Raw genomic sequence first — 42,969 nt, 5'->3', positions numbered from 1 at the left:
CCGGCACCCCCCCCCCCCCCCGGTTAAGCCCCACAGCTCCACCCTCACCATAAACACCGTCCCCAACAAAAACAACCCCCCCCCCCCCCCCCGGGGGGGGGGCCCCCCCCACCGGGGGGGGGCCCCACCACCGGGGATTGGCTTGCCCACCGATGAGCACCGTCAGTGTCGTGATCCCGTGCTACAAGTACGGCCATTTCCTCGCCGACTGCGTCAGCAGCGTCCTGGACGAGCAGGACGGCGTCGACGTCCGGGTGCTCATCATCGACGACGCCTCGCCCGACGACTCCGCGGAGGCCGCGCTCAAACTCGCCGCCTCCGACCCCCGCATCGAGGTCCTCGTCCACGAGACCAACAAGGGCCACATCGCCACCTACAACGAGGGCCTGCTGGAATGGGCCGACGGTGACTACGTCGCCCTGCTGTCGGCCGACGACCGGCTGGTCCCGGGCTCACTGGTCCGGGCCGCAGCCCTCCTGGACGCCCACCCCGAGGCGGGGTTCGCCTACGGACGGCCGCTGCGCTTCCAGCACGGCGGCCCCCTGCCGCGGGCCCGCACCCGCTCCACCGGCTCGGTCGTCTACCCCGGGCAGTGGTGGCTGGAGCGCCGGTTCCGCGAGGGCACCGGCTGCATCACCTCGCCCGAGGTCGTGGTCCGCACCAGCCTGCAGCGCACGGTCGGCGGCTACGACCCGGCCCTGCCCCACGCCGGCGACATCGAGATGTGGATGCGGCTCGCCGCCCACGCCGACGTCGGCTACGTACGCGGCGCCGACCAGGCGTTCTACCGCGTCCACGGCAAGAACATGTCCACCACCGACTTCGGCGGCCAGCTCGACGACCTGCGTCAGCGCCTGGTGGCCTTCGACTCGGTGCTCGCCAAGTGCGGCGACCGGCTGCCCCACGCCGACCGGCTGGCCGACCAGGTCCACACCCGGCTCGCCCGGTTCGCCCTTCGCCGCGCCTACCGGGCCTACGACCGGGGGCGTACCGAGGTCGTCCCGGTCGACGACTGCGTGGCGTTCGCCGCGGAGTGCCTGCCGGGCTACGCGGCGCTGCCGGAGCACCGGGCGCTGCGGCTCCGCCGGCGGATCGGCCCGAAGGCGATGCCCTACCTGCAGCCGCTGGTGTGGTCGGCCGTCGCCGAGCGCGGCCGGGAGGCGCTGTGGTGGGAGTCGTGGAAGCGCCGCGGCATCTGATGGAGCACCGGCACCACTCAGTCGGCCACCGCCACCGCACCGGCGTGGCGGCCGGGGGACACCGTCCGGCGGCCCAGCAGGTACCGGTCGAGCCACAACGCGCCGAGGACACCGGCCGCCGCGCCCAGCAGGGCAGTGCCCGCCAGACCCCGGCCCCGGTCACCCTGTACCTCGGCGGCGCTCGGCGCGACCAGCACGGCGGCGGTGATCCGCGCTCCGGCGGAGACGCCCTGCGCGGTCTGCAACCGCTCGACGTGCTCGGTGTAGACGTCGATGATCCGGCGGACCGCCGTCACGGCGGCGTCCGAGCCGGACGCCTGCGACTGCACCTGCAGGGAGGGGATCAGATAGCGGGGCGTCGCGCTGGTGCCGCTGTTGCGGGGGACGAGGTGGTAGGTCCCCCGCACGCCCGCCGCCCGCAACTCCCGTGCCCCCGCGGGGGACTGCAACTGCTCGACGATCCCGTACGAGACCAGGGCCAGCGGCGGCTGCAGATTGGTGAGCTGGTTGGGCTGGTTCCGGGTCACCGGCGGCTTGAGGACGACCACCGCCGAGCCGGTGAACTGCGGGGCGGGGCGCACCACCCGGTACGCGCCGGCCGCCGTCAGCAACAGCGCGAGCACCACGACGTACCAGCGGCGCAGCAGCGCGTCGGCGACGTTCCCGGGCGACATAGGAGATCCTTCCGTCACCCCCGATACTGGCAGGACACACGGCTGGATGCCACCGAACGGGGGGATGGTTCGTGAGCCTTGGTGAGATATGGGCCATTCTGCGCAGACGTTGGTACTTCATGGTGCCCTTCACGCTGCTCAGTCTGCTCGGCGGCGGCTATCTGTACGTCACCGTGCCCGTCTCCTACCAGTCGCAGAGCTCCGTCGCCCTGCTGGACTCCTCGGCCGTCGCACGGCTGGCCCCCACCTTCGGCAACCCCATCTCGAACGCGGGCGGTTCGCTCATCGTCACGGCCGACGTGCTGATCCGCACCCTCGAATCGAGCGACGCCGCCAAGGAGTTGCGCGGCCGGGGCGTGACCGATCCGTACACGGCCGGTTTCGCCCCGGCCAGCGACAGCCCGCTGCTCGTGCTCAGCGTCACCGGCACCGACCGCGAGAAGGTGCTCGAGGAGACCAACACCCTGACCGCCTTCGCCGGTGAGCAGCTGAAGGCCCTGCAGTCCGCCGACAAGGTCCCGAGCCCCTACCGTGTGCAGACGACGCCCGTCGTGCTGCCGCAGACCCCGGTGGCGAAGTCGAAGAGCCGCTACCAGGACATCGCCGCCGTCGTCATCCTGGGCGTGGTCAGCGCGTTCCTGCTGTCGATCCTGATGGAGGGCGTCTCGGTCGTGCGCCGCCGGCGGCGCGCCGCCCCGAGCGCCGCCGCGCCGAAGAAGGAGACCCGCGCTCCCAAGCGGCTGCGCACGGGCGCGCCGAGCCGGCGCGTCGACGCCACCGCGATCCTCACCGTCTATCTGGTGCTGGCCTTCTTCGTCCCGTCGAACCTGGCCCTGCCCGCGCTCGGCGGCGTCGGCACCCCGGCCAACGTGTTCGCCCTGCTCGGACTGCTGTGGTACCTCGCGACCTGGCTCGGCGGCCGCATCCTCCCGGCGCCGGGGACCCGGCTCCCCCGGATCGCCATGTGCGTGCTGGGCACGGCCGTCCTCATGGCGTACATCGCCGACTCGATGCGCGAGAGCTCGCACCAGGAGGTCCTCGGGGCCGACCGCGGACTCATCGGATTTTTGGTGTGGGTGTCACTGGTCGTCCTCACCTCGGCCGGGGTGCAGGAGCGCGGCCGGCTCGACGTCCTGATGCGCCGCCTGGTGGTGATGGGGACCGTCGTCGCCGCGATCGGCTACTACGACTTCTTCTCGGCCACCAACATCGCCGACTCGATCCACATCCCCGGACTGCAGACCAGCGTCGCCCAGGTCACCGCCATGGACCGCGGCTCCTTCACCCGCCCCCGGTCCACCACGGCCCAGCCGCTGGAGTTCGGCGGCATGCTCGCGATCCTGGTGCCGTTCGCCGTCCAGCAGGCGTTCGACCCGGTACGCCGCCACCTCCACGTCCTGCGCCGCTGGGGGCCGGTCGTCCTCATGGCCGGCGCGCTGCCGCTGACCGTGTCCAGGACCTCGATCATCGGCATGCTGCTGATCGCCCTGGTGATGGTGCCCCGCTGGAAGCCCCAGCGGCGCTGGGCCGCGATCGGCCTGATGACGGCGTCGGTGGCCGGCTTCAAGGTGCTCATCCCCGGACTGATCGGCACCATCACCGAACTGTTCGCGTCGTTCCTGTCCAACTCCGACAGCAGCACCCAGGCCCGCACCGTCAAGTACAGCGCGATCGTGCCCTACCTCGAGGAACACCCCCTGTTCGGGCGGGGCTTCGGCACCTTCACACCGGACCTGTACTTCTTCACGGACAACCAGTACATGCTGACCCTCGCCGAGATGGGAGTGCTCGGGGCGATCGCCCTGCTCGTGCTGTTCATCACCGGCATCCACCAGGGCGGCTCCATCCGCCGCCTGGCCCGCACCGACTCCGACCGCGAACTGGGCCAGGCGTTCTTCGCCTCGTCCCTGGTCGCCCTCGTCATCAGCGCCACCTTCGACTCGCTCAGCTTCCCCATGTTCGCCGGCATGTTCTTCCTGGTCCTGGGGGCGGGGGGCAGCTATCTGAGCTTCGTCCGGCGCGAGGCGGCCGCCGCTGCCCCCGCCCCGGTGCCCGGCAAGACCCCCGACGTCCCGTCGCCCCGACTCGTGGAGATCCGATGAGCCCCGTCGCAGTCGTCGTCGTCACCTGGAACAGCGCCGCGGTGCTCCCCGGGTTCCTCGCCGCCCTCCCGGACGGCATGGCCGGCCTGGACTGGCGGCTCGTCGTCGCCGACAACGACTCGGCCGACGACACCGTGGAGGTGCTGCGCACCCTCGCGCCCGACACCACGATCGTCCAGACCGGCCGCAACGCCGGATACGCGGCGGGCATCAACGCCGCACTCGACGCCGCCGGTGAAGGGGACGGCGGCTACGGAACCGTGCTGGTCTGCAACCCCGACATCCGGATGCGGCAGGGCTGCGCCAAGCGGCTCGTCGACCGGCTCGACGCGGAGGTGGGGATCGCCGTACCCCTCCTGTACGAGGAGGGCCGCGAGGCGCCGCTGTACTCGCTGCGCCGTGAGTCCACGGTGGCCCGGGCGCTCGGCGAGGCGGTCATCGGCAACCGGCGGGCCGGACGGTTCCCGTGGCTGAGCGAACTGGTCACCGACCCCGCCGCCTACGCCCGCCCGACCCGCCCGGACTGGGCGACCGGCGCGCTCATGGCCCTCTCGGCGGACTGCCTGGCCGCGTGCGGTCCCTGGGACGAGTCCTTCTTCCTGTACTCCGAGGAGACCGAGTACTGCCTCCGCGCCCGCGACCTGGGCTACCGCACACAGCTGGAGCCGACCGCTCAGGCCGTGCACCTGGGCGGCGAATCCCGGGTGTCGCCCCGGCTGTGGACCCTGCTCACGCTCAACCGCGTGCGTCTGTACGGGCGTCGGCACGGCGCCCTCGCGACCGGATGCTTCCGGGCGGCCGTCTTCCTGCGCGAGGCGTCGCGTGCCGTTCTCGGCAGGGAGGCCAGCCGTGCGGCGGCGGCCGCCCTGCTCCGGCCGGGCGCGCTGCGGGCGCCCGCGGGACCGTGAGGCCCGGCCGGGCTCCGCTCAGCCGGACCAGGTCGTGTAGAAGCTCTCGGGGTTGACCAGGTAGCGCACGGTGGCGTGCGGTACGTGGCGCACGCGGTGGCCGCGGCTGTACCGGAAGACGAGCTCCCAGTCCTCGCGCGGCAGCACCTCCGGCGTCCGCCGCAGCCGGCTGAACCGCAGCCCCGGGGTGCGGCGCGCGACGAACGCGTTGGTGTCGAGGAAGGACTCCCGGGCGGCCCGGCGGCGGTCGAACGGCACGGACAGCACGTCCCGTTCGGTCCCGTCCGGCAGGACGCGGCGCAGCGCCGTGTAGACACCGTCCGGGCCGTCGGGGGCCTCCAGCGCCGCCAGCGCCCGCTCCAGGTGATCGGGCTCCCACAGGTTGTCGTCGTCCAGGAAGGCCACGTAGCGCGAGCGGGTGAGGCGGATGCCCACATTGCGCACGACACCGGCCACACCGGTGTTCCGCGCCAGCGACACGGCGAACAGCCGTGGATCGTCGGGGAGTTCGGTCAGACCGGCCCCGTCGTCCACGACCACGACGACCTGGTCGCGCACCGTCTGGGCGAGTGCCGAGCGGACGGCGGCCCGCAGCTGGTCGGGGCGGCGGTGGGTGGCGATGACGGTGGCGACGAGGGCGGCCGGCGCCTCGGCGGCGCAGGCCGAGAGCCGGCGGGTCTCGGCGGTCTCCAGCCGGCGCAGCCGCAGCGCGGTAGGGGCGAGGAGGACCTTGTTGCGGAGCTCGAAGAGGACGAGCCAGCCGAAGGCGCGCTTCAGCAGTTCCCAGGGGGCACGGACGATCCGTCGCATGTTCCTCTTCCTCAGCCGGCCGGCGCTGGGGTGACCGGAGTGCCGTCGGTGAACCGGTTGCCGCGCCAGACGTTGCCGGAGCCGTCGGCGTTCCAGGCCGTGACGGCTCCGTAGCCGCCGCCGTTGCGGTGGTACCGGGTGGAGAAGACGTTGTTCGTGACCGTGATCCCGGTCGCGCCCTTGCCGCCCCCGTAGAGGGTGTACGCGCCCCCGGCCAGCAGGTTGCCGTCGACGACGGTGTTGGACACGGGGCCGGTGTCGGAGAACAGCCCGATGCTCGCCGAGGCCCCTTGGCCTACGGCGACGGGATTGAGCAGGGTGTTGTGCCGGATGATCAGCTTGCCCTTGTTGCTGCCGCCGCTGATCACCGCGTCCGTGTGCTGCCACTCGCCGCCCGCGTTGCGGAACGGCACGAGGTCGTGCACGTAGTTGTCGTGGATGTGGCCCTGGCCCATGGACAGGGCGTTGCCGAACACGGAGATGTCGCACCAGCCGACCTCGACGGAGCTGGCGCTCATGTTGGAGACGGCGTAGTCCACCCCGCCGTTGTCGGGGCCCTTGCCGGGTACGGCGGTGATGGTGGTGTGGAGGACCTTCAGCCCCTGGTGGCCGGGGCGCAGGTTGATCCCCCACCAGTTGGCGGAGGTGATCCTGGTGTCGACGATCGTCACGTCGTTCGCGTAGATGTCGAGCGAGCCGGTGATGTCCCAGCCCTTGATGACGGTGCCGTCGGTCCTGATGGTCATGTCGCCCGTGTCGTGCGGTGTCAAGGGAACACGGGGACCGGTGGTGTTGGCGTCGGGAAAGCCCGCTTCCCGTCCCGTGCCGCTCGGCGGGTGCGCCGTCCCGGCCTTGCCGGGGCCGGTGGTGGCTCCCTTGCCGTCCTCGGCGGAGCCGCCGCCACCGGAGCAGGCGGCGCACAGCGCGAGCAGCAGGACGGTGAGCAGGCGGCGGAGCCCCCTCATACGGACTCCACCGCCCGGGAACCCAGCAGGAACCGGCGGCTGGGCAGGACGCACACCACGTAGCAGGCCAGGGCGGCCGTGCCGACCAGGACCAGGGCCGGGGCGCTGTCGCCGAGGAACCGCCGCGCGGCGAGCAGCACCAGAGCCATCACGGCTCCCCCGAGCAGCGGCCAGGCGCAGGCCCTGGCGATGTGGCCGAGCCCGATCCCGGCCCGGCGGAGAGCGTAGAGAAACGCGGGTACGACGAGTCCGGCGGCGACCAGCACATGGCCCTGGGAGACGCCGACCATGCCGTTGAGGTGTGCGCCGACGACCAGTACGGGGACGAGGGCGACGAGCCAGAGCGCCTGGACCAGGATGAGGGAGCGGCGCTGTCCGGCGGCGACGAGACAGTCGTAGGCCAGTTCACAGCCGATGCGGACCAGGCCCAGGGCCATCAGCCAGGGCAGCGCCGCCGCGGCGGGCACCCAGGTACGGCCGTAGACGAGCTGGACGACCGGTGCGGCGAGGCCGCCGAGCAGCACGCACAGCGGCACGGTGCCCGTGACCAGGACGCCCAGGGCGCGGCCGAAGCCCTCGGCGAGGGCCCCCGGGGAGCCGGCCAGGCGGGAGAAACCGGCGAAGGAGACACGGCGTGCGGCCTCGCTGATGATGCGCACGGGCCAGCCGGACATGTTGAACGCCAGGACGTAGAAACCGAGGGACACCTGGCCGAGGGACGAGCCGACGATCATGGTGTCCACGTTGACGACGGCGAGGGCGAGAAGGCTCGCGCCGGCCAGCGGAAGTCCGAACCCCAGCAGCGCGCGGGCCTGTTGGGGTTCCCAGCCGAACCGCAGGGTACCGGGGGCGGCCAGGGCGCAGCCGATGAGAGCGGCGACGTTGCCCGCCACCGCTCCGCACGCGAAGCTCATCGCGCCCCAGCCGGCGAAGGCCAGCACCAGGGTCACTGCGGTGCTGAGGACGAAGTTGAGCGCGTCGATGACCATCCGCTTGCCCTGGGCGAACTCCCTGGTGAGGAAGTTGGCCGGGACCTGGGCCACGCCGTCGATCACCAGGCACAGACACATCACCCGCAACACGCCCGAGGCCTCGGGGGAGTCGAGGAGGCCGGCGACGGTCGGTGCCGAGACGAAGATGGCCGCGTACAGCAGGGCGCTGGAGGCGGCTCCCAGGGTGAGCACGGTCGGCGCGAAGCGGCGGGGGTCGCCGTCCCAGCGGACGATGGCCAGCCCGACGCCCAGCTCGTTGGCGGACAGCAGGACCAGGAGGACGGTCTGGGCGATGCCGTAGACGCCCCACTCCGCCGGTCCGAGGGCGAACCGTGCCAGCAGGATGCCGGTGGCGAAGTTGCCCAGGCGCATGACCACGGTGTTGATCAGGCTCCAGCGGGCCGCGGAACGGACCTTTCTGCCGAGGGACGGGGAAGGAGACGGTGGCGGTGGTTCGGGCGGCGCGGGGGCGCCGCTCTTCTCAGAGGGGTCGCTGTCCGGTGTGCGAACGCTGTCCATGCGACGACTCCTCGTCCAGCGGCTCGGCGGCGGGCGCCGCGGCCATGACGGGCCGCCCGGCCCTGGGCTCGGCGGCGGGCCTGTTCTCGGCGGAACGCGCCCAACTGGGCTGTGTCCGCAGGGCGATGGTCTGTTCGGCGACCGGTTCCCCGGCCGCCGGGTCGGGGGCGGCGACCGGCCCGGCGGTCTCGTCCCCGTCCGGGCCGGCGGCCGCGTCCGGCTGTGCCGCGGCCGCGCGCGACCGCCGGCGTGCCTCGACGTAGAACGTGGCGACCAGGCTCAGGACCAGACCCAGGCCCCCGGCCATGATCAGGTACTCGAGCCGGGTCTTGGTCTGCGCCACGGGGTTCTGCGGGGGCACGATGGTCGTCATGCGGATCATGGCCTTCGGGGCCACCGACTGCTGCTTCTGGAACTGGTCCAGCCGTTCCTTGGCATAGGCGGTCAGAAGGCGGTCCGAGGTCAGGACGGCGCTCCTGTCCGTGCCGGTGACGGTGAGCCACATGAGCGGCCCCTGCGCGTTGTCGGCGAGCTTGGCCTCGAACGTGCCCTTCGCCCCACGGGACTTGAGCTCCCGCAGGGAGATGTCGGAGTTGAGGTTGCGGGCCAGGCTGTCGGCCATGCCGGTGAGCGAGGTCTGGGTGCTGAGGAAGGGGTTGCCGTCGTAGGCCACGGTGGCCTTCTGCGAGTTCAGCAGCACGACCGTGCTCTGCGACTGGTAGGTGACGGGGACCACCAGGGCCACGGCCACGGCCAGGCACGCGGTCAGCAGCAGTCCGGGCAGCAGTACGTACCAGCGCCTGCGCATGACACGGAAGATCTCAGCGAGATCCATGGCGGTCCCCCCTAGCGACCCGACGTCCAACGAGCATAGGTTGCAAGCGGATCATATGGGGAACGTTCGATCGGTGGGCCTCGGCCGGGTGCCCGCCGTCCCTCCCTCCAGCAGCACGTCGGCGATGCGGTCGCTCGCGCGGCCGTCCCACAGCTCGGGCCGGCGCGGAGCGGGTGGATCGTCCAGCACCCGGTTCACAGTGGCCACGATGCGCGCCGGGTCCCGGCCGGCCAGCACATTGGTGCCCTCCTCGACGGTGATGGGCCGCTCGGTGTTGTCCCGCAGGGTCACGCACGGCACCCCCAGCGCCGTGGTCTCCTCCTGCACGCCGCCCGAGTCGGTCAGCACGAGGCGGGCGGAGTCCTGCAGGGCGATGAAGTCGAGGTATCCGGCGGGCGGTACGAGCCTGACGCCCCCGGGCACGCCGATCTCGGCCAGCCGTTCGGCCGCGCGCGGGTGCACGGGCAGCACGAGCGGGCAGCGGCCGGCGATCTCGCCGAGGGCCTTCAGCAGTCCGGCGAGGACCTCGGGGTCGTCCACGTTGGCCGGGCGGTGCAGGGTCACCAGGCCGTACTCGCCCCTGGCCAGGGCGTACCGGCCGAGCACGTCGGACGCCCGGGCCCGGTCGAGGTTGGCCAGCAGGGTGTCGATCATGACGTTGCCGACCAGGTGGATCTGGTCCTCCCGGTACCCCTCGGCGCGCAGGTTCTCGGTGGCGTCGGGGGAGGGTGCCAGCAGGTAGTCGCTGACCCGGTCGGTGGCGACGCGGTTGACCTCCTCGGGCATGCTCCAGTCGCGGCTGCGCAGGCCCGCCTCGACGTGCGCCAGCAGCGGTCCGGCCTTGGCCGTGACCAGAGCGCAGGCCAGCGTGGAGTTGATGTCGCCGACCACCACGACGATGTCCGGGGACACCTCGCCGAGCAGCGGCTCGAACGCGGTCATCACGCGTCCGGTCTGCTCGGCGTGGGTACCGGAGCCGACCCCGAGGAAGCGGTCGGGCGGACGGATGCCGAGGTCGGCGAAGAACACGTCGTTCATCGCCGGGTCGTAGTGCTGGCCGGTGTGGACGAGGACCACCTCGGCGCCCCGGTTCTCCAGGGCGTCCATCACCGGTTTGATCTTCATGTAGTTGGGGCGCGCCCCGGCGACGCAGACGACACGCGGCATGGCTCAGAGCACCTCGATCGTGGGTCCGGGCGACAGCCGCCTGCGGCAGTCGAGGACGAAGGGGGCGTGCTCGGCGATGACGCCGTAGTCGAAGCTGTCGTGGTCGGTGAGCAGGACCACCACGTCGGCGGCCGCCAGCTCCTCGGCGGTCGGCTCGACCCGCACCAGACGGGTGTCCACCGGCAGGCTCTCGACGACATGCGGGTCCGCCGCCTTGACCTGCGCCCCCATGTCGAGCAGCAGCTGGGAGATGCGCAGGGCGGGCGACTCCCGGGCGTCACCGGTGTTCTTCTTGTACGCCAGGCCCAGCAGCAGGATGTTCGAGCCGTTCACGGAGCGGCGTCTTTCGTTGAACAACTCGCCGATGCGCCGGGCCACGTACTCCGGCATGTGGTTGTTGATGTCGTTGGCCAGCTCCACGAAGCGGAAGCTCTGGCCGAGTTCGCGCTGCACCCGCCAGGACAGGTACGACGGGTCGATGGGCAGGCAGTGGCCGCCGACACCCGGCCCGGGCGTGAACTTCATGAAGCCGAAGGGCTTGGTGGAGGCGGCGTCGATGGCCTGCCAGACGTCGATGTCCAGATGGTGGGCGAACATCGCGATCTCGTTGACCAGCGCGATGTTCACATGCCGGAAGGTGTTCTCCAGCAGCTTCGCGAGCTCGGCCTCCTTGGGCGAGCCCACGGGCACGGTGGTGTCGACGAGTTGCGCGTAGAAGCCCTGAACCGCCTTCAGCGACCGCTCGTTGACCCCCGAGACGACCTTCGGCGTCTCCTGGAATCCCCAGACGGCGTTGCCGGGGTCGATCCGCTCCGGGCTGTATCCGAGATGGAAGTCGGTGCCCGCCGTGAGCCCCGAGCCGTCCTCCAGGATGGGGGCGAACAGCTCCTGCGTGGTACCGGGGTAGGTGGTCGACTCCAGGACCACGGTGGCCCCGGGGCGCAGGTAGCGGGCGAGGGTGGCCCCCGACTCCTTGATGTAGCGCAGGTCGGGCGTGCCCTCGTGCAGCGGTGTCGGCACGGTCACGACGGCCACGTCGAAACCGGCGCAGTCGCGGGCCGAGTCGCTCGCGCGGTAGACACCGGCGTCCAGTGCCGCGCGGATCCGCTCGGAGGAGACGTCCTCCACGAAGGACTCACCGGCGGCGAGGCTCTTGACCCGGCGGGAGTCGACGTCGTAGCCGACCACCTCGTGTCCGACCTCGGCTGCGCGGATCGCCAGCGGCAGGCCTACGTAACCCTGTCCAACCACGACTACGCGCATCAGCGACTCCTGTTCGCGGGAGCGGGCGACGGGGCGGGCCGGAAGTACTCGCGCGCCGTCATGAGAAGGAAGGCAGCATTGGTGGTGACGTAACGCCGGCCCAGGCGGCGCGGCTCCTGGAGCGCGCGGTAGAGCCACTCCATGCCCCACCGCTGCCAGACCTCGGGGGCCCGCTTGGTGACCCCGGCGAGGATGTCGAAGGAGCCGCCCACGCCGTGCACGACGCGGGCGCCGGTGCGCTCCCCGTGGGCCGCGGTGAAGATCTCCTTCTTCGGCGAGGTCATGCCGAGGAACAGCATCCGGGCGCCGCTGCGGGCGATGCCGTCCGCGATCGCCTCCTGCTCGGAGTCGTCGAAGTAGCCGTTCCGGCTGCCGGCCACCTTCAGGCCGGGGAAGCGGTCGGCCACCCGAAGCAGCATCCGCTCCAGCACGTCCTGCTTGGCGCCGAGGAAGTACACGGACATGCCCGCGGACTCCGCCTCGCCCAGCAGCCGCAGGAACAGGTCGATCCCGGCGACCCGCTCCGGCAGCGGGGCGCGCAGCACCCGGCCGGCCCAGACGACGGCCTGTCCGTCGGCGAGGACGAGATCGCAGCCCGCCACGGCCCGGGCGAGCCGCTGGTCCCGCCGCATGTTCACCAGCTTCGCGGCGTTGACCACGCCTATCTCGAGCTTCTTGCCGTCGCGTACGGCCTCGAGACACCGCTCCACGGTCTCGTCCATGGTCAGCGGGTCGAGTTCGACCCCGAACAGGGACTGACGGTCACTCATATCCGGCCCCCCTGCCAGGCGTGGAGCATCCAGCCGAACTCGTAAGGCCGGCACTCGCGGTCCACGGAGACGGGGCGGTACACCCGGTCCAGGGTCTTCAGCCGCAGGCCCGGCGCGACCCGGGTGCCGAGGCCCCGGGCGGCGCGTACGGCCTTCTTCGGATCGCCCCGGTAGACCTTGCGCCAGGTGACGCCGAGCTCGTCGAGGATCAACGGCTCGGGGCGTTCGGCCAGCTCGGGCACCTCGGTCATCCAGCGCAGGCCCTTGCGGACCGCCGCGCCGAAGTCGCTGCCGCCGGCGTCGGTGAGATCGAACAGCGCGGTGGGCGACATCGCGTGCTGGTGGACGCTGTAGACCGGGTAGCCCTCCACGACACCGCCGGTGCGCGCGTCGTAGTGCCACCACCACTGGCCGCCGTCGCCCTGCAGTGCGCAGATGCGCGCGGCGCACGCCTCGGACGCGGCCAGTGCCTCCGGGTCGCCGCCGTCGCCGCTCGCGTGCAGGCGGGCCAGCGCCTGCAACGGGTACGTCTGGTCGGCGAAGCAGCTCACGTGCGCCCGGTACCAGGGCACCAGGCCGGGGCCGGTGGCGTGCGGGAAGAGCGGGCCGTTGCCGATCCGGGCGCGCAGCAGCCGGTCGCGGGCCGCGGTGAGCCGGTCCTCCACGTCGGCCGCTTCCCGGGCCGCCGCGAGGGCGGACAGCACCCAGGCCGCCTCGACGGTGTACTGCGGCCGGCCCGCCTCGTCCAGGGCGTCCACCCGGGCGAGGGCGTCGGACAGTTTGGGGTGCGCGGTGTCGGCGGCGGCCCAGGCGATGAGCGCCGCGTCACCGAGGTTGGTCACCGTGGGCAGCGACTCGACCAGCAGGCCCGCGAACTCCTGGGCGGTACGCCCGCCGAGCACCGTGCGCTGACGGTTCTCGGGCAGGAACCGGGCACCCAGCACGGTGATGGCCGCGTACCGGATGCTCGTTCCGCGCCGCTCCAGGGTCCAGGTGCTGTCGGGCGCCTCCCGTCCGGCCATGGTGAAGGCGAAGGCCTCGCCGCCGGGGAGCAGCATCGACGGCAGTCCCGACTCGGCGAGTGTGAGCAGTCGTCGGGTGAGCGAGAGCAGTGGCGGATCCTCGCTGCCGAGCGCCGCCAGACGTGTGTTGGTCATCGTTCGGACACACCAACCCCCCTGTGGGTCCTGTGCTTGCACAGACTCATGAGCGCCGCGGCGCGAAGGCCGAGCGGCGAAAAGAAGAAAGACGTCAGGCGACGGAGCGGTGCCCGCTCCTCGCTTCAGGCACAGGTGTCCTCACCCGGTAACCCCCCCTGGGCACCACCGACTTGTGGCCTCACTGTGCCCGGTCTGCACAGTTCGAACACATGTTATGCCTGCCGATGTTCGAGGATCGGCGTTTTGGGCAAATCGGCGTCAGGCGCGCTCGACGAGCTCGCCGCCCTTCTCCTCGTACAGCGCTCCCGTCTCCGGGCACTCCCACCCGCCGGGCACGTCCTCCCGCTCGACCAGGCGCACCCCGGCCCGGCCCACCCAGCCGATACGGCGGGCCGGGACACCCGCCACGAGCGCGAAGTCCGGCACGTCCCGGGTGACCACGGCACCCGCCGCGACCAGCGCCCAGCGGCCGACGCGCACCGGTGCCACACACACCGAACGGGCGCCCAGCGACGCCCCCTCGCCGACCACGACCGCCACGGCCTCCCAGTCGTCCCCACGCTTCAGCCGGCCCTGCGGGTCCACCGACCGCGGGAAGCAGTCGTTGGTGAGGACCGCCGCGGGCCCGACGAACGCCCCGTCACCGAGCACCGCCGGCTCGTAGACCAGCGCGTAGTTCTGGAGCTTCACGTTGTCGCCGATCCGCACCCCCGGGCCGACGTACGCTCCCCGGCCCACGATGCACCCGGTGCCCAGCCGGGCGTCCTCGCGTATCTGGGCCAGATCCCAGACCGTCGTCCCGTCACCGACCGTGGCCCTCTCGTCGACCTGGGCGGTCGGCTGGATTTGGTTGCTCACCTGGCTGAACCTCTCTTCTTCTCGAGCAGAGCGGGAAAGGCCGCCGCCAGCGCCTCCTGCCAGGGGCGGATCGGTTCCACACCGGCACGGCGCCAGCGGTCGTGCCCCAGGACGCTGTACGCGGGGCGGGGCGCGGGCCGGGCGAAGGCGGCGCTGGTGGTCGGCCGGACGCGTCCGGGATCGCTGCCGAGCAGCCGGTAGATCTCCCGGGTCAGCCCGAACCAGGTCGTCTCCCCGCCGCTGGTGCCGTGGTACACACCGGCGGGTGCGGTGCCGGCCAGTGCGGCCCGGCCGAACCGCACCAGCCGGTCGGCGAGGTCCACCGTCCACGTGGGCTGTCCTCGCTGGTCGTCGACCACGTCGACGGTGTCCCGGGCCGCCTCGAGCCCGATCATCGTGTCGACGAAGTTCCCGCCCCCCGCGCCGTACAGCCAGGCCGTGCGCACGACGTACCCGGTCTCCGGGAGCGCCGCCAGCACGGCCCGTTCCCCGGCCAGCTTGGTACGTCCGTAGGCGCTGCGCGGTGCCGTCGGCGCGTCCTCGGGGTACGGGCTGGTGCCGTCGCCCGCGAACACGTAGTCCGTCGACACCTGGATCAGTCCGGCGCCCGCCTTCTCGCAGGCCTCGGCGAGGTTGCGGGGCCCGTCACCGTTGACCCGCAGGGCGTCCGCCTCGTGCACCTCGGCGTCGTCCACGGCCGTCCACGCGGCGCAGTTGACCACGATCCGGGGCCGGTGCGCGGCGACCGCGTCGTGCACGGCGTCGGGGTCGGTGATGTCGAGACCGCCGCGGCCCAGGCCGACGGCCTCCTCGCCGTCCCGGCCGAGCCGCGCCAGAACGTCCTGCCCGAGCATCCCCGTCGCGCCGGTGATCAGCCAAGTGGTGGTCATGGTTCCCTGTTCGTCGTCGGAAGGGGACCGGGGGCGGCGACGGCCACCGCCCCCGGCCATGGCACTAGAGCGCGGCGCGCTCCTTCAGCGGCTCCCACCAGGCGCGGTTCTCGCGGTACCAGGTGACGGTCTCCGCGAGGCCGGTGGCGAAGTCCTTGCGGGGCTCGTAGCCCAGCTCCGTCCGCAGCTTGCCGCAGTCCACCGAGTAGCGGCGGTCGTGGCCCTTGCGGTCGGTGACGTACTCGACGCTGCCCCAGTCCGCGCCGCAGGCCTCCAGCAGGAGGGCGGTCAGCTCCTTGTTGGACAGCTCGGTGCCGCCGCCGACGTTGTAGACCTCGCCGGCGCGCCCCCTGGTACGCACCAGTTCGACGGCCTGTACGTGGTCGTCGATGTGGAGCCAGTCGCGGACGTTGCCGCCGTCGCCGTACAGCGGGACCTTCCCGCCGTCCAGCAGGTTGGTGATGAACAGCGGGATGACCTTCTCCGGGAAGTGGTGGTGCCCGTAGTTGTTGGAGCAGCGGGTCACCCGCACGTCGAGGCCGTGGGTGCGCTGGTAGGACAGGGCCAGCAGATCGCTGGACGCCTTGGAGGCGGAGTAGGGGGAGTTGGGGCTCAGCGGGTCCGTCTCCGGCCAGGAACCGGACTCGATGGAGCCGTACACCTCGTCGGTGGAGATGTGCACGAAGGTCCGCGGCGCGTGGCGCAGCGCCGCGTCCAGCAGGGTCTGGGTGCCGAGCACGTTGGTCCGGACGAACTCGGCGGCCCCCAGGATCGAACGGTCCACGTGCGACTCGGCGGCGAAGTGCACCACCTGGTCGTGCGTGGCGAGGAGCCCGTCGACCAGTTCCGCGTCGCAGATGTCGCCCTTGACGAAGGCGAATCCCGGGTGGTCGCGCACCTCGTCGAGGTTGGCCGGATTTCCCGCGTACGTGAGCTTGTCCAGCACCGTGACCGTCACGTCACCGGGGCCGGCGGGGCCGAGGAGCGTACGGACGTAGTGCGAGCCGATGAAGCCGGCACCACCGGTCACCAGGATGTTCGTCGTCATGAGGAGATCTGCACCTTGCTGTGGTCGCCGAGGACGAGACGGTGGGCGGCCGGCTTGCGGGGCGCCGGGGTGACCTCGACGTTGCGGCCGATGAGGGAGGCCTCCACGCGGCGTACGCCGCTCACGGAGGAGTCGCGCAGCACGATCGAGTACTCGATCTCGCTGTCCTCGATCCGGCAGTCCGCGGAGATCGAGGTGAAGGGGCCGACGTAGGAGTCGACGATGACGGTGTTCGCGCCGATGGCCACCGGACCCACGATCCGGCTGCCGGTCACCTTCGCGCCGCGCTCGACGACCACCCGGCCGATGATCTCGCTGTCGTCGTCGATCGTGCCGTCGATCCGGCGCTCGACGGTCTCCAGCACCGAGCGGTTGACCTCGAGCATGTCGGTGACGTTCCCGGTGTCCTTCCAGTACCCGGTGATCGTCGTGGAGCGCACGTCACGGCCGGTGTCGATCAGCCACTGGATGGCGTGCGTGATCTCCAACTCGCCGCGCCAGGACGGCTCGATCACGCGCACGGCCTCGTGGACGGCCGGCGTGAACAGGTAGACGCCGACCAGCGCCAGCTCGCTCTTGGGATGCCGGGGCTTCTCCTCCAGACCGACGACCCGGCCGGCCGCGTTCAGCTCGGCCACCCCGAACGCGGTCGGGTTGGGCACCTTCGTCAGCAGGATCTGCGCTTCCGGCCGCTCGGCGCGGAAGGCGGTCACCAGATCGGTGATGCCGCCGACGACGAAGTTGTCGCCGAGGTACATCACGAAGTCGTCGTCACCCAGGAACTCACGGGCGATCAGCACCGCGTGGGCCAGCCCGAGCGGGGCCTCCTGCGGGATGTAGGTGACGTCGAGGCCGAACGCCCCGCCGTCGCCGACCGCCTCCCGGATCTCCTCGGCCGTGTCGCCGACGATGATCCCGACCTCGGTGATGCCGGCCTCGGCGATCGCCTCCAGGCCGTAGAACAGCACCGGCTTGTTCGCGACCGGCACGAGTTGTTTCGCCGATGTATGGGTTATAGGGCGCAAACGGGTACCAGAGCCACCAGACAACAAAAGTGCCTTCATGGGCAGCACCCTACTTTCGCGGGACATGCCGACGGGAGGATTCCGCACACCGTCGGCATGCCCGCCGCCCGTTCAGCCGTCGTCGCGTACGGCGGCCAGGCCGTTGAAGACGCCGACGTAGGCGGTGCCGTCCGGGCCGAGCGTGATCGGTGCCCAGTTGTTGTCGTAGCCGGCGCCCGTGCCGACGAGCTGCTTCCACCGGGTGCGTCCCGTGCGGAAGTCGACGGCGGTCAGATACCAGGCGTCGATGCCGAGGGGGTCGGGATCCTTGGTGTAGAGGTAGAGGAGTCCGTTGCCGGTGGACAGCTTCGGCACGACGGACGGCGACCGCTCGGCGCTCTCCCAGACCGTGTCGCAGCCGCTGCCGTCGGGACGGACGTCGATCCGGGTGACCCCGCCGACGACGCTCCGCCCGAAGGTGAGCGAGGTGACGTTCCCGTAGCCGTAGTTGTTCTCGACCACCAGGCTGTCGCCCCAGCTGATCAGGGAGTTGTCCGTGGTGGACGCGCCGGAGCGGAACACGGGGATCTCGCACACCGGCCGTCGCCCGGCGGGGACGCCGGCACCGCGCCGGTAGACGAGGACGTGCATGCGGTCGTCGGCGTTGTCGGTGATCGCGACGTACCGGCCGCCCTCGCCGAAGATGTCCGGCGTCGTGCCCGAGCCCTGGTTCACCGAGCCGGGCTTGGTGCCGGTGCCCCGGTCGTAGGTCTGCCGCCACACCACCGCGGGAGTTCCGTCCGCCGTGGCGGTGAACTCGTACAGCGCGTGGTCGGAGACGATCGAGACCCCGTCGGCGGCGACGGAGAAGGAGTTCTGGATCTCCTCCCCGTCCAGGCGGATCGAGCGGACGGCCCCGCTGCCCGGATCGACCGTGCCGACGCGACCCTGCCGGGTGACCCACCAGATCCGGCCCTGCCAGTCCGGCATGACGGAGGTGACCGGGTCACACGTCCCGGTGGGGTACAGGTTCGTCCAGGTCACACAGTCGTGGGGCACCCGTGCGGTGAGGTCCCAGTCGTCGGTGACGGTGAACTCCCAGCCGCCGTCCGGTCTCTGCCGGTGGGCGAGGCGGACGATGTGCTGCCGGGAGTCGGCGAGCACCAGCCGGTCCTGGTCGTCCAGGTACGAGTAGGCACCGCCGGAGGTGTCCTTGAAGATCCGGGAGAAGTCCAGCCGGGTGATCGCCTCCACCGTGGAGGGACGCTGCGGCAGCTTGTACTCGGCCAGCGTCGCGAGGGTCCGCGGGTCGAGCAGTTTCACCAGGAACCCGGTGAACGTCCCGCAGACGGTGACGATCCGGCCGGCCCGGTCGAAGGTCACGTTGGCGCACTCGCCGCCGAGCAGTGCCATCCGCTCGCTGTCGGCCCGCGGGTGCTCGCCGAGCGGGCCGGACCAGGGGTAGGTGGCGCTGCCCCAGCCGTCCGCGTGCATCCCGGACCGGCCGTTCGGCGCGAGGTACGGGTGCTGCGGGGGCCGGGTGCCGGGCAGCGGCCGGGCGGCGGCCGGGGCGCCGGTGTAGGCGTCGACGAGGCGGTGGCCGGGTGCCTGGGGTATCGGGTCGGCCTGCGCGGGCAGGGGCCCGGCCACGGCCGTACCCGCGACCAGGGCCAGGGCGAGGCCCAGGGCGCGGTGGAGTGTCCTGCGGGACATGGGGCTCCTCGGGATGCGGACGACGGGTGGTCGCGCCGCGGCGACCTTAGAAGAGCCCTGCCGAGGAGTCCACAGAAACGTGAGGATTGTTCATGATCCCGCAACGACCGGGTGCGCTCTAGCCGAGTTCGCGCTCCAGGACGCGGCGGGCCGCCTCGGCCTCCGCCGCCGGCGGGGAGAGTTCGTCCAGGGTGTCGAGCTCGTCGTCGGCCTCCAGCTCGCGTTCCCAGGCCGCCGCCAGCCGCTCCTGTTCCTCGCGCGGCTCGGCGGCGATCGCCTCCCGGTGGTCCGGGTCGAGTGCCGTCAGAAACCGTCCGACCGTGTCCGTCGGCATACCGTGCTCCTTGTCGCCTGGTGTCTGCCACTACCTGGCCCAGCATGACCACGTGGCCCCGCGCCCGCCTCCCGACGCCGCCCGGAGGCACCCTGACGGCCCGGGCGGAGGGCCGGACACCGCCCGCATCAGCCCGCCCGGACGGGGTAGTCCGAGTATGAACCGTTTGGTGGGAAAAGGAGATGGATGGCCGTGATGGTGTCCCATGCGCTCGATCAAGGCGTACTCGTCGTCACGGTGCACGACGATCCCGGCAGCGACGGCCGTGCGGTCCTGCTCGCCCGGATCGGCGATCTCGTCAAGGGCCACGCACCGACCTCCCTCGTCCTCGTGCTCGACGGGCCCGCGGCGGCGGACTCGGCCGTCGGCGTGGTGCTGCGCGTGCACCGGCTGTGCAACCGCCTCGGCCTGGTGATGTCCGTGGCCACCCACAGCGCTCCGGTGCGGCGCCTGCTGGAGGCCGACGCCGACATCGGGGGGACCCGCCTGGTCGTCCTCGCCCGCGCCGACACGGCGCTACAGCTGACGGCGGCCGCGCTCACCGCGGCCGCATGACGGGCAAGGGCCTCAGCGCACGTCGTAGAACAGATGCGTCGCCGTGGACGTCACGGTCGCACCGCGCTGCACCGGCGTGCGTCGCGTACGGCCGGTGAACAGCGGCGTCCCGGCACCGAGGACGACGGGCGCGAGGTGCAGTGACAGCGCGTCGACCAGGCCGGCGTCGAACGCGGAGCCGATCGTGGCGCCGCCGCCCATGAGGACGACGTCGAGGTCGTCGCCGGACGCCGAGGAGGCCGCCTCCGCGCGCTCGCGCGCCCCGGCGACGGCGTCGGGCAGGCCGGTGGTGACGAACGTCCGGTCGAGGTCGGTGAGCCGCAGCGACGCGGGCGGCGCGCTCGTCACGACGACGAACGCCGGCCTGCCGACCTCCCCGGCGCCGTAGCCGGTGGTGTCGTCCCAGCCCTCCGGGCCGTCGACCAGGTCGAAGAGCCGGCGGCCGAGGACGACGGCCCCCGAGCGGGCGGTCCCCTCGCGCAGCACCCTGCGGTCGTCGGGGTCGTCGGAGAACGCCCAGGTGTGCAGGGCCTCGCCGCCCGACCCGAGCCCGTTGCGCGGGCCAGGGGCGGGGCCGGTGACGAAGCCGTCCAGGGAGACCGAGATGTCGGCGAGGACGCGTGTCATACCGGGGTGGACCCGGGGCGCCGTCCGAACTCGTCGCTCACCGCCGGGCACGCGCGCCGGACCGCCGGCCGCCCGGGTCAGGCGAGCGTCACCTCCACGGGCAGCTTCTTGATGCCGTTGACGAAGTTGGAGCGGACGCGGGGCACGTCGCCGGCCAGGCGGATGTCCGCCACGCGCGGGATCAGCTCCTCGAACATGATGCGGATCTCGGTGCGGGCCAGCAGGTTGCCCAGGCACAGGTGCGGGCTGCCCTTGCCGAAGGTGATGTGGTCGTTGTCCGGCCGGGCCACGTCGAAGTCGTAGGGGCTGCCGAAGACGTCCTCGTCGCGGTTGCCGGAGGCGAACCACATGACGACCTTGTCGCCCTCCTTGACCTGCTTGCCGCCGAGCTCCACGTCGCGGGTGGCCGTGCGGCGGAAGTGGTAGACGGGGGAGGCCCAGCGCAGGAACTCCTCCACCGCCGTCGGGATCAGGGAGGGGTCCTCCTGGAGGCGGGCCAGCTGCTCGGGGTGCTGGAGGAGCGCCAGCATGGAGTGGGTGATGGTGTGGCGGGTCGTCTCGTTGCCGGCGACCACCAGCAGCAGGAAGTAGTTGTCGAAGTCCTGCGCCGACAGCGGGACGCCGTCGCGCGGGGTCTCGTTGACCAGCCGGGAGATCAGGTCGGTGCCGGTGCCGCCCTTGCGCTGCCGGGCCAGTTCGCGGCCGTAGGCGAAGACCTCCAGCGAGGCGGGGGAGCGGAACGGCAGGTCGCGGTACTTCTCGCTCTCCTCGCTGTGCAGGAGGACGTCCGCGTAGTCGGGGTCGGTGTTCCCGATGATGCGGTTGCCCCAGTCGATGAGCCGCTGGTTGTCCTCCGGCGGCACGTCCAGGAGGCGGGCCAGCACGTTGATGGGGAAGTCGGCGGACACCTCCTGCACGAAGTCGAAGGTGCCCTTGGCCAGGGCGTTGTCCAGGGTGGTGGCGGTCAGCCCGCGCAGGAAGTCGGCGTAGCTGTTGATGACGCTCGCGCCGAACTGCCGCTGGAGGAGGCTGCGCATGGCGCGGTGGCGGACGCCGTCCAGCTCCAGGATGGAGGCGCGCTTCTTGATCTGGTCGTCGTCGACCTCTTCGAGGTTGACGAACCTCGTCGAGGTGAAGGTGTCGGCGTCGCGGTCGACGCGGGCGATGTCGGCGTGCCGGGTGACGGCCCAGAAGCCGGAGTTGGGTGCCTCCTCGGGCTGCCAGTGGACGGGGTCCTCGTGGCGCAGGGTGTGGAACATCCGCCAGGGGGTGACGCCGTCGGTGAAGTGGTCGAGGTTCGCGAGGTCGACGTCGGCCAGCGGCAGGGGCTCGCGCACGGCGTCGGTCAGGGAGTGGGCGGTGGTGGTCATGGGGTGTGGGCTCCTCGGCGTCACAGGTGGTAGGCGTACTCGGTGAACTCCCAGTCGGTGACGTGCCGTTGGAAGCGCGCGACCTCGTCGCGCCGGTACGTGAGGTAGGAGGTGGTGAAGTCCTTGCCGAGCACCTCGGTCAGCGCCGTGTCCGCCTCCAGCGCGTCGAGGGCGGCCGGCAGGCTCATGGGCAGCACGGCGGACCGGGCGGTGTCGTAGCCGTAGCCCTCCAGCGGTGCGGAGGGGTCCTCACCGGCGAGCACGCCGAGCAGGGCGGCGGCGAGGGTGCCCGCGATCAGCAGGTAGGGGTTGGCGCTCGCGTCGCCGAGGCGCAGTTCCAGCCGGGAGCCCGCGCCGCGCTCGGGCGGGACGCGGACCATGGCGCTGCGGTTGTCGAGGCCCCAGTCGATCAGCCAGGGCGCGAGGGTGTCGGGGCCGAAGCGCTTGTACGAGTTGATCGTCGGGTTGGCCAGGGCGGCCAGCGCGGGGGCGTGGGCGAGGATGCCGGCCACGGCGTGCCGGGCGGTGACGGAGAGGCCGTGGGGGCCGGCCGGATCGTCGAAGACGTTGTCGCCCGCGTCGTCCACGCAGGACAGGTGGAGGTGGAAGCCGGACCCTCCGACGCCGTTGAAGGGCTTGGCCATGAAGGTGGCGAGCCGGCCCTCCCGGCGGGCGAGTTCCTTGATCGCCGCCTTGAAGCGGAAGGCCCGGTCGGCGGCGGTCATCGCGTCGGAGTGGGTCAGGTTGATCTCGAACTGCGAGCCGTCGAACTCGTGGTTGCCGCTGGTCACGCCGAGGTCCAGGGCCCGCAGCAGGCGCAGGGTGCGCAGCAGGTGGTTGTCGGCGTCGGCGCGCAGCCCCGCGGTGTAGACGACGCCCTCGGCCTCGCTGTAGCGGCGCCAGCCCCGGGCGGTCCCGGGGGCCGCGTCGCAGAGGAAGTACTCCAGCTCCGGTCCCACCACCGGGCGCAGGCCGTGCTCGTGACAGCGCTCGACGACGGCGCGCAGCAGGTCGCGGGGGGATTCCGGGACGGGCAGGCCGGTGGCGGGGTCGGTGACCTCACCGAGGCAGGTGGCGACTCCGGGCTCCCACGGCAGGGCGGTCAGGGTGTCGAGGTCGGGGCGCACGCAGATGTCGGGCAGGCCCGCGTCGAGTCCGCCGGACACCGGGACCACGTCGCCCTGGGGGCTGGTGTGGTAGACGGCCCGGCAGAAGGCCAGTCCGTGGTCGCAGGCGGACGGCAGGTGGTCCAGCAGGACGTCCCTGGCCCGTTCGGTGCCGATGAGGTCGGGATAGGTCACCCGGACCACGTCGATGCCCTCGGCGGCCAGCCGCTCCAGGCGGCGGTGGACGGGTGGGGTGTCGGATGCGCTCACCGGTGTCTCCTCTAGGGGAAGGGGGCGCCTCCCAGGGCTCGCGGCGCTGGGGGAGGGGGAGAGGGCGGCCTCGGACTGCCGGAAGGGTCGGCGGGCCGGTCACTCGTTTGGTGTCAAACGGTAGGGACGCCCGTCACCTTCCCGCAAGGGTTCCGTCCCAGAAATTTATCCACGTGGATAGCTCTTGACCAGAGGTCTGGCCGTTCCTATGTTGTTTGAAGCCAAACGAGTTGGGGGTGCGGTTGATCCGCACCCCTTTGGCAGGGGCCCGGACCCCGTGTCCGGGCCCCGTTCCCCGCTCTCCGACGCCCCCCTCAGCACCAGGAGGACCGGCCATGAAGGTCGTCGTCGACATGAACAAGTGCCAGGACCACGGCCAGTGCGTCTTCGCCGCCCCCGACGTCTTCCGCTTCGACGACGCCGGGCGCCTGGCCTACGTCCCCGAGCCCGGCGAAGCGCTGCGCGAAGAGGTCGAGGAGGCCGCCGACGTGTGCCCCCTCCAGGCCATCCGGATCGAGGACTGAGCCATGAGCGCGAGCGTCGTCGTCGCCGGTGCCTCCATGGCCGGCCTGCGCACGGCCGAGCAGCTGCGCGCCGCCGGCTGGGACGGTCCGATCACCCTGGTCGGGGACGAGCCCCACATGCCCTACAACCGGCCGCCCCTGTCCAAGGAGGTCCTGGCCGGCAAGGCGCCCTTCGAGTCGCTGGCCTTCCGGCCCCGTGCCGCCGTCGCCGACGTGCGGTGGCGGCTTCGCACCCGGGTGACGGCCGCCGACCTCGACCGGCGTGTCGTCGAGCTCGACGACGGCGAGGCCCTGCCGTACGCCGGACTGGTCGTCGCCACCGGCATGCGCCCCCGGCGGCTGCGCTGCCCCGGCCCCCTCGCCGGGCGGCACACCGTCCGCACCCTGGCCGACGCCCAGGGCCTGCGGGCGGAGCTGACCCGGCCGGGCCGGCGCGTGGTCGTGGTCGGCGCCGGTTTCATCGGCTGCGAGGTCGCCGCCACCGCCGTGGCCCTCGGCGCCGCCGAGGTCACCGTCGTCGATCCGCTGCCGCTGCCGATGGTCGGGCCGCTGGGCGACCTCCTCGCCGAGGCCCTGCTGAGGCGGCACGAACAGCGCGGCGTCCGGTTCGCCCTCGGCACCGGTGTGACCGGCTTCGCGGGGGACGACCGGGTCACCGGGGTGGTCCTGACCGACGGCACGGTTCTCGCCGCGGACGTCGTCGTGGAGTCCGTCGGCTCCGTCGCCAACACCGAGTGGCTCGACGGCAACGGCCTCGACCTCACCGACGGCGTCCTCACCGACGAGCACCTGCGGGTCGGCGGGCGGCCGGACGTGGTCGCCGTCGGTGACGTCGCCCGCTTCCCCAACGCCCGCTACGACGGCGTACCCCGCCGCGTCGAGCACTGGTCGATCCCGGCGGACACCGCCAAGCACGCCGCCCGCTCCCTCGCCGCCCACCTCGGTGGCACCGACGCCGGGCTCGCCCCCTTCGCGCCGCTGCCGACGTTCTGGAGCGACCAGCACGACTTCCGGCTCCAGTCCTTCGGCGCCCCCGCCCTCGGCAGGGACGACGTACGCGTCCTGGACGGCGATCCGGACGGCGACGTCCTGGCCGGCTACCACGTCGAGGGCCGCCTGGTCGGCGTCGTCGCCCTCGGCGGCCGGGCCGCCGCCGCGGCCGCCGTCCGCCACCGCGCCGAACTGCTGAAGCAGCCCGACCTCACCGCCTAAGGAACCCCAGTGACCAGTGTCCGTGGATACTTCCACCCCCAGACGGCGACGGGTGCCTCCTCGCTGATCCCCTCGCCGCCCTGGCGCTACTCCGGCGATCTGCTCACCGTCGAGTACCGGACCGACCCGGCCCGCGTGCGCGAACTGCTCCCCGAACCGCTGGAGCTCGCCGACGAGGATCCCGGCGCGGTCGCGCTGATCTGGGCCGACTGGCAGTCGTGCGCCGCCTCCGGCGACGAACTGCTGGACCCCGTGCGCGCCCAGTACAAGGAGGCCTTCGCCGTCGTCCGCTGCACGTACCGGGGACAGACCTACACGCGCTGCGTGTACATCTGGGTGGACAAGGACTTCGCCATCGCCCGCGGACTGCACCAGGGCTACCCGAAGAAGCTCGGCTCCATCCACCAGACCCGCCCCCACCCCTACGGTCCCGCCCCGCGCATCGAGGCCGGCGCCCGCTTCGGCGCCACCCTCGCCGCCGCCGACCGGCGTCTCGCCCAGGCCGTCGTCACCCTGCGCGAGCCGTCCGGGACCAACGGCTTCGTCAACGGCCACCCGATGGCCCACCACCGCCGGCTGCCCTCGATCGAGAAGGGCAAGGGTCTCGCCCTCGACGAGCTGATCGAGTCGAACGCCGCCTCCTTCGAGGGCGGGCAGTCCTGGGTCGGCGACGCCGAACTGGAGCTGTTCGAGGCGCCCACGGAGGAGCTGGCCCGGCTGGAGATCCGCGAGCCGATCGCCGCGTACTACCGGCAGGTCGGCGTGGTCTGGGACGGCGGCCGGCTGCTGGAGTCCAGCACCTCCGGCGCCGAGTGACCCCCTCACCCACCACAGGACTTGGAGTCCGGACATGACCGAACACACCCTCACGGTGGCCGGGGTCGCCGTCGACACCCGGCACTGGATCGGCGGCGAACGCGTCGCCTCCGCCCAGACGTTCACCGACGTGTCACCGATCGACGGAAGCGTCCTCGGTGAGATCTCCCGGGGCACCGCGGCGGAGGCCGATGCCGCCGTGGCCGCCGCGAAGGCCGCCTTCCCCGCCTGGGCCGCCACCGCCCGCGCCGAACGCGCCCGCATCCTGCACGCCGTCGCCGACGGTGTGGAGAAGCGGATCGAGGACCTGGCGATCGTCGAGACCACCGACAACGGCGCCCTCCTGCGCTCCCACCGCCGCGGCGTCATGCCCCGCGTCGCCCACAACTTCCGCTTCTTCGCCGACTGGCTCCTGAAGCTGGACCACGAGGACTTCGAGACCCGCGGCCACACCAATCACGTCAGCTGGGACCCGGCCGGCCCGTCCGTGCTGATCACCCCCTGGAACGCCCCGCTGATGCTGTCGACCTGGAAGGTCGCCCCGGCACTCGCGGCGGGCAACACGGTCGTCCTCAAGCCCGCCGAGTGGTCCCCGCTGACCGCCTCGCTGCTCGCCGACATCGCCGCCGAGGCCGGTCTCCCGGCCGGGGTCCTCAACGTCGTCCAGGGGTACGGCTCCGAGATCGGCGACACCCTCACCTCGCACCCGGACGTGCGCCGGATCAGCTTCACCGGTTCCGTGCCGACCGCGCGGCGCATCTCCGCCTCGGCCGCCGCGAACCTCACCCCCCTCAGCCTCGAACTCGGGGGCAAGTCCCCGCTGCTGGTGTTCGCCGACGCCGACCTGGACCTCGCCGTCGACCTCGCGGTGGAGCAGTACGACAACGCCGGCCAGGTCTGCCTGGCCGCCACCCGCCTCCTGGTCGAGGAGTCGATCGCCGAGGAGTTCACCCGGCGCTTCACCGAGAAGGCGGCCGGCATCGTGCAGGGCGACCCCCGCGACGAGATCACCGACATCGGCCCCACCATCCACCCCCGCCAGCTGGACAAGATCGACGGCTTCGTGCGGCGGGCCCTCGCCGCCGGTGCCCGCGCGGTCGTCGGCGGGCACCGCGAGGACGGCCGGTACTACGCGCCGACCCTGCTCACCGACGTCGCCCAGGACTCCGAGATCGTCCAGGAGGAGGTCTTCGGCCCCGTCCTCACCCTCCAGACCTTCACCACCGAGGACGAGGCCGTACACCTCGCCAACGACACCCGCTTCGGCCTGGCCGCCACCGTCGCCACCGGCGACCCCGGGCGCGCCGAACGGGTCACCGCACGGCTCGTCGCCGGCACCGTCTGGGTCAACTGCTTCTTCGTCCGCGACCTCCGGGCCCCCTTCGGCGGCTCGCGGCACTCCGGCGTCGGACGCGAGGGCGGCACCTGGAGCTTCGACTTCTACTGCGACCTGAAGAACACCGTCACCGCACCGAAGGGCTGGAAGGACCATGGGTGAGATCGTCGGGGCGGGCCTGCTCGCCCACGTCCCCACCATCGTGCTGCCCGAGGAGACCCGCCGGGAACTGAACGAGGGCAAGGAGATCACCCTCGTCACCGGCCTCGAGGGACTGCGCCGGGACGTCTTCGAGCGCGACGACTACGACACCGTCGTCGTCCTCGACTCCCACTGGGCGACCACCGTCGAGTTCGTCGCCACCGCGCAGGCCCGCCGCGCAGGGCTCTTCACCTCCGAGGAGCTGCCGCGCGGCATGTGCCGGATGCCGTACGACTTCCCCGGCGACCCCGAACTCGCCCGCAACATCGCCTCGTTCGCCGACAGGCACGGCACGTGGATCACCGCGATCGACGACGAGTACCTGCCGGTCTACTACGCCACGATCAACCTGTGGAAGTTCCTCGGCGAGGGACTGCCGGACAAGCGCTGGCTGACCATCGGCGTCTGCCAGACCGGCGACATGGAGGACCACCTCCGCCTCGGCCGCGCCCTGGCCGACGGTATCGCCGCCACCCCCGGCCGCCGGGTGCTGCTCATCGCCTCGGGCGCCCTGTCGCACACCTTCTGGCCGCTGCGCGAACTGCGCGACCACGAGTCCAGCGACCCGGCCCACGTGTTCACGCCCGAGGCGCGCGCGGCCGATCGCGAGCGCATCGCCTGGTTCAAGGAGGGCCGGCACGACAAGGTCCTCGACACCATGGACGACTTCTGGAAGTACAAGCCCGAGGCCAGGTTCTTCCACTACCTGATGATGGCCGGCGCCCTCGGTGAGCAGGCGTGCACCGCCAGGGGCCGCCAGTACGGCGAGTACGAGAACTCCATCGGCACCGGCCAGGTACACCTCTGGTTCGACCGGCCCGCCGACGGCTGGACCGGCACCGGCGTCCCCACCTCCCCGCGCACCCCGCACAGCCGTATCTAGGAGCACCGACATGCCCGAATACCGCCGCATCCTCCTCGACGGTGCCACCGTCCAGGTCACCGTCGACGGGGACGAGCTCGTCGCCGCGGACGGCCGCCGCGTCAAGACGGAGGACGCCCACCACCTGCCCCCGGTCGTCCCCTCCAAGGTGATCGCCGTCCATCTCAACCACCGCAGCCGTGTCGACGAGTTCCGGATCGGCCTGCCGGACACCCCGACCTACTTCCACAAGCCGACCTCGGCCCTCAACGCCCACCGGGGCGCCGTCGTCCGCCCCGAGGGCTGCAAGTGGCTCAACTACGAGGGCGAGGTCGCCATCGTGATCGGGAAGACCGCGCGCAACATCGCCCCGGCCGACGCGGGGGAGTACGTCGCGGGCTACACCGTCGCCAACGACTACGGTCTCCACGACTTCCGCGACACCGACGCCGGCTCCATGCTCCGGGTCAAGGGCTCCGACACCCTGTGCCCGCTCGGCCCCGGCCTCGTCACCGACTGGGACTTCCACGGCAAGCGGCTGCGCACGTACGTCAACGGCGAGGTGGTCCAGGACGGCACCACCGACGAGATGACCTGGGACATGCACTACCTCGTCGCCGACATCGCCCGCACCATCACCCTGTACCCCGGTGACGTCCTGCTCTCCGGCACCCCGGCCAACTCCCGGCCCGTCCGGCCGGGCGACGTCGTCGAGGTCGAGGTCGAGGGCCTGGGCCGGCTCACGAACCACGTCGTCACCGGACCCACCGCCGTCCGGACCGACGTCGGCGCCCAGCCCACCGAGTCCGAGGAGGTGCTCTCCACCGCCCTGGGCGGCGACTGGGAATTCCGTGGCATCAGGCCGCCGAAGCGCTGACCCGCGGGCCGCCGGTAGGGTCGGCGCCATGACCGACTCCGTCGAGCCCACCGGTGAGCGCCGCACCCGCAAGCGCGTGAACCACTACGGGACGGGCCGGGTCGCCCTGCTGGACGCCGCCGTCCGCGTGGTGGCCCGTGGCGGTCTGCGCAAGCTCACCTACCGGGCCGTCGCGGAGGAGGCCGGAGTCACCCACGGCCTCGTCGTGCACCACTTCGGTTCGCGTGACGCGCTGATCGAGGAGGCCGTCACCCATGCCATCCGCACCTCGCTGAACAGCAGCGCCCTGGAGATCGGCACGGGCGATCCCGCCGACTTCGCCGGCGGCCTCGCGGACATGGTCGCCTCCGGCCCGGAGCTGCAGGCCTTCCAGTACGAACTGCTCCTGGAGGCGCGGCGCCGGCCGGAACTCCTGCCGCACCTGCGCACCCTGTACGAGGAGTACTTCGAGGCCACCCGGCGCGAGCTGTCCCGCATGCTGCCCGGCACGGTGGACCGGGGCACCTCCCGGCTCGTCTTCGCCGCGCTGGAGGGCCTGGTCCTGCACCAGCTGGTCTTCGGCGAGCGCGAGGTCACCGAAGAGGCCCTGGCGGAGCTGCGCGTACTGCTCCAGGGGCTGGCCGAGTCCCCGGCCGCCGAGAGCTGACCCCACCCCCTCGCGGCCGCCCGCCGGGGAGCGCGTGTGCCCGCCCGACGTCACGGCGGCGCAAGGAATCCCCCCGCGGCGGGATTGCCTGCCCCCAACCCCTTGTCAAACGGATAGTTCCGCCCCACGATGAGGCAACTCGTTTGGCCTGAAACGACCTCCCCCTTCTCTGGCAGGTGATCCGAGTGGACAGTCAGACGGCTTCCGCGGAGCGGACCGTACGGGACGCCCCCACTGCAGCCACGCTCAAACCCAACGCCCTGGGTGTCCTGGGCATCCTCTTCTTCGTGCTGTCCGGCCAGGCCCCGTTGACGGGTATCGCCGGAGCGGCCCCCCTCTCGGTCGCCCTCGGCAACGGGTCGGGCACCCCGGCCGCGTACGTGCTGGCCGGAGCCGTGATCCTGCTCTTCTCCGTCGGCTTCGTCGCCATGGGGCGGCACGTCGTGGACGCCGGAGCCTTCTACACGTACATCGGCACCGGCCTGGGCCGGACCGCCGGCGCGGGCAGCGCGAGTGTCGCCCTGTTCGCCTACTGCGTCATCCAGGCCGCCATGTACGGCCTCTACGGCTCCATCGTCAGCGCCCTCGTCGCCGACCACACCTCCGTCGACCTCCCGTGGTGGGTGTACACCCTGGTCACCATGGCCGTCGTACAGGCGCTGGGCGCCGCGGGCATCGAGATGGGCGCCCGGGTCCTGGCCGTGTTCGTGCTCGCCGAGTTCAGCATCCTGCTGGTCTTCGGCCTGGTCACCCTGTTCAAGGGCGGCGGGCCCGAGGGCCTCGGCGTCGCCGACAGCTTCTCGCCGTCGGCGGCCCTCCAGGGCGCACCGGGTGTCGCCATCATGTTCGCGGTGGCGTCGATGTTCGGCTTCGAGGCGACCGCCATCTACGGCGAGGAGGCCAAGGAGCCGAAGAAGACGGTGCCGCGGGCCACCTACCTGTCGGTGGTCGTGGTGACCGGCTTCTTCGCCCTCACCTCCTGGATGCTGATCTCGGCCTACGGCGCGTCCCGGGCGCCTGCCGCCGCGGGCAAGGCCCTGGCGAGCGGCGACTCCGCCGGCTTCGTCTTCGCGCCCATCGCCGCCCAGTTCGGCGGCTGGGTCGGCGACGTCCTGCCGATCCTCCTGGCGACCAGCCTGTTCGCCGGCATCCTGACCTTCCACAACTCCGCCAACCGCTACCTGTTCTCCCTCGGCCGCGACCGGCAGCTGCCCGCCCGGCTGTGCCGGCTCAACGACCGGCACTCCCCGTGGGTCGCGGGCTGCGTCCAGACCGTCATCGCCGTACTCCTGGTCGTGCCCTTCGCCGTGGCCGGCAAGGACCCGGTGCTCACCCTCTTCTCCTGGTTCAGCGGCCTCGCCGTCCTCGCGATGATGCTGCTCTACCTGCTGACCTCGGTGTCGGTCGTGGTGTTCTTCCGCCGCCGGCGCGTGGACTCCCGGCTCTGGAACACCCTCGTCGCCCCCGTGCTGGGCGCGATCGGCCTCGCGGGCGCCATCTGGCTCATCCTGGCCAACTTCACGACCCTGATCGGCGGCGAGGCGAGCACGGCACTGTGGCTCGTGCTCTCCGTACCCGTCGTACTGGTCCTCGGCGTCGCCAACGAACGCCTGCGCCGCCGCCGCACCGGCCGGCCCGCCATCCGCTGAGGTCACGGCCGTCCGCCCCGGCGCTTGACGGCGGACGGCCGCCCGACCTTCCCCACCGCCCCTAGACCCATGGTCCGGAGGACCCCATGACCGCTGCCACCCACGACGAGTGGATCCGCCGGGCCAAGACGCTCGAACCGCTCCGCACCCACCTGATCGACGGCGCCGAGGAACCCGGCGGAGGCAGCACGTTCCCCGCGGTGGCGCCCCGCGACGGACAGGTGCTGACGGACGTCGCCGACGGCGGCGCCGCCGAGATCGACGCCGCGGTGGCGGCCGCCCGCCGCGCCTTCGACCACGGCCCCTGGCCCCGGCTGGCCCCCGCCGACCGCGGCCGGGTCCTGCTGCGCCTCGCCGAACTCCTCGACGAGCACCGCACCGAGCTGGCGCTCACCGTCAGCCTGGAGATGGGCAAGCCCATCACCGACGCCCACGACATCGAGCTCCGGGCCGTCGTCAACACCTTCCGCTGGTACGGCCAGCTCGCCGACAAGCTCACCGACGAGTCCCCGCACACCGCGCCCGACGCGCTCGCCCTCGTCACCCGGGAACCGGCCGGCGTCGTCGGCGCCGTCGTGCCCTGGAACTTCCCCCTGACGCTCGCCGGCTGGAAGGTCGCCCCCGCCCTGGCGGCGGGCTGCACCGTCGTCCTCAAGCCCTCGGAGAACTCGCCGCTGTCGGCGCTGCTGCTCGGACGCCTCGCCCTGGAGGCCGGACTGCCCCCGGGCGTCCTCAACGTCGTCAACGGCGACGGACCGGTCGCCGGCCGGGCCCTCGGACTGCACCCCGACGTGGACGTCCTCGCCTTCACCGGCTCCACCGCCGTGGGCCGTCACTTCCTGCGCTACTCCGCCGACTCCAACCTCAAGCGGGTCTGGCTGGAACTGGGCGGCAAGTCACCCAACATCGTGCTGCCCGACGCCCCCGACCTGGACAGGGCCGCCGCGACCGCGGCCTGGGGCATCTTCTTCAACCAGGGTGAGATGTGCACGGCGCCCTCCCGGCTGCTGGTCCACTCCTCCGTCGCCGAACAGGTCACCGAGGCGGTCGTGGCACGTGCCCGCGCCCTGCGCGTCGGGGACCCCCTCGACCCCGCGACCGAGATGGGCGCCCTGGTCGGCGAGCAGCACCTCGACCGCGTGCTCGGCCACGTCCGCGCCGCCACCGACGACGGAGCACGCCTGCGCACCGGCGGCGCGCGCACCCTCACCGGAACCGGCGGTGTCTACCTCGAACCGACCGTCTTCGACCGGGTGGCGCCGGACAGCCGGCTGGCCCGCGAGGAGGTCTTCGGACCCGTCCTGTCCGTCCTCGTCTTCGACGACCTCGACGAGGCGGTCGCCCTCGCCAACGCCACCGAGTACGGCCTCGCCGCCGGCCTGTGGACCTCCGACCTGTCCACCGCGCACCAGGTCTCCCGCGCCCTGCGAGCCGGCACGGTGTGGGTCAACTGCTACGAGGAGGGCGACCTCACCGTGCCCTTCGGCGGCATGAAGCAGTCCGGCAACGGACGCGACAAGTCCGCCCACGCCCTGGAGAAGTACACCGAACTGAAGACCACCTGGATCCAGCTGTGACCCACCGCCCGCTGATCGCCGTACCCGCCCGCTTCTCCGCCACCACCTCGGCCCTGCGCCACGCGGCGGAGGCCAACGCACGCGCCCTGATCGAGGCCGTGTGGCGGGCGGGCGGCGAACCGGCCACCCTGCACCCCCACGCCCCGGGCGGTACGGCCGACCCCGACGAGGTCGCCGCCCGCCTCGCCCGCTTCGACGGCCTTCTGCTCCCGGGCGGCGGCGACCTCGCCCCGCACCGGTACGGCGCCGCCGACACCCACGCGGCCGTCTACGACGTGGACGACGAGCAGGACGCCTTCGATCTGGAGCTGGCCCGGCAGGCCCTCGCGTCCGGGCTTCCGCTGCTGGCCGTCTGCCGGGGCCTGCAGGTGGTCAACACGGTCCTCGGCGGGACGCTGCACCAGGACATGGGCGGTCCCGATCGCGAGCACCGCCACGTACGGCATCCCGTGGCGTTCGCCCCCGGCTCGGCCCTGGCCCGTGTCACCGGCGCCGACAAGGCGGAGGCGTCCTGCTACCACCACCAGCACGTCGACCGGCTGGGGGAGGGGCTCACCGTGACGGCCCGCGCGGCGGACGGGACCGTCGAGGCCGTGGAGCTCACCGGCGGCACGGGCCGGCTCCTGGCGGTGCAGTGGCATCCGGAGGACACCGCGCACGAGGACCCGGCCCAGCAGCGCCTCTTCGACGCACTGGTGCGGGCGGCGCGGGGGCGGGCCTGACGAGGAACCGGCCCCGCGTCCGGGAAGTGCTCCCGGCGCGGGGCCCGGCTCACTTCCTGGGGCGGCGTCCGCTACGGCGCGGCGTGGGTTCCTCGCCGTTCAGCAGCGCCCTGCGCCGCTCCTCGCCGTGTTCCTCGACCTGGAGCACCACCCGGCGCAGCGTGTCGGCGAGGCCGCGGCACTCGGCGTCGCTCAGCCGGGCCGTGACGAAGGCTTCCTCGTCGTTGAACGCCGGGAACACCCGGCGCATGAACTCCTCGCCCTCCTCGGTGAGGGCCAGCAGGACGAGCCGCCCGTCGGTGGGATGGCCGGCGCGCCGCAGCAGCCCGCGCGACTCCAGGGTGCGCGCGACCCCGGTCAGCGTGCCCTTGGAGATCCCGGCCTCCTCGGCCACGTGCCGGGTCTCGGACTCGCCCCAGACCCATACGACCCACAGCACCACGAACGCGGTCCAGGTCAGGTCGGAACCGCGCAGCACGGAGTTCTCCAGGTGCTGGCGCACCGCGGACGCGGCCCGGTAGATGTTGGCCACCGCGGCCATCTGTTCCCGGCGCAGGGGAATGCCGCCGAGCTTCGCCTCCGCGAGCTTCTCCGCCTCGCCGATCGACCGCTCGCTGGGCACGGCCCCTCCCTCGCCTCGTCGCGGGATCGCGGGCACCCGGGGCACGCGATCGTTCGGAGTCAAAGTGTACGGGCGGCTCGATCGGTGGTGCCGGGCGCGTACCGCCGCTCAACTCGCCGTGGCCGACGCGGAGGTGCCGGTACCGGGCGGTGGCGCCCCGGTCACTACGTGGTCCCTATCGGCAGTTCGAGGTGGAGCTCGTAGCCGCCGTCGGAGGTGGGGCCGGACGTGATGGTCCCTCCGAGGAGTTCGGCCCGCTGGCGCAGCCCCACCAGACCGTGGTGGGCACCGGGCAGCGGGAGCGGCGCCTGGGTGGGGGCGGTGTTGGTGACGGTGACGCCGATGGTGCCGTTCAGGTGGTGGATGGCGACTATGGCTCTGGCGCCGGGGGCGTGCTTGCGGACGTTCGTCAGCGCTTCCTGCACGGTCCGGTAGACGGCGCGCTGGGTCGCGGGCGGCAGGTCCGCCGGCAGATCCGTCTTCAGTTCCGCCTCGATGCCGCTGCCGTCCACCAGACGCTGGAGGTCGGCGAGGGACGGCTGAGGAGTGAGCTCCGTGGGACGGCTGCCGGACGCGCGGAGCACGCTGACCATGTGCCGCAGCTCGTCGAGAGTCTGCACACTGAGCCGCCGGATGGTCGACGCGGCCGACTTCGTCTCCGGGTCCCTGCTGCCCACCTGGAGTGCTCCGGCCTGTACGGCGATCAGGCTGACCTGGTGGGAGACCACGTCGTGCATCTCGCGCGCCAGCTGCGCCCGCTCCTTCGCCAGCACGCTCTGGGCGGTCAGCAGCCGCTCGTTCTCCCGGGCCTCGGTGATCTCGCTCAGCCGGAGCGACAGTTCACGCCGGGCCTGGACGAGCTGGCCCAGGAAGACCGGCGCGGCCGCCGAGGCGACGGAGTAGAGGATGTGGACGACGTTGCGGGTGCCACCGAGCTCGGTGGCCCGCAGGTTCGACCACGGCCAGGGGAGGAAGTCGATGACCGCGTACGTCAGGGCGCAGAGTCCCAGCAGCACCCGGTGGCGGTTGAGCGAGGACAGCGTGTACAGCGCCACCAGCGTGGCGAACACCGCGTCCGTGACCAGGGCCGTGGGCAGCGTGAGCAGGAACGTCGTCAGCGGCAGGTGCCGGCGCAGCACCAGGGCGAAGGACGCGAGCAGCGCGCAGCCCAGGGGCGCGCCCCGGTCGAAGCCGACGTTGGCCCACGTGTCGATCAGCGCGACCAGGACGAGGAAGGCGTCCAGCAGCGGAGGCGGTACTCCCCGGCGCTTCACCGGGTGTCCTCCTCCCGCGAGGGTCCGAGCAGGCCCGCCCGCTCGGCGATCAAGGCCGCCTGCACACGACTGCCGACCTCCAGCTTGCTCAGCACGGCGCTGACATGGCCCTTGACCGTGCCGGCGCTCAGATGCATCCGTTCGCCGATGTCCGCGTTGGCGAGGCCCTCCGCCATCAGGACGAGGACGGCGCGCTCACGCTCGGTCAGCCGGGCCGTGAGACGGGCGGAGGGTTCACGGCCGCCCTGGTTGAGATAGCCGTCCACCACCGTGCGGGTGACCTTGGACGACAGCACCGTACCGCCCTCTGCCAGAGCCCGCACCAGATAGGGGAGCTGCTCCGGATCGGTGTCCTTCAGCAGGAAGCCGGCGGCGCCCGAGCGCAGCGCCGTCGCCACGTATTCGTCGGCGTCGAACGTGGTGAGCATCGCCACCACCGGGCAGTCCGGCATGCGGCGCAGCTCGGACAGGACCGTGAGTCCGTCCACGTCCGGCATGCGGATGTCCAGCAGGACGACGTCGGGGCGTGCCTCGCGCACCGTACGGACGGCCTGGCCGCCGGGGACCGCCCCCACGACCTCTATGTCGTCCGCGGTGTTGAGGATGTGTGTGAAGCCCGTACGGACCAGGGCCTCGTCGTCCACCACCAGTACCCGGATCACCGTGCGCTCCGCTCCTTGCGTGCCCGCTGTTCGATGCGTACCACGAGGAAGCCGGCACCGCGCGGCGCGGAGCCGGATCCCGTCCGATCGGCGGCCCGGACCCCGCCGATCGGCGGGGGCGGCTTCGGCCGGTCGGCGGGGCGCCTTCGGAAACACGCCGGGTGAGCGGTCCCGGATGCCGGGCGAACCATGAGGACATGGGGCAGAACGCAGGGCCTGCGGTCGCGGCGGAGGTGCCGCGCGTACTCGACGCCGACTCGCCCTCCACTGCTCACGCTCCGGCCGCGCCCTCGACGGGCCGGCTCGTCGGCATCGACGTGGCCCGCGGTCTCGCGGTCTTCGGCATGTACTCCGTCCACGTCGGCCCCGACCCCGCGGTGGGCGGTCCGGTGGGGTTCCTGGTGGAGTGCGCGCGGGGCCGCTCGTCCGCCCTCTTCGCGCTCCTCGCGGGCTTCTCGCTGGTGATCATCACCGGCCGGCCCCGCCCCCGGACCGGGCAGGCCGGCCGGCAGGCCGTCGCCCGTGTCGCGATCCGCGCGGCCGTTCTCGTGGCCATGGGCTACGTCCTGACCGCGCTGGACACCGAGGTGGACGTGATCCTGAGCTTCTACGGGCTGCTCTTCCTCGCCGTCCTCCCGCTGTACCGGCTGCGGGCCGGGACGCTCGCGCTCATCGCCGCCGCCGGCGCGCTGGTCCTGCCGCAGATCCTGTACGTGATCCGGCAGTCGATCGAGGGGGGTGACTGGGCGGACACCGTCATCGCGTGGGACCCGCTGGCCCGGCTCACCGACACGGACGGTCTCGTCGAGCTGCTGTTCACGGGGCCGTACCCCGTTCTCACCTGGATCCCCTTCCTCGTCGCGGGAATGGCGGTCGCCAGACTCGACCTCACCCGGCCCGGCGTCCGGCCCCGCCTGGCCCTGGCCGGCGCGGCGCTCGCCGTGCTCGGCCACGGCGGCTCCTGGCTGGCGCTGCACACGGTGCCGGGCGCCCTTCCCGCCGTCGCCGCCGCGACGGACGGCGGTTCACCCGCGTCGGCGTGGTGGTCGGACACGGTCGGCAGCCCCGACGACCGCACCCCGCTCGCCTGGCTGCTCGTGGCCGCCCCGCACAGCCAGACCACCTTCGCCGTCATCGGCGACACGGGCGTCGCCCTGCTGGTGCTGGCCGGGTGCCTGACCGTCGCGGAGCGCCTGCCCCGCGCCAACCGCCTGACCAGGCCGATCGCGGCGGTCGGCATGACGGCGCTGACCGCGTACGTCCTGCACATCGTCGCCCTCTGGCTCCTCCTCGACGTCTGGTACGTGCCCGCGGTCGACGGCGACGGCATGAGCGAGCTGCCGGTGCTCCTCGCGTTCGTCGCGGCCGCCGCTCTCCTGGCCACCCTGTGGACCCACCGCTTCCGGCGCGGCCCCCTCGAACACGCGATGTACAAGGCCACCCGGCTCGCGCGCCACGTCCGCTGAGCGGCGCCGGCGGGCTCCGCCGTGCCATGCGCCGGTCCTGTCAGCCGGCCAGGAGGCTCGCCCATTCCGTCAGACGCCCGAAGTCATCCGAGGTCAGTCCGGTCCGCGGATCGACATGGTGGAGGAGCGCCGGACCCCTGTGGCGGGCCCGGACCCAGGCCCGGTCCACGTCCGTGATCTCGTCGTCGACCCAGGCGAAGGGGCGCCCCCTGGCCCAGGCGACGACGTCCGGTGTCTTCCAGAACACTCCGCCCTCCGGCTGGGCACGGGGATCGGTCCAGGCGATGTACGGCAGCGAAGGAAGCCCCAGGAGGGGCGAGAGGAAGGTGTTGGCCTCCTCCTCCCACGTCGTGGCCCACACCAGATCGAAGGGCAGGGCGGTGAGCGCCGGGCCGTGAGCCGGGTTCAGCCATACCCGCAGGGGCTTCGCCGCTCTGTCGGGAAGGCCCCAGGCGGCCAGGCGCCGTCGCTCGGCCGCCGCCCAACGCGGAGTCATCAACCGGTGCGTGCCGTAACCCTCGGGCCGTCTGGACGGCTTCGCCGCGTAGGGATTCAGCGGCCCGTCCACGTCCACCAACAACACCGGCCGCACCGGCCCACCCCCCGGAGTCCTCCTCCGAAGCTACCGGCCGGCAGGCGATGGCACCGGCGTATTTCCCAGCAGTCGCGTCACTGGCCGTGCGTCAGTGGCCGGCCGGTGAACGCGTCCAGGAGGGCGCGGCCGCCGACCGGGGACTTCAGCGTCACCCTCACCCGCTCGATGAGCAGGTCGCTGGGGCAGATGCCGTCACGGGTCCCCGCCACGGACGCGGACAGCACGACGCTGTGCGCCGTCTCGAGGGTCTTCACGACGGGACCGTCGTCGCAGGAGCCGTGCGTGGCGCGGACGGTGACGGACCTGCCGTCCGGGGCCACGTCGACCACCGCGCCGAGTGGCGTCAGCTCGTCGGTCGGCTCCGGTCCGAGCGGCCTGACGGGGGCCCGGGGGAGCGGGGACGGGCTGACGGCGGCGAGCCTGAGCGGGGTGTCGTAGCCCTTCACGGTGAACAGCCACGCCGGGACGGTCGCGCGGCCCCGGCTGGTGACCACGGTCGTCTCGCCCGGCTTCGCCGCGGTCACGGTCAGGCGGGGACCGGGACCGCCGTCGCGATCCAGGGTCGTGTACACCTCCTGGGCCGAAAGGATCGGCATGCCGAGGGTGTCACCGTTCCTCCACCGCACCTCGCCGTCCGGCCTGGGTGCGGAGGGCAGTGGTCCCCGCAGAGCGAAGTTGCCGGTTTCGTAGGCGCGCCGGTCGGCCGCACCACGGAGACCGCCGTCGGGCAACCGGATCGCGTCCGCCATCGGGTAGTAGCCCGTGCGCCACTTCGCGGCCGCCGGGGAGCCGTCCCAGGCGTCGGCCACCTGGCGGGCCCGAGCCTCGGGCCGGGTCGCCGACGGGTCGGGGTGGTCCTTCGGCGAACCGTCGTGGCGGTCGCCGCCGCATCCGGTGACCGCGGCGGCGGTGACGGCCGACAGGGCGAGCGCGGTGAGCAGACGCACGGCGCGGGCGGCCGTGGTCGTGGTCGTGTGCATGAGTCCCCCAGGGTCATACGGTGCGTCGTCGAGGCGAATCCGGAAGTGGTCGCCGGACCTGTGACGCACGAGCACCCCGCCGCGTTCGCCGGTCCCCGCATCGGGGACCGGCGGGCTCAGGGGCCGGTCAAGCGGTGCGTCCCGGGAGGGTGTTGATGTCGATGACGGCGCGCTGGAGATCGCCCTGCGGCCGGCCGCCCAGATCGTCGATCGTCACGATGTTCATGTTGCGGGCCAGTCCGGGTGCCCGCCAGTCCGTCCGCAGCTTGGTGACCACCTGCGGGTTGAGCCCGTTCGCGAGGTACATCAGGTAGTTGTCCCGGACGGAGGCCGGGAAGAACGGTGACAGCAACCGGATCAGGAACAGCTGGGGTATCTGCACGTCCGGCTGGACGATGCTCGACAGCACGAAGAACCGGCCGGCGTCGGCGCCGGGATCACGGGCCAGCGCCGCCTGGTTCAGGGACAGCGTCTGGTCGTAGATCTGCTGGGGCGGGCTCCCGTTGAAGAACGACTTCAGGATGTCCCACCAGGACGGGTCGCCCGTCGGGTAGCTGCCGCGGTCGGAGACGCTGTCCCCGTGCCAGGCCCAGGGCTGGTCGACCGCACCCGACGAGTCGACGAGTACGACGTTCTTCCCGGCCTTCACGTAGTCGCCGTAGGTGGAGGTCGGGGACAGGTCGGTCCGGGTGGCGACCCGGGAGCCGAACAGGTCCCGCAACCGGGTCAGGGGCTCCTTCACGTCGGTGCCCGCCGGTGCGGCCACCGACACGCTGAAGACGACGACCTCCGAGGGGTGTGCGTCGACCCAGCGCTTCACCGAGGCCGCCTCACCCGAGGCATCGTCGAAGAACACTCCTCCCATCGGGGCGCCGTGGAAGGTCCGCCACTGCCCGCCCTCGAAGCACAGCCGCAGATCGACGTAGCGGGCGCCCTGGTCGAGCTGGTCGGTGAGGCTGCCGCTCTGGGAGCGCGAGATGCTGGCCGCCAGCCGCGGATCGACTTTGGCGACGTTGTAGGACCAACCGCTGGTGCACAGCGCCGGGTCGGCCGGGATGCTCCAGCTGCCCGAGTCGTGGCTGCCGGGCATGGCGATCCGGTTGAGCGGTTGCCCGTCGAGATAGCCGTGCATGTCGCCCATCCACCGCGACAGATCCACCGTCGCGGCCGACGCCCGTCCGGCCGGTGCCGTCGGCGCCGCGTGCGCCGGTGCGCCGATCACCATCACCGCGACAGCGAGCAGCGAGGCGACCAGACCGGCGGCCGAACGTCGTAAACGGGTGCGGTCCGGGGTGTCGTTCGTTCTGCGTCTCATCGTCGTACGCCCTCCTTGGGGGAAGAGGCCGAGGTCGGGCACAGAGGGTAGAGCGCGGTGGACGCCATGCCCAGAGATGTCACCGACCAATCGGCTCGGTCCGCTCGCGGTCCGGGCACGGAAGCCACCGATCCCCGCCCCCGCGGGGCCCGTACGGCCGCCCGTACGGTCCTCCCGGCATGCGGGGCCGCCGGCCCGCGGGGACACTGGCCCCGGGCGGAAGGAGTGATCATGCTTCCCGGGTTCTTCACCAGGGTGTTCGCCGTGCTGGTCGGCCGGGAGGGGCGGTCACTGCACCTGAAGGCGGCGGGCGGCGCGGCGATCGTCCTCGTGCTGGTGATGGTCGCCGGGTCCTGGGCCGTGGTGGCCGCCGAAGAGGGCGCCCGGCACGCGAACCTGACGTCGTACCCGAAAGCCCTGTGGTGGTCGATCGAGACGGCGACCACCGTCGGCTACGGGGACTTCTTCCCGGTCACACCGTGGGGGAGGGTGGTCGGTGCGGTCGTCATGGTCGTCGGGATCACGACGTACGGCATGGTCACGGCCGCGCTGGCGACCTGGTTCGTCGGCCGGGAGGACCGCAGGCGTGGCCGGGCCCACCAGCTGCGTGAGGAGACCGTCCAGGCCCTGCACACGCGCTTCGACCGGCTCGAACGCCTGCTGACCGGAGAGCGCGGCGGCGACCGCTGAACCCCGTCCGCTCCTGCCGGAGGCCGGGGCGGTGGCCGGGCTTGCGGACCGGCCACCTCGTTGCGCAGGCTGTGCCCCCGGGCGGGCACGGTCGCGGCTGCCCGCCCGCCGATGTGGGGCGGACGCCGGCAGAAGGAGTACGAGCATGATCCTCCCGAAGATCAGGGACCCCCGTCTCGTGACGATCCGGCGGGGCGGGACGCTCACGGACGCGGATCACCGTCTCCTCGCTCTGTGGGCCGCGTCCTGTGCGGAACACGTCCTCGGCCTCTTCGAGTCCGCCCGGCCCGACGACCCCCGGCCGCGCCAGGCGATCGAGCACGCCCGCGCCTGGACGCGCGGCGAGGTCGGGATGATGCAGGCGCGCGCGGCGGGCGGCCATGCCATGGGCGCGGCCCGTCCCCTGCGCGGCGCGGCGCGGCACGCCGCGTACGCCGCCGGCCAGGCCGGAGCCGTCGCCCACGTCGCCGCGCACGAGCTGGGTGCGGCCGCCTACGCGATCAAGGCCGTACGCGCCGCCGCGCCGGAAGGGGAGAGCGAGGCCGCCGGGCGACTGGAGTGCCGGTGGCAGCGCGACCGGCTGCCGGACGCCATCCGCGACCTGGTACTCGACGACCAGCGTCTGCGCAACGACATCTGCTGGTCGGTGTTCGACTGCTGAACACCCGCCGGTCGCCGGCACCGTCCGTACGCAGTGGCCGTGCCGCGTGGTCGCGACCGGCCGACCGCCATGGCCGCACGCCCCGTCGGCCCCGATGTCAGTGGCGTGTGCCAGGCTGCGTGCATGCTCGAGATCGTGGTGAGGACGGAGAACTGGCAGCGGCACGAGCGTGTGTCCGTCGACGAACTGGCCGGGCTGGTGCGGCGCATCGGGGGCGAGGAGGACCGGTTCCTGGTGCTCCAGCGGATACCCGACCTGCCCGACGTCTTCGCCCAGGTCTGGCACAAGACCGGCGGCGACTACACCCTGGAGCACCGCGACGGCGCCGCCGACCGGCACTTTAGGACGACGGCCGGCACACCGGAGGCCGTGACGGCCGCGCTGACCGGCTGGGCCCTACGGGAGGACGGCTGGGACGCCGGCTTCGCCTGGTCGCCGCTGGACATGGGACCCGTCCGCGAGGTGCCGCCGCTCGACCTGGACGAGGGCGACCGCCGGGACCTGGAGAGCCGCCTTCGTGAGGTACTGGCCGGCGGCTACGCCTCCCGCGCCGAACTGGCCGAGCTGGCCGAGGAATACCTGGTCACCGGCGACCGCCGGCCCGTGTCGCGCGAGCAGGCGACCGCTCTGGCAGACCGGCTGTGGCTGGAGCGCGTCGCGGAGCAGGCCACCTGGGAGGGCGAGACGGACCCCGAGCGGCTCACCCGCGCGTTCACCGCCCTCCAGGAGGCCGGTGTCACCGCCCGCGAGAACTTCACCTGCTGCCGCAACTGCGGTGACGCCGAGATCGGTGCCGAGGGCGGTCCGGACACCCGCGGCTTCGTCTACTTCCACTCCCAGTGCACCGACTCCGCCGCGTCCGGCCACGGCCTGATGCTCCTGTACGGCGGTTTCGACGGCTCGTCCGAGACCACCGCGGCGATCGGGCACGAGGTGGTGGCCGCCCTCGAAGCGGTCGGACTCGACGCCGAGTGGGACCGCGACCCCGCCCGCGCCATCTCCGTCACCTCACTGAACTGGCGCCGCCGGCTGGTCGGCTAGGGCCTGTCGTTTGGATCATGCCCGCGTCGCGGGGCGTGGCACGCACATCCGCGGCGTTGTCGTCGGTTGTCGACGCTCCGCGTCGCCGCCCTCCTCCGCCTT

General features: G+C 72.4%; 42 protein-coding genes. 18 read left to right on the top strand and 24 right to left on the bottom strand.

All coding sequences use genetic code 11. The annotated features are described in order from the left end of the window. The first annotated feature begins 152 nt into the window (after positions 1-152). Positions 153-1,199, top strand: coding sequence for a glycosyltransferase family 2 protein (locus tag ACF08B_RS24135; RefSeq protein ID WP_392319306.1), 1,047 nt, complete (start codon positions 153-155; stop codon positions 1,197-1,199). 17 nt (positions 1,200-1,216) lie between these two features. Here the strand turns inward: ACF08B_RS24135 and ACF08B_RS24130 are convergent, their stop codons facing one another. After that, positions 1,217-1,873: a hypothetical protein gene (locus ACF08B_RS24130; protein WP_392319305.1), complete on the bottom strand. Its 657-nt coding sequence runs from the start codon at positions 1,871-1,873 to the stop codon at positions 1,217-1,219. 71 nt (positions 1,874-1,944) lie between these two features. Here ACF08B_RS24130 and ACF08B_RS24125 point away from each other — a divergent pair, with 71 nt between their 5' ends. Both ACF08B_RS24125 and ACF08B_RS24120 read left to right on the top strand, forming a co-directional pair. Beyond that, a complete protein-coding gene (locus tag ACF08B_RS24125) occupies positions 1,945-3,975 on the top strand; it encodes an O-antigen ligase family protein (protein WP_392319304.1) in 2,031 nt (676 codons plus the stop codon). Beyond that, complete coding sequence (locus ACF08B_RS24120; protein ID WP_392319303.1) at positions 3,972-4,883, top strand: glycosyltransferase family 2 protein; 912 nt, start codon at positions 3,972-3,974, stop codon at positions 4,881-4,883. The genes ACF08B_RS24125 and ACF08B_RS24120 overlap by 4 nt, the downstream gene beginning before the upstream one ends. 18 nt (positions 4,884-4,901) lie before the next feature. On the opposite strand, the gene ACF08B_RS24115 is transcribed toward ACF08B_RS24120, so the two are convergent. The 14 genes from ACF08B_RS24115 to ACF08B_RS24050 form a co-directional block, all read right to left on the bottom strand. After that, the gene (locus ACF08B_RS24115; protein WP_392319302.1) at positions 4,902-5,693 is read right to left on the bottom strand and encodes a glycosyltransferase family 2 protein; all 792 of its coding nucleotides are present in this window, start codon (positions 5,691-5,693) and stop codon (positions 4,902-4,904) included. An 11-nt stretch (positions 5,694-5,704) separates the two neighbouring features. Further along, the gene (locus tag ACF08B_RS24110; protein WP_392319301.1) at positions 5,705-6,658 is read right to left on the bottom strand and encodes a hypothetical protein; all 954 of its coding nucleotides are present in this window, start codon (positions 6,656-6,658) and stop codon (positions 5,705-5,707) included. After that, positions 6,655-8,169, bottom strand: coding sequence for an oligosaccharide flippase family protein (locus tag ACF08B_RS24105; RefSeq protein ID WP_392319300.1), 1,515 nt, complete (start codon positions 8,167-8,169; stop codon positions 6,655-6,657). The genes ACF08B_RS24110 and ACF08B_RS24105 overlap by 4 nt, the downstream gene beginning before the upstream one ends. Then, positions 8,132-9,004, bottom strand: a complete 873-nt coding sequence (locus ACF08B_RS24100; RefSeq protein WP_392319299.1) for a Wzz/FepE/Etk N-terminal domain-containing protein — start codon at positions 9,002-9,004, stop codon at positions 8,132-8,134. The genes ACF08B_RS24105 and ACF08B_RS24100 overlap by 38 nt, the downstream gene beginning before the upstream one ends. Positions 9,005-9,055: 51 nt before the next feature. Next, complete coding sequence (gene wecB, locus ACF08B_RS24095) at positions 9,056-10,171, bottom strand: non-hydrolyzing UDP-N-acetylglucosamine 2-epimerase (protein WP_392319298.1); 1,116 nt, start codon at positions 10,169-10,171, stop codon at positions 9,056-9,058. Between the two features lie 3 nt (positions 10,172-10,174). Then, positions 10,175-11,434 carry a nucleotide sugar dehydrogenase gene (locus ACF08B_RS24090; RefSeq protein WP_392319297.1) on the bottom strand — a complete coding sequence of 420 codons (1,260 nt, stop codon included), beginning with the start codon at positions 11,432-11,434 and terminating at the stop codon, positions 10,175-10,177. After that, complete coding sequence (locus ACF08B_RS24085; RefSeq protein ID WP_392319296.1) at positions 11,434-12,204, bottom strand: WecB/TagA/CpsF family glycosyltransferase; 771 nt, start codon at positions 12,202-12,204, stop codon at positions 11,434-11,436. The genes ACF08B_RS24090 and ACF08B_RS24085 overlap by 1 nt, the downstream gene beginning before the upstream one ends. Next, positions 12,201-13,361: a hypothetical protein gene (locus tag ACF08B_RS24080; RefSeq protein ID WP_392319295.1), complete on the bottom strand. Its 1,161-nt coding sequence runs from the start codon at positions 13,359-13,361 to the stop codon at positions 12,201-12,203. Before ACF08B_RS24080 ends, ACF08B_RS24085 begins: the two co-directional genes overlap by 4 nt. 261 nt (positions 13,362-13,622) lie before the next feature. Beyond that, positions 13,623-14,222 (bottom strand): acyltransferase, encoded by a 600-nt coding sequence (locus ACF08B_RS24075; RefSeq protein ID WP_392319294.1) that lies wholly within the window; start codon positions 14,220-14,222, stop codon positions 13,623-13,625. After that, positions 14,219-15,112, bottom strand: coding sequence for a dTDP-4-dehydrorhamnose reductase (gene rfbD / locus ACF08B_RS24070; protein WP_392319293.1), 894 nt, complete (start codon positions 15,110-15,112; stop codon positions 14,219-14,221). The genes ACF08B_RS24075 and rfbD overlap by 4 nt, the downstream gene beginning before the upstream one ends. A gap of 64 nt (positions 15,113-15,176) precedes the next feature. Then, positions 15,177-16,160, bottom strand: coding sequence for a dTDP-glucose 4,6-dehydratase (gene rfbB / locus ACF08B_RS24065; RefSeq protein ID WP_392319292.1), 984 nt, complete (start codon positions 16,158-16,160; stop codon positions 15,177-15,179). Beyond that, complete coding sequence (locus ACF08B_RS24060) at positions 16,157-17,224, bottom strand: glucose-1-phosphate thymidylyltransferase (RefSeq protein WP_392319291.1); 1,068 nt, start codon at positions 17,222-17,224, stop codon at positions 16,157-16,159. Before ACF08B_RS24060 ends, rfbB begins: the two co-directional genes overlap by 4 nt. Before the next feature lie 72 nt (positions 17,225-17,296). After that, a complete protein-coding gene (locus ACF08B_RS24055) occupies positions 17,297-18,877 on the bottom strand; it encodes a hypothetical protein (protein ID WP_392319290.1) in 1,581 nt (526 codons plus the stop codon). A gap of 118 nt (positions 18,878-18,995) precedes the next feature. Then, positions 18,996-19,211: a hypothetical protein gene (locus ACF08B_RS24050; RefSeq protein ID WP_093471936.1), complete on the bottom strand. Its 216-nt coding sequence runs from the start codon at positions 19,209-19,211 to the stop codon at positions 18,996-18,998. 186 nt (positions 19,212-19,397) lie between these two features. Here ACF08B_RS24050 and ACF08B_RS24045 point away from each other — a divergent pair, with 186 nt between their 5' ends. Further along, positions 19,398-19,766, top strand: a complete 369-nt coding sequence (locus ACF08B_RS24045) for a hypothetical protein (RefSeq protein ID WP_392319289.1) — start codon at positions 19,398-19,400, stop codon at positions 19,764-19,766. Positions 19,767-19,778: 12 nt separating this feature from the next. Here ACF08B_RS24045 and ACF08B_RS24040 read toward each other — a convergent pair whose 3' ends face one another. From ACF08B_RS24040 to ACF08B_RS24030, 3 genes are all read right to left on the bottom strand, one after another. Beyond that, the gene (locus tag ACF08B_RS24040) at positions 19,779-20,393 is read right to left on the bottom strand and encodes a dihydrofolate reductase family protein (RefSeq protein WP_392319288.1); all 615 of its coding nucleotides are present in this window, start codon (positions 20,391-20,393) and stop codon (positions 19,779-19,781) included. A 77-nt stretch (positions 20,394-20,470) separates the two neighbouring features. Continuing rightward, positions 20,471-21,763, bottom strand: a complete 1,293-nt coding sequence (locus ACF08B_RS24035; protein ID WP_392319287.1) for a cytochrome P450 — start codon at positions 21,761-21,763, stop codon at positions 20,471-20,473. A 20-nt stretch (positions 21,764-21,783) separates the two neighbouring features. Next, positions 21,784-23,139, bottom strand: coding sequence for a glutamine synthetase family protein (locus ACF08B_RS24030; protein WP_392319286.1), 1,356 nt, complete (start codon positions 23,137-23,139; stop codon positions 21,784-21,786). Positions 23,140-23,474: 335 nt separating this feature from the next. Between ACF08B_RS24030 and ACF08B_RS24025 the strand changes: the two genes are divergently transcribed. The 10 genes from ACF08B_RS24025 (at position 23,475) to ACF08B_RS23980 (ending at position 33,561) form a co-directional block, all read left to right on the top strand. Then, positions 23,475-23,663, top strand: a complete 189-nt coding sequence (locus ACF08B_RS24025) for a ferredoxin (protein WP_392319285.1) — start codon at positions 23,475-23,477, stop codon at positions 23,661-23,663. A 3-nt stretch (positions 23,664-23,666) separates the two neighbouring features. Continuing rightward, a complete protein-coding gene (locus ACF08B_RS24020) occupies positions 23,667-24,875 on the top strand; it encodes an NAD(P)/FAD-dependent oxidoreductase (RefSeq protein ID WP_392319284.1) in 1,209 nt (402 codons plus the stop codon). A 9-nt stretch (positions 24,876-24,884) separates the two neighbouring features. Continuing rightward, positions 24,885-25,691, top strand: coding sequence for an acetoacetate decarboxylase family protein (locus ACF08B_RS24015; protein ID WP_392319283.1), 807 nt, complete (start codon positions 24,885-24,887; stop codon positions 25,689-25,691). A 34-nt stretch (positions 25,692-25,725) separates the two neighbouring features. Beyond that, entirely contained in the window at positions 25,726-27,189 is a 1,464-nt protein-coding gene (locus ACF08B_RS24010; protein WP_392319282.1) for an aldehyde dehydrogenase, read from the top strand. Continuing rightward, positions 27,182-28,111, top strand: a complete 930-nt coding sequence (locus ACF08B_RS24005; protein ID WP_392319281.1) for a 3,4-dihydroxyphenylacetate 2,3-dioxygenase — start codon at positions 27,182-27,184, stop codon at positions 28,109-28,111. Before ACF08B_RS24010 ends, ACF08B_RS24005 begins: the two co-directional genes overlap by 8 nt. A gap of 10 nt (positions 28,112-28,121) precedes the next feature. After that, on the top strand, positions 28,122-28,967 hold the full coding sequence (locus tag ACF08B_RS24000) for a fumarylacetoacetate hydrolase family protein (protein ID WP_392319280.1): 846 nt from the start codon (positions 28,122-28,124) through the stop codon (positions 28,965-28,967). Between the two features lie 28 nt (positions 28,968-28,995). Beyond that, complete coding sequence (locus ACF08B_RS23995; RefSeq protein WP_392319279.1) at positions 28,996-29,613, top strand: TetR/AcrR family transcriptional regulator; 618 nt, start codon at positions 28,996-28,998, stop codon at positions 29,611-29,613. Positions 29,614-29,798: 185 nt separating this feature from the next. Next, complete coding sequence (locus ACF08B_RS23990) at positions 29,799-31,262, top strand: APC family permease (RefSeq protein WP_392319278.1); 1,464 nt, start codon at positions 29,799-29,801, stop codon at positions 31,260-31,262. Positions 31,263-31,348: 86 nt separating this feature from the next. Next, positions 31,349-32,839: an aldehyde dehydrogenase gene (locus tag ACF08B_RS23985; protein WP_392319277.1), complete on the top strand. Its 1,491-nt coding sequence runs from the start codon at positions 31,349-31,351 to the stop codon at positions 32,837-32,839. After that, positions 32,836-33,561, top strand: a complete 726-nt coding sequence (locus tag ACF08B_RS23980) for a gamma-glutamyl-gamma-aminobutyrate hydrolase family protein (RefSeq protein WP_392319276.1) — start codon at positions 32,836-32,838, stop codon at positions 33,559-33,561. Before ACF08B_RS23985 ends, ACF08B_RS23980 begins: the two co-directional genes overlap by 4 nt. A gap of 49 nt (positions 33,562-33,610) precedes the next feature. Here ACF08B_RS23980 and ACF08B_RS23975 read toward each other — a convergent pair whose 3' ends face one another. From ACF08B_RS23975 to ACF08B_RS23965, 3 genes are all read right to left on the bottom strand, one after another. Next, positions 33,611-34,183, bottom strand: a complete 573-nt coding sequence (locus ACF08B_RS23975) for a MarR family winged helix-turn-helix transcriptional regulator (protein ID WP_392319275.1) — start codon at positions 34,181-34,183, stop codon at positions 33,611-33,613. 164 nt (positions 34,184-34,347) lie between these two features. Then, complete coding sequence (locus ACF08B_RS23970) at positions 34,348-35,457, bottom strand: sensor histidine kinase (protein WP_392319274.1); 1,110 nt, start codon at positions 35,455-35,457, stop codon at positions 34,348-34,350. Then, complete coding sequence (locus ACF08B_RS23965; RefSeq protein ID WP_392319273.1) at positions 35,454-36,119, bottom strand: response regulator; 666 nt, start codon at positions 36,117-36,119, stop codon at positions 35,454-35,456. The genes ACF08B_RS23970 and ACF08B_RS23965 overlap by 4 nt, the downstream gene beginning before the upstream one ends. Before the next feature lie 197 nt (positions 36,120-36,316). Here ACF08B_RS23965 and ACF08B_RS23960 point away from each other — a divergent pair, with 197 nt between their 5' ends. Continuing rightward, complete coding sequence (locus ACF08B_RS23960) at positions 36,317-37,585, top strand: DUF418 domain-containing protein (RefSeq protein WP_392319272.1); 1,269 nt, start codon at positions 36,317-36,319, stop codon at positions 37,583-37,585. A 40-nt stretch (positions 37,586-37,625) separates the two neighbouring features. On the opposite strand, the gene ACF08B_RS23955 is transcribed toward ACF08B_RS23960, so the two are convergent. The 3 genes from ACF08B_RS23955 to ACF08B_RS23945 form a co-directional block, all read right to left on the bottom strand. Then, on the bottom strand, positions 37,626-38,168 hold the full coding sequence (locus tag ACF08B_RS23955) for a hypothetical protein (RefSeq protein ID WP_392319271.1): 543 nt from the start codon (positions 38,166-38,168) through the stop codon (positions 37,626-37,628). 86 nt (positions 38,169-38,254) lie between these two features. Then, on the bottom strand, positions 38,255-39,160 hold the full coding sequence (locus ACF08B_RS23950) for a hypothetical protein (RefSeq protein WP_392319270.1): 906 nt from the start codon (positions 39,158-39,160) through the stop codon (positions 38,255-38,257). A 127-nt stretch (positions 39,161-39,287) separates the two neighbouring features. Further along, positions 39,288-40,475: a hypothetical protein gene (locus ACF08B_RS23945; protein ID WP_392319269.1), complete on the bottom strand. Its 1,188-nt coding sequence runs from the start codon at positions 40,473-40,475 to the stop codon at positions 39,288-39,290. A 231-nt stretch (positions 40,476-40,706) separates the two neighbouring features. Here ACF08B_RS23945 and ACF08B_RS23940 point away from each other — a divergent pair, with 231 nt between their 5' ends. The 3 genes from ACF08B_RS23940 (at position 40,707) to ACF08B_RS23930 (ending at position 42,867) form a co-directional block, all read left to right on the top strand. Beyond that, entirely contained in the window at positions 40,707-41,165 is a 459-nt protein-coding gene (locus ACF08B_RS23940) for a potassium channel family protein (RefSeq protein ID WP_392319268.1), read from the top strand. Between the two features lie 145 nt (positions 41,166-41,310). After that, a complete protein-coding gene (locus ACF08B_RS23935; RefSeq protein WP_392319267.1) occupies positions 41,311-41,826 on the top strand; it encodes a putative immunity protein in 516 nt (171 codons plus the stop codon). Between the two features lie 123 nt (positions 41,827-41,949). Then, positions 41,950-42,867 (top strand): DUF6891 domain-containing protein, encoded by a 918-nt coding sequence (locus tag ACF08B_RS23930; protein WP_392319266.1) that lies wholly within the window; start codon positions 41,950-41,952, stop codon positions 42,865-42,867. Positions 42,868-42,969: the final 102 nt, after the last annotated feature.

The sequence above is a fragment of the Streptomyces sp. NPDC015139 genome, assembly GCF_043079785.1.
Classification (GTDB): domain Bacteria; phylum Actinomycetota; class Actinomycetes; order Streptomycetales; family Streptomycetaceae; genus Streptomyces; species Streptomyces albidocamelliae.
The sequence above is the reverse complement of the archived record's forward strand: the minus strand, read 5'-3'. Positions and strand labels throughout refer to the sequence as shown.

What these genes read in the sequence shown, in the direction of transcription:
- ACF08B_RS24040 (WP_392319288.1), bottom strand. Translation starts at nt 20,393, where the DNA reads ATGACACGCGTCCTCGCCGACATCTCGGTCTCCCTGGACGGCTTCGTC.
- ACF08B_RS24000 (WP_392319280.1), top strand. Translation starts at nt 28,122, where the DNA reads ATGCCCGAATACCGCCGCATCCTCCTCGACGGTGCCACCGTCCAGGTC.
- ACF08B_RS23985 (WP_392319277.1), top strand. Translation starts at nt 31,349, where the DNA reads ATGACCGCTGCCACCCACGACGAGTGGATCCGCCGGGCCAAGACGCTC.
- ACF08B_RS24135 (WP_392319306.1), top strand. Translation starts at nt 153, where the DNA reads ATGAGCACCGTCAGTGTCGTGATCCCGTGCTACAAGTACGGCCATTTC.
- ACF08B_RS23950 (WP_392319270.1), bottom strand. Translation starts at nt 39,160, where the DNA reads ATGCACACGACCACGACCACGGCCGCCCGCGCCGTGCGTCTGCTCACC.
- ACF08B_RS23945 (WP_392319269.1), bottom strand. Translation starts at nt 40,475, where the DNA reads ATGAGACGCAGAACGAACGACACCCCGGACCGCACCCGTTTACGACGT.
- ACF08B_RS24110 (WP_392319301.1), bottom strand. Translation starts at nt 6,658, where the DNA reads ATGAGGGGGCTCCGCCGCCTGCTCACCGTCCTGCTGCTCGCGCTGTGC.
- ACF08B_RS24045 (WP_392319289.1), top strand. Translation starts at nt 19,398, where the DNA reads ATGGCCGTGATGGTGTCCCATGCGCTCGATCAAGGCGTACTCGTCGTC.
- ACF08B_RS24020 (WP_392319284.1), top strand. Translation starts at nt 23,667, where the DNA reads ATGAGCGCGAGCGTCGTCGTCGCCGGTGCCTCCATGGCCGGCCTGCGC.
- ACF08B_RS24100 (WP_392319299.1), bottom strand. Translation starts at nt 9,004, where the DNA reads ATGGATCTCGCTGAGATCTTCCGTGTCATGCGCAGGCGCTGGTACGTA.
- ACF08B_RS24120 (WP_392319303.1), top strand. Translation starts at nt 3,972, where the DNA reads ATGAGCCCCGTCGCAGTCGTCGTCGTCACCTGGAACAGCGCCGCGGTG.
- ACF08B_RS23930 (WP_392319266.1), top strand. Translation starts at nt 41,950, where the DNA reads ATGCTCGAGATCGTGGTGAGGACGGAGAACTGGCAGCGGCACGAGCGT.
- ACF08B_RS24080 (WP_392319295.1), bottom strand. Translation starts at nt 13,361, where the DNA reads ATGACCAACACACGTCTGGCGGCGCTCGGCAGCGAGGATCCGCCACTG.
- ACF08B_RS24105 (WP_392319300.1), bottom strand. Translation starts at nt 8,169, where the DNA reads ATGGACAGCGTTCGCACACCGGACAGCGACCCCTCTGAGAAGAGCGGC.
- rfbD (WP_392319293.1), bottom strand. Translation starts at nt 15,112, where the DNA reads ATGACCACCACTTGGCTGATCACCGGCGCGACGGGGATGCTCGGGCAG.
- ACF08B_RS23960 (WP_392319272.1), top strand. Translation starts at nt 36,317, where the DNA reads ATGGGGCAGAACGCAGGGCCTGCGGTCGCGGCGGAGGTGCCGCGCGTA.
- ACF08B_RS24050 (WP_093471936.1), bottom strand. Translation starts at nt 19,211, where the DNA reads ATGCCGACGGACACGGTCGGACGGTTTCTGACGGCACTCGACCCGGAC.
- ACF08B_RS23940 (WP_392319268.1), top strand. Translation starts at nt 40,707, where the DNA reads ATGCTTCCCGGGTTCTTCACCAGGGTGTTCGCCGTGCTGGTCGGCCGG.
- ACF08B_RS24010 (WP_392319282.1), top strand. Translation starts at nt 25,726, where the DNA reads ATGACCGAACACACCCTCACGGTGGCCGGGGTCGCCGTCGACACCCGG.
- ACF08B_RS23995 (WP_392319279.1), top strand. Translation starts at nt 28,996, where the DNA reads ATGACCGACTCCGTCGAGCCCACCGGTGAGCGCCGCACCCGCAAGCGC.
- rfbB (WP_392319292.1), bottom strand. Translation starts at nt 16,160, where the DNA reads ATGACGACGAACATCCTGGTGACCGGTGGTGCCGGCTTCATCGGCTCG.
- ACF08B_RS23935 (WP_392319267.1), top strand. Translation starts at nt 41,311, where the DNA reads ATGATCCTCCCGAAGATCAGGGACCCCCGTCTCGTGACGATCCGGCGG.
- ACF08B_RS24085 (WP_392319296.1), bottom strand. Translation starts at nt 12,204, where the DNA reads ATGAGTGACCGTCAGTCCCTGTTCGGGGTCGAACTCGACCCGCTGACC.
- ACF08B_RS24115 (WP_392319302.1), bottom strand. Translation starts at nt 5,693, where the DNA reads ATGCGACGGATCGTCCGTGCCCCCTGGGAACTGCTGAAGCGCGCCTTC.
- ACF08B_RS24090 (WP_392319297.1), bottom strand. Translation starts at nt 11,434, where the DNA reads ATGCGCGTAGTCGTGGTTGGACAGGGTTACGTAGGCCTGCCGCTGGCG.
- ACF08B_RS24060 (WP_392319291.1), bottom strand. Translation starts at nt 17,224, where the DNA reads ATGAAGGCACTTTTGTTGTCTGGTGGCTCTGGTACCCGTTTGCGCCCT.
- ACF08B_RS24025 (WP_392319285.1), top strand. Translation starts at nt 23,475, where the DNA reads ATGAAGGTCGTCGTCGACATGAACAAGTGCCAGGACCACGGCCAGTGC.
- ACF08B_RS24005 (WP_392319281.1), top strand. Translation starts at nt 27,182, where the DNA reads ATGGGTGAGATCGTCGGGGCGGGCCTGCTCGCCCACGTCCCCACCATC.
- ACF08B_RS24130 (WP_392319305.1), bottom strand. Translation starts at nt 1,873, where the DNA reads ATGTCGCCCGGGAACGTCGCCGACGCGCTGCTGCGCCGCTGGTACGTC.
- wecB (WP_392319298.1), bottom strand. Translation starts at nt 10,171, where the DNA reads ATGCCGCGTGTCGTCTGCGTCGCCGGGGCGCGCCCCAACTACATGAAG.
- ACF08B_RS24035 (WP_392319287.1), bottom strand. Translation starts at nt 21,763, where the DNA reads ATGACCACCACCGCCCACTCCCTGACCGACGCCGTGCGCGAGCCCCTG.
- ACF08B_RS24055 (WP_392319290.1), bottom strand. Translation starts at nt 18,877, where the DNA reads ATGTCCCGCAGGACACTCCACCGCGCCCTGGGCCTCGCCCTGGCCCTG.